Origin of the sequence: Lutibacter oceani, from assembly GCF_003384935.1 — a bacterium.
In the GTDB taxonomy this organism is placed as follows: Bacteria; Bacteroidota; Bacteroidia; order Flavobacteriales; family Flavobacteriaceae; genus Lutibacter; species Lutibacter oceani.
Genome location: NZ_QTTQ01000011.1, coordinates 173,014 through 230,684 on the forward strand (window position 1 = coordinate 173,014; position 57,671 = coordinate 230,684).

At 30.7% G+C, this 57,671-nt stretch carries 45 protein-coding genes (2 of these 45 only partly in view); 14 read left to right on the forward strand and 31 right to left on the reverse strand.

The genetic code is table 11. The features are described 5' to 3' along the window. From rpsC to rpsL, 11 genes are all read right to left on the reverse strand, one after another. Positions 1-680: the 5' portion of a 30S ribosomal protein S3 gene (gene rpsC, locus BX611_RS10145; protein ID WP_115880847.1), read on the reverse strand. It extends 43 nt beyond the left edge of the window; only the first 680 of its 723 coding nucleotides appear in the window; it begins with the start codon at positions 678-680; its stop codon lies off the left edge, out of view. Positions 681-692: 12 nt separating this feature from the next. After that, positions 693-1,097, reverse strand: a complete 405-nt coding sequence (rplV, locus tag BX611_RS10150) for a 50S ribosomal protein L22 (protein ID WP_115880849.1) — start codon at positions 1,095-1,097, stop codon at positions 693-695. Between the two features lie 10 nt (positions 1,098-1,107). Further along, positions 1,108-1,386, reverse strand: coding sequence for a 30S ribosomal protein S19 (gene rpsS, locus BX611_RS10155; RefSeq protein ID WP_115880851.1), 279 nt, complete (start codon positions 1,384-1,386; stop codon positions 1,108-1,110). A 7-nt stretch (positions 1,387-1,393) separates the two neighbouring features. Further along, positions 1,394-2,218 carry a 50S ribosomal protein L2 gene (gene rplB, locus BX611_RS10160; protein ID WP_115880853.1) on the reverse strand — a complete coding sequence of 275 codons (825 nt, stop codon included), beginning with the start codon at positions 2,216-2,218 and terminating at the stop codon, positions 1,394-1,396. Between the two features lie 11 nt (positions 2,219-2,229). After that, positions 2,230-2,520 carry a 50S ribosomal protein L23 gene (rplW, locus tag BX611_RS10165; protein ID WP_115880855.1) on the reverse strand — a complete coding sequence of 97 codons (291 nt, stop codon included), beginning with the start codon at positions 2,518-2,520 and terminating at the stop codon, positions 2,230-2,232. 9 nt (positions 2,521-2,529) lie between these two features. Further along, positions 2,530-3,159: a 50S ribosomal protein L4 gene (gene rplD, locus BX611_RS10170; protein ID WP_115880857.1), complete on the reverse strand. Its 630-nt coding sequence runs from the start codon at positions 3,157-3,159 to the stop codon at positions 2,530-2,532. After that, positions 3,159-3,776, reverse strand: coding sequence for a 50S ribosomal protein L3 (gene rplC, locus BX611_RS10175; RefSeq protein WP_115880859.1), 618 nt, complete (start codon positions 3,774-3,776; stop codon positions 3,159-3,161). Before rplC ends, rplD begins: the two co-directional genes overlap by 1 nt. A gap of 147 nt (positions 3,777-3,923) precedes the next feature. Continuing rightward, entirely contained in the window at positions 3,924-4,229 is a 306-nt protein-coding gene (gene rpsJ, locus BX611_RS10180; protein ID WP_070237956.1) for a 30S ribosomal protein S10, read from the reverse strand. Between the two features lie 17 nt (positions 4,230-4,246). Next, positions 4,247-6,364, reverse strand: coding sequence for an elongation factor G (gene fusA, locus BX611_RS10185; RefSeq protein WP_115880861.1), 2,118 nt, complete (start codon positions 6,362-6,364; stop codon positions 4,247-4,249). A 10-nt stretch (positions 6,365-6,374) separates the two neighbouring features. Further along, positions 6,375-6,851: a 30S ribosomal protein S7 gene (gene rpsG, locus BX611_RS10190; protein ID WP_089378519.1), complete on the reverse strand. Its 477-nt coding sequence runs from the start codon at positions 6,849-6,851 to the stop codon at positions 6,375-6,377. Positions 6,852-6,874: 23 nt separating this feature from the next. After that, on the reverse strand, positions 6,875-7,249 hold the full coding sequence (gene rpsL / locus BX611_RS10195; protein ID WP_068206887.1) for a 30S ribosomal protein S12: 375 nt from the start codon (positions 7,247-7,249) through the stop codon (positions 6,875-6,877). A 153-nt stretch (positions 7,250-7,402) separates the two neighbouring features. Here rpsL and BX611_RS10200 point away from each other — a divergent pair, with 153 nt between their 5' ends. The 8 genes from BX611_RS10200 to rlmB all read left to right on the forward strand — a co-directional run bounded on the left by BX611_RS10200 (position 7,403) and on the right by rlmB (position 21,447). Further along, a complete protein-coding gene (locus tag BX611_RS10200; RefSeq protein WP_162880015.1) occupies positions 7,403-9,088 on the forward strand; it encodes a BamA/TamA family outer membrane protein in 1,686 nt (561 codons plus the stop codon). A gap of 242 nt (positions 9,089-9,330) precedes the next feature. Beyond that, positions 9,331-12,537, forward strand: a complete 3,207-nt coding sequence (locus BX611_RS10205) for a SusC/RagA family TonB-linked outer membrane protein (RefSeq protein ID WP_115880865.1) — start codon at positions 9,331-9,333, stop codon at positions 12,535-12,537. A gap of 17 nt (positions 12,538-12,554) precedes the next feature. Beyond that, a complete protein-coding gene (locus BX611_RS10210) occupies positions 12,555-13,937 on the forward strand; it encodes a SusD/RagB family nutrient-binding outer membrane lipoprotein (RefSeq protein WP_115880867.1) in 1,383 nt (460 codons plus the stop codon). 19 nt (positions 13,938-13,956) lie between these two features. Then, a complete protein-coding gene (locus tag BX611_RS10215) occupies positions 13,957-14,883 on the forward strand; it encodes a DUF1735 domain-containing protein (protein WP_115880868.1) in 927 nt (308 codons plus the stop codon). 233 nt (positions 14,884-15,116) lie between these two features. Continuing rightward, positions 15,117-18,323: a SusC/RagA family TonB-linked outer membrane protein gene (locus BX611_RS10220; protein WP_115880870.1), complete on the forward strand. Its 3,207-nt coding sequence runs from the start codon at positions 15,117-15,119 to the stop codon at positions 18,321-18,323. A gap of 20 nt (positions 18,324-18,343) precedes the next feature. Continuing rightward, the gene (locus tag BX611_RS10225) at positions 18,344-19,816 is read left to right on the forward strand and encodes a RagB/SusD family nutrient uptake outer membrane protein (protein WP_115880872.1); all 1,473 of its coding nucleotides are present in this window, start codon (positions 18,344-18,346) and stop codon (positions 19,814-19,816) included. 71 nt (positions 19,817-19,887) lie between these two features. After that, positions 19,888-20,622 (forward strand): hypothetical protein, encoded by a 735-nt coding sequence (locus BX611_RS10230; protein ID WP_147296414.1) that lies wholly within the window; start codon positions 19,888-19,890, stop codon positions 20,620-20,622. A gap of 75 nt (positions 20,623-20,697) precedes the next feature. Beyond that, positions 20,698-21,447: a 23S rRNA (guanosine(2251)-2'-O)-methyltransferase RlmB gene (gene rlmB / locus BX611_RS10235; RefSeq protein ID WP_115880877.1), complete on the forward strand. Its 750-nt coding sequence runs from the start codon at positions 20,698-20,700 to the stop codon at positions 21,445-21,447. On the opposite strand, the gene BX611_RS10240 is transcribed toward rlmB, so the two are convergent. Beyond that, positions 21,437-22,114, reverse strand: a complete 678-nt coding sequence (locus tag BX611_RS10240) for a rhomboid family intramembrane serine protease (protein ID WP_115880879.1) — start codon at positions 22,112-22,114, stop codon at positions 21,437-21,439. The two genes, rlmB and BX611_RS10240, sit on opposite strands and share 11 nt — an antisense overlap. Before the next feature lie 97 nt (positions 22,115-22,211). Between BX611_RS10240 and BX611_RS10245 the strand changes: the two genes are divergently transcribed. Then, positions 22,212-23,486, forward strand: coding sequence for a replication-associated recombination protein A (locus BX611_RS10245; protein ID WP_115880881.1), 1,275 nt, complete (start codon positions 22,212-22,214; stop codon positions 23,484-23,486). A 69-nt stretch (positions 23,487-23,555) separates the two neighbouring features. Here the strand turns inward: BX611_RS10245 and BX611_RS10250 are convergent, their stop codons facing one another. Next, positions 23,556-24,500 (reverse strand): hypothetical protein, encoded by a 945-nt coding sequence (locus BX611_RS10250; RefSeq protein WP_115880883.1) that lies wholly within the window; start codon positions 24,498-24,500, stop codon positions 23,556-23,558. Positions 24,501-24,508: 8 nt separating this feature from the next. Next, positions 24,509-25,189, reverse strand: coding sequence for a YjjG family noncanonical pyrimidine nucleotidase (locus tag BX611_RS10255; protein ID WP_115880885.1), 681 nt, complete (start codon positions 25,187-25,189; stop codon positions 24,509-24,511). A gap of 66 nt (positions 25,190-25,255) precedes the next feature. Between BX611_RS10255 and BX611_RS10260 the strand changes: the two genes are divergently transcribed. Then, the gene (locus BX611_RS10260) at positions 25,256-26,383 is read left to right on the forward strand and encodes a glycosyltransferase (RefSeq protein ID WP_115880887.1); all 1,128 of its coding nucleotides are present in this window, start codon (positions 25,256-25,258) and stop codon (positions 26,381-26,383) included. Here the strand turns inward: BX611_RS10260 and BX611_RS10265 are convergent. The 16 genes from BX611_RS10265 to BX611_RS10340 form a co-directional block, all read right to left on the reverse strand. Then, entirely contained in the window at positions 26,359-27,231 is an 873-nt protein-coding gene (locus BX611_RS10265; protein WP_115880889.1) for a hypothetical protein, read from the reverse strand. The two genes, BX611_RS10260 and BX611_RS10265, sit on opposite strands and share 25 nt — an antisense overlap. A 3-nt stretch (positions 27,232-27,234) precedes the next feature. After that, a complete protein-coding gene (locus tag BX611_RS10270; protein WP_115880891.1) occupies positions 27,235-28,530 on the reverse strand; it encodes a polysaccharide deacetylase family protein in 1,296 nt (431 codons plus the stop codon). 17 nt (positions 28,531-28,547) lie between these two features. Next, positions 28,548-29,246, reverse strand: a complete 699-nt coding sequence (gene radC, locus BX611_RS10275; protein WP_115880893.1) for a RadC family protein — start codon at positions 29,244-29,246, stop codon at positions 28,548-28,550. 409 nt (positions 29,247-29,655) lie between these two features. Further along, positions 29,656-31,323 (reverse strand): SusD/RagB family nutrient-binding outer membrane lipoprotein, encoded by a 1,668-nt coding sequence (locus tag BX611_RS10280; protein WP_115880895.1) that lies wholly within the window; start codon positions 31,321-31,323, stop codon positions 29,656-29,658. Between the two features lie 11 nt (positions 31,324-31,334). After that, a complete protein-coding gene (locus BX611_RS10285; RefSeq protein WP_115880897.1) occupies positions 31,335-34,427 on the reverse strand; it encodes a SusC/RagA family TonB-linked outer membrane protein in 3,093 nt (1,030 codons plus the stop codon). Positions 34,428-34,754: 327 nt separating this feature from the next. Continuing rightward, positions 34,755-35,933, reverse strand: coding sequence for a PNGase F N-terminal domain-containing protein (locus BX611_RS10290; RefSeq protein WP_115880899.1), 1,179 nt, complete (start codon positions 35,931-35,933; stop codon positions 34,755-34,757). Between the two features lie 11 nt (positions 35,934-35,944). Beyond that, the gene (locus BX611_RS10295) at positions 35,945-38,170 is read right to left on the reverse strand and encodes a GH92 family glycosyl hydrolase (protein ID WP_240324963.1); all 2,226 of its coding nucleotides are present in this window, start codon (positions 38,168-38,170) and stop codon (positions 35,945-35,947) included. 102 nt (positions 38,171-38,272) lie between these two features. After that, on the reverse strand, positions 38,273-39,619 hold the full coding sequence (locus tag BX611_RS10300) for an alpha-L-fucosidase (RefSeq protein WP_115880901.1): 1,347 nt from the start codon (positions 39,617-39,619) through the stop codon (positions 38,273-38,275). 2 nt (positions 39,620-39,621) lie between these two features. After that, positions 39,622-41,946, reverse strand: a complete 2,325-nt coding sequence (locus BX611_RS10305; RefSeq protein ID WP_115880903.1) for a glycoside hydrolase family 20 protein — start codon at positions 41,944-41,946, stop codon at positions 39,622-39,624. Positions 41,947-41,978: 32 nt separating this feature from the next. Beyond that, on the reverse strand, positions 41,979-42,998 hold the full coding sequence (locus BX611_RS10310; protein WP_115880905.1) for a N(4)-(beta-N-acetylglucosaminyl)-L-asparaginase: 1,020 nt from the start codon (positions 42,996-42,998) through the stop codon (positions 41,979-41,981). A gap of 10 nt (positions 42,999-43,008) precedes the next feature. Then, positions 43,009-45,249, reverse strand: coding sequence for a GH92 family glycosyl hydrolase (locus BX611_RS10315; RefSeq protein ID WP_115880907.1), 2,241 nt, complete (start codon positions 45,247-45,249; stop codon positions 43,009-43,011). Positions 45,250-45,255: 6 nt separating this feature from the next. Then, a complete protein-coding gene (locus BX611_RS10320) occupies positions 45,256-46,374 on the reverse strand; it encodes a putative glycoside hydrolase (RefSeq protein WP_115880909.1) in 1,119 nt (372 codons plus the stop codon). A gap of 7 nt (positions 46,375-46,381) precedes the next feature. Beyond that, entirely contained in the window at positions 46,382-47,443 is a 1,062-nt protein-coding gene (locus BX611_RS10325) for a carbohydrate-binding family 9-like protein (RefSeq protein WP_115880911.1), read from the reverse strand. 10 nt (positions 47,444-47,453) lie between these two features. Next, positions 47,454-48,419 (reverse strand): glycoside hydrolase family 130 protein, encoded by a 966-nt coding sequence (locus BX611_RS10330; protein WP_115880913.1) that lies wholly within the window; start codon positions 48,417-48,419, stop codon positions 47,454-47,456. Between the two features lie 16 nt (positions 48,420-48,435). Beyond that, positions 48,436-50,313 carry a sodium:solute symporter family protein gene (locus BX611_RS10335; protein WP_115880915.1) on the reverse strand — a complete coding sequence of 626 codons (1,878 nt, stop codon included), beginning with the start codon at positions 50,311-50,313 and terminating at the stop codon, positions 48,436-48,438. A gap of 11 nt (positions 50,314-50,324) precedes the next feature. Beyond that, positions 50,325-52,586 (reverse strand): GH92 family glycosyl hydrolase, encoded by a 2,262-nt coding sequence (locus BX611_RS10340; RefSeq protein WP_115880917.1) that lies wholly within the window; start codon positions 52,584-52,586, stop codon positions 50,325-50,327. 136 nt (positions 52,587-52,722) lie between these two features. On the opposite strand from BX611_RS10340, the gene BX611_RS10345 reads away from it, so the two are divergent. The 4 genes from BX611_RS10345 (at position 52,723) to BX611_RS10360 (ending at position 57,472) form a co-directional block, all read left to right on the forward strand. Beyond that, positions 52,723-53,802 carry a sensor histidine kinase gene (locus tag BX611_RS10345; protein WP_115880919.1) on the forward strand — a complete coding sequence of 360 codons (1,080 nt, stop codon included), beginning with the start codon at positions 52,723-52,725 and terminating at the stop codon, positions 53,800-53,802. Continuing rightward, positions 53,799-54,509: a LytR/AlgR family response regulator transcription factor gene (locus tag BX611_RS10350; protein ID WP_115880921.1), complete on the forward strand. Its 711-nt coding sequence runs from the start codon at positions 53,799-53,801 to the stop codon at positions 54,507-54,509. Before BX611_RS10345 ends, BX611_RS10350 begins: the two co-directional genes overlap by 4 nt. Positions 54,510-54,626: 117 nt before the next feature. After that, complete coding sequence (trkA, locus tag BX611_RS10355) at positions 54,627-55,973, forward strand: Trk system potassium transporter TrkA (protein ID WP_115880923.1); 1,347 nt, start codon at positions 54,627-54,629, stop codon at positions 55,971-55,973. Continuing rightward, on the forward strand, positions 55,973-57,472 hold the full coding sequence (locus BX611_RS10360; protein ID WP_115880925.1) for a TrkH family potassium uptake protein: 1,500 nt from the start codon (positions 55,973-55,975) through the stop codon (positions 57,470-57,472). The genes trkA and BX611_RS10360 overlap by 1 nt, the downstream gene beginning before the upstream one ends. On the opposite strand, the gene BX611_RS10365 is transcribed toward BX611_RS10360, so the two are convergent. Next, positions 57,469-57,671 carry the final stretch of a UDP-N-acetylmuramate--L-alanine ligase gene (locus BX611_RS10365; RefSeq protein WP_115880927.1) on the reverse strand. It continues 1,150 nt past the right edge of the window, so 203 of the gene's 1,353 nt are visible here — the last part of the coding sequence; its start codon lies off the right edge, out of view; the stop codon is at positions 57,469-57,471. The genes BX611_RS10360 and BX611_RS10365 overlap by 4 nt on opposite strands.

Consider the following 57,671-nt stretch of genomic DNA (forward strand, 5'->3'; position numbering starts at 1 on the left):
TCACCTTTTCCTTGTTGTTTTTTTGACAAACCAACTAATGGAGACAATTCTCTTTTTCCATAAACCTCGCCTTTCATAATCCATACTTTTACACCTAAACGGCCATAAGTAGTATGGGCTTCAACAAGCGCATAATCAATATCGGCTCTAAAGGTAGAAAGAGGGATCCTTCCATCTTTATAGTGTTCAGAACGTGCCATTTCAGCACCATTTAAACGACCTGAAATTTGAACTTTAATTCCTTCAGCATTCATACGCATTGTAGCTGCAATCGCCATTTTTATAGCTCTACGATATGAGATTCTATTCTCAATTTGACGTGCTATACTAGCAGCAACTAAACGTGCATCTAACTCCGGACGTTTAATTTCAAAAATGTTTATCTGAACTTCTTTACCAGTAATTTTTTTAAGTTCTTCTTTTAACTTGTCTACCTCTTGTCCACCTTTCCCAATAATAATACCAGGTCTAGCAGTAGTGATAGTAACGGTTACAAGTTTAAGTGTACGCTCAATAATTACAGTTGAAACACTTGCTTTTGATAATCGGGCATGTACATACCTTCTTATTTTATCATCTTCAGCTAATTTATCACCGTAGTTTCTTCCTCCATACCAGTTAGAATCCCATCCTCTGATAATTCCTAAACGATTTCCTATTGGATTTGTTTTTTGTCCCATTTCTACTTATGATTAATTGCTAACATTTTTACTTCCTAAGACTAAAGTTACATGATTAGAACGTTTTCTAATACGATGCGCACGACCTTGTGGTGCTGGTCTTAATCTTTTTAACATTCCTGCGCTGTCTACAAAAATTTCTTTTACAAATAGACCTGCATCTTCAATATTTGAATCTTCATTTTTAGATTGCCAGTTTGCAATTGCACTTAACAATAATTTTTCAAGATTAATTGAAGCTTCTTTAGAATTAAATTTTAAGATTTGAAGTGCTTTTTCAACCTCAACTCCTCTAACTAAATCTGCAACCAAACGCATTTTTCTTGGTGATGTAGGACAACCAGTAAGCTTAGCAAAAGCTAATTGCTTCTTCTCCTCTTTTATCTGCTGTGCTCTTATTTTTTTTCGAACTCCCATGATTACCTACTTATTTTTTTCCTTTATTTTTTGCACCTGCATGTCCTCTATAAGAACGTGTTGGTGAAAATTCTCCTAACTTATGACCTACCATATTCTCAGTTACATAAACTGGAACAAACTGACGTCCGTTATGAACAGCAATTGTTTGCCCAACAAAATCTGGAGTAATCATACTTGCTCTAGACCAAGTTTTAATTACTGCTTTATTTCCTGATTCAATTTTATCTTGTACTTTCTTCTCAAGTTTATGAAAAACGTAAGGTCCTTTTTTTAATGAACGTGCCATATATCAATTATTTTTTTCTACGTTCTATAATATATTTATTACTCGCCTTAGTCTTAGATCTAGTTTTGAAACCTTTAGCAGGTATACCATTTTTAGATCTTGGATGTCCTCCAGAAGACTTACCTTCACCACCACCCATTGGGTGATCTACAGGATTCATTACAACTGGTCTAACTCTTGGTCTTCTTCCTAACCAACGCGTTCTACCCGCTTTTCCTGAAACCAATAATTGGTGATCAGAGTTAGAAACAACTCCAATTGTAGCCATACAAGTAACAAGAATCATTCTTGTTTCACCTGATGGTAATTTAACAGTTGCATACTTCCCTTCTCTTGCCATTAATTGAGCAAACGAACCAGCACTACGAGCCAATACAGCTCCTTGTCCTGGATGTAATTCAATACAAGAAATAGTAGTTCCTAAAGGTATTTCACTTAACAACATAGTATTTCCAACATCAGGAGTAGCTCCTTGACCAGAAATAATAGTTTGACCAACTTTTAAACCATTTTGAGCAATTACATAACGTTTTTCACCATCTTTATATGATACCAACGCAATAAATGCTGTACGATTTGGATCGTATTCTATAGTTTTTATTGTAGCAGGAACACCGTTTTTATCTCTTTTAAAATCGATAATACGGTATTTTTGTTTATGACCTCCACCTAAATGGCGCATAGTCATTTTCCCTCCATTGTTTCGACCTCCAGATCTTTTTTTCGGAGCTAATAAACTTTTCTCCGGCTTATCAGTAGTAATGGTGTCGAACCCATTTACCACTCTAAAACGCTGACCTGGTGTTATTGGTTTTAATTTTCTAACTGACATTTTTATCTTTCTTAGATATTGCTATAAAAATCAATACTTTCTCCTTCAGCTAACTGAACTATTGCTTTTTTATAAGCTCCTTTCATTGCTTGTACAATTCCACTTTTAGTGTATTTTGTATTACGCTGAACTGGGTAATTCATAGTTTTAACACTTTCAATTGCAACACCGTAAGCTTGTTCTACAGCATTTTTAATTTCAAGTTTGTTAGCTCTTTTATTAACAACAAATGCATAACGATTAAATAATTCGCTATCATTTGTGGCTTTTTCCGTGATAATAGGTTTAATTAAAATATTCATATCTGTTACCTATTTACTTAAATTAGATTCAATTCCTTCTAAAGACCCTTCTGAAAGAATTACTTTATTTGCATTTAACAATTCGTAAGTACTTAACCCTGTGTTAATTACAGTTTTAACTCTTTTTAAATTACGCGATGACAAATATACATTATTATTTGACTCTGCCAACACAAATAACGATTTTTTGTTTTCTATACCAAAAGCATCTAAAACAGATGTAAAGTTTTTCGTTCTTGGAGTTTCAAAATTAAAGTCTTCTACAACAATAATATTGTTCTCTTTTGCTTGTATACTAAGCGCAGATTTACGAGCCAATCTCTTTAAATTTTTATTTAATTTAAAGGAATGATCTTGTGGTCTTGGTCCAAAAATACGTCCACCACCTCTAAATACAGGAGATTTAATACTACCTGCACGAGCTGTACCTGTACCTTTCTGTTTTTTAATTTTTCTAGTACTACCAGAAATTTCAGCACGCTCTTTAGCCTTGCTAGTTCCTTGTCTTTTATTAGCCAAAAATTGCTTTACATCTAAATATACAGCGTGATCGTTTGGCTCAATTCCAAATACAGCATCAGAAAGTTCAACTTTTCTTCCTGTATCTTTTCCTTGTATGTCTAAAACTGATACTTTCATTATTTCTGAATGATTACATAAGCGTTTTTATGACCAGGAACTGCTCCTTTAACCACAAGTAAGTTCTTTTCTGGAACTACTTTTAAAACTCTTAAATTTTGAACTGTTACTTTATTTCCTCCCATTCTACCTGCCATACGCATTCCTTTGAAAACTCTTGCAGGATACGATGCAGCACCAATTGAACCTGGAGCTCTTAAACGGTTATGCTGACCGTGAGTAGCTTGACCTACACCGGCAAAACCGTGACGTTTTACAACCCCTTGAAACCCTTTACCTTTTGAAGTTGCTGAAACATCAACAAATTCTCCTTCAGTAAAAAGATCAACTGTTATTTGATCACCTAAATTGTGTTCCTCATCAAAACCTTGAAATTCGATAACTTTTTTCTTGGCAACGGTTCCAGCTTTCTTAAAGTGACCATCTAAAGCTTTATTAGAGCTTTTTGCCTTCTTGTCATCGAAACCTAGTTGAAGAGCTTTGTAACCATCAACTTCTTCGGTTCTGACTTGGGTAACTACGCATGGACCTGCTTCGATTACTGTACAAGGAATATTTTTCCCATTTTCATCGAATAAGCTGGTCATTCCGATTTTTCTTCCTATTAACCCAGACATATTATTAATTATTAATTATTATTCTATTTTTATTTAACTAAAACAGGGTTGAAAATAATTCAACCCTGAATTTATTTTCTTTCCGTTTTTCCTTCGTCAATCGCTCCGGACATGTTATTGAAAGTTTTCTTTCAATATTTAAAGTACTTATACTTTAATTTCTACTTCTACTCCACTTGGTAATTCCAACTTCATTAAAGCATCAATAGTCTTTGAAGAAGAACTATATATGTCTAATAATCTTTTGTAAGAACTTAATTGGAATTGCTCTCTGGATTTTTTGTTTACGTGCGGTGAACGCAATACAGTAAAAATCTTTTTATGAGTTGGCAATGGAATTGGTCCGTTTACAACAGCTCCGGTGTTTTTTACCGTTTTAACGATTTTTTCAGCAGATTTATCTACTAAATTGTAATCGTACGATTTTAATTTTATTCTAATTTTTTGACTCATCGTGTATAATTTAGAGATTAACCTTTTGCTTTTTCTATGATTTCTTCAGAAATATTAGAAGGACATTGTTCATAATGTGAAAATTCCATTGAAGATGATGCCCTACCTGAAGATAATGTTCTTAAAGTAGTTACATACCCAAACATTTCTGATAATGGAACATTTGCTTTTACAACTTTTGCGCCAGCTCTATCATCCATTGCATTCACTTGCCCTCTTCTCCTATTTAAATCACCAACAATGTCACCCATATTTTCTTCTGGAGTAACAACGTCAATTTTCATTATTGGCTCAAGAATAACAGCTTTTGCAGCTTTTGCAGCGGCTTTATACCCCATTTTTGCAGCTAACTCAAATGATAATTGATCTGAATCCACAGCATGGAAAGAACCATCATATAAAGTAACCTTTAAGCTATCCATTTCATATCCTGCTAAAGGTCCATTTTTCATAGCTTCTTTAAATCCTTTTTCTACAGAAGGAATGAATTCCTTAGGAACATTCCCACCTTTAATTTCATTTACAAAAACTAAACCGGTTTCGCCTTCTGCTGCAGGTTCTAAAATAAATTTAATATCAGCAAATTTACCACGTCCACCTGATTGTTTTTTATAAACTTCACGGTGATCAGCTTTCATTGTTACCGCTTCTTTATATTCTACCTGTGGTTGACCTTCGTTTACTTCAACTTTAAACTCTCGCTTTAAACGATCAACAATAATCTCTAAGTGTAACTCACCCATTCCTGAGATAATTGTTTGACCAGATGCTTCATCCGTTTTAACAGTAAATGTTGGATCTTCTTCAGCAAGCTTACTTAAAGCCATACCTAACTTATCAACATCAGCTTTCGTTTTAGGCTCAACAGCAATACCAATTACAGGATCTGGAAAATCCATAGATTCTAAAACTATTGGATGTTTCTCATCACACATTGTATCACCAGTTTTGATGTCTTTAAACCCAACACCAGCACCAATATCACCAGCCTCGATATAATCAATTGCATTTTGCTTACTTGCGTGCATTTGATAAATACGTGAAATACGTTCTTTTTTACCAGAACGGCTATTTAATATATAAGAACCAGCATCTAAACGACCAGAGTATGCTCTAAAAAAAGCTAAACGACCAACATAAGGGTCTGTAGCAATTTTAAACGCTAAGGCTGCAAAAGGTTCCTTTACATTTGGCTTACGAATTTCTTCTTTTTCAGTATTTGGGTTTATTCCTATAACTCCCTCCTTATCAGTTGGTGAAGGCAAATATCTACAAACTGCATCCAATAAAAATTGAACTCCTTTATTTTTAAAAGCAGAACCACATACCATTGGAATAATAGACATATCCATTACCGCAGCACGCAATGCAGCGTGAATCTCATCTTCAGTAATAGAATCTTCATCTTCCATGTATTTTTCTAAAAGAGCTTCATCATAAGCAGCAACTTCTTCAATCAGTTTACCTCTTAATTCGTGAGCCTCTTCCTGTAATTCTTCTGGAATATCAACAACATCAAATGTAGCTCCCATTGTATGATCGTGAAAAATAATTGCACGATTTTTAACCAAATCTACAATACCTTTAAATTCATCTTCATCTCCAATATTAATAACAATAGGTACTGCATTAGAACCTAACATTTCTTTAACTTGTTGACAAACATTTAAAAAGTTTGCTCCTTGGCGATCCATTTTATTAACGAAACCAATTCTAGGAACTTTGTAGTTATCTGCTAATCTCCAGTTAGTTTCCGATTGTGGTTCAACACCATCTACTGCACTAAATAAGAAAACCAACCCATCCAAAACACGTAAGGAACGATTTACTTCAACAGTAAAATCAACGTGACCCGGAGTATCAATTATATTAAAGTGATATCCTTTTGCATCACTTGTTGGTTGTCCATTTTCAGTTGGAAATTGCCATTCACAAGTAGTTGCAGCAGAAGTAATTGTAATACCTCTTTCCTGCTCTTGCTCCATCCAGTCCATAGTTGCTGCACCATCATGTACTTCACCTATTTTATGTGAAACTCCCGTATAATAAAGAATACGCTCTGTACATGTAGTTTTACCAGCATCAATATGCGCTGCAATTCCAATATTTCTTGTATATTTTAAATCTCTTGCCATCTTCTATTTATTAAAATCTAAGGTGAGAGAATGCTTTGTTAGCATCAGCCATTTTGTGAACATCAACTCTTTTCTTAACTGCAGCACCTTCTTCTTTTGCAGCAGCTAAAACTTCAGCAGCTAAACGCTGAGCCATTGATTTTTCATTACGTTTTCTTGAATAAGAAATCAACCATTTAATAGCCATAGACACTTTACGGTCTGGTCTAATTTGCATTGGAATTTGAAAAGTAGCTCCACCAACACGACGGCTACGAACTTCTACTTGAGGCATTACATTACTTAATGCATCTTTCCAAATCTCTAATGATGATTTTTCTTCATCTTGTTTCTTTTGTTCTACGATATCTAAAGCATCGTAAAAAACTTTAAAAGCTACAGATTTTTTACCATCCCACATTAAGTTATTCACAAAACGTGTTACTAACTGATCGTTAAACTTTGGATCTGGTAAAAGAACTCTTTTTTTCGCCTTTCTTTTTCTCATGTCTTTACATTAAAGTTTTTAAATTACTTTTTAGGTGCTTTTGTACCATATTTAGAGCGACGTTGTGTTCTTCCGTCAACACCTGCAGTATCTAATGCTCCACGCACTATATGATACCTAACTCCTGGTAAATCTTTAACCCTTCCACCTCTAACTAATACTATCGAGTGCTCTTGTAAATTATGTCCTTCTCCTGGAATGTAAGCATTTACTTCATTACCATTTGTTAACCTAACCCTTGCTACTTTACGCATAGCTGAATTCGGTTTTTTTGGTGTTGTAGTGTAAACACGTGTACATACCCCTCTACGTTGAGGACATGAATTTAAAGCAGCCGATTTACTCTTCTTAGTTATTTTGGTTCTTCCTTTTCGTACTAATTGCGAAATTGTTGGCATACTAAAATATTATTATTTATTATTTTTATTCTCTTAGCTTATTTCTAAGAGTGCGCAAATGTACAAATAATTTCTTGTTAATCAAATATGTGTATATTTTATTTTTACTATTTGTTTTTACAGATATTTATAATGTATATTCACACTATAATTTTGAATGATTTGAAACCTAGTTTAAAGTTTACGTTATTACTACTTTCTTTTGTTTTATCTTGTATAAATAGCTATTCTCAAAACTTTGAGTTAAAAATTTATTCTAAAGACAGTATTAACAAATCTGTTATAGATACTATTGCTTACAAAACCTTGCATTTAAATAAAAAAAGTGTTTATAATGAAATAGACTCTGTATCAAATATTCTTTCTTTAAAAGGGTTTATAAATAATAGTTTCATTTTAGAAGAAAAAGATTCTTTAATTTTTTGTTCATTTAATTTAAACAGAAGAATAGATATTATTAGATTGTATTTTAATGATATTAACTTAGAAGAAAGCTTTCTTAAAACAATTTCAAAAAACATTCAAAAAAATTATTTTGAAATCCCAACTTCAAAAATTCAACTAACATTAAAACTTATTTCGTCCTATATAGAAAGTAAAGGTTATTCTTTCGTAAAAGTGTCCTTAAACAAATTATCACTTTCAAATAATATTATTACAGCCAAGCTTAATATAGATTTATCAAATAGAAGAACTGTTGATAAAGTAATAATAAAAGGTTATACCGATTTCCCTAAAAAATACCTAACAAGATATTTAGGCTTAAAAGAAAATACCATTTTTAAAACTAACCTATTAAAAGAAACTCAGGAAAATTTAAACACCATACCATTTATTACTCAAATAAAAAATCCGGAAGTCTTATTTACAAAAGACTCTACAACATTGTATTTATATTTGAAAAAGAAATCAATAAGTCAATTTGATGGTGTTATTGGTTTTTCAAATTCAAAAAATGATAATACATTAAAAGTTAATGGGTATATAAATTTATTTTTAAATAATATTTTTAACACTGGAGAAAGCATCCGCTTAAATTGGATAAACAATGGTAACGAAAAAACAACCTTAAATTTAAATGTTATTACACCATATATATATAGGAGTAAAATTAGCACAAGTGGTAGCTTTAATATTTACAAGCAGGATTCTTCTTATATTAATACAACAACTGAACTAAAAATAAAGTTCAATATGGATAGAAATCAATCTATCGGTAGTATATTTAATATTGAAAATTCAAATATTTCATCAACTTTAAACATCAATAATTTTCAATCATTTAAAAAAACTCTTTTTGGTCTTTCATATAATTACAGGCCTTTAATTTTAGAAGACAAAAATCATTTTTCTTTAGAAGTAGAATACTTAACTGGAAAAAAAAATACTAACCATCTAAAAAACAATAATAATAAAGCATATTTTTTTGTTCAATATTTATTCCATTTAAACCCTAAGAATAAAATTTTATTTAAAAGTACAGCCGAATTAATTAATACATCTGAAATTTCAGAAAATGAATTGTACAGAATAGGTGGCATAAATTCAATAAGAGGTTTTGAAGATCAAAGCATACTTGCTTCAAAATATACGGTAACTAACATTGAATATCAATTTCATACAAACGAAACAAATTATTTATACACAATTACTGACTTTGCTTATACCAATAACAACTATATAAAATCTTCAAATAATTTAATCGGTATAGGTTTAGGATATAATTTTAAAAATCAAAATACTAATATCAACATTAGTTACGCTTTAGGCAAAACAAAGATGGAAGTATTTAAATTTAATAATGCTAAACTTCATATAAAAGTTTCATATTATTTTTAAGAAAAGTTAAAGCATAAATATTATAATTTATAAACAACAACTAATATTAAAGTTATATATTAAAATATTGAATATTTTTTTATCTTTATATTTACTATACACAACCTTTCCTTTTGTATATAAGTCCTATTTTAACACATTATTAGAGCTTTTTAACATATTTTAAGATTTTAACACGAAAAAGTTTGGAATATTAACAAATTATTAAGATTTTTGGAACAATTAATTCAAATAATTATATAATGAAAACAAAGTTTAATGGTTTATTAACGCTAATATTAGCGTTGTTAGTGCAAATTACATTTGCGCAAGAGAAAACTGTTACAGGTAAAGTTTCCGATGCAAGCGGTCCATTACCAGGTGTAACAGTTGTAGTTAAAGGTACAAATACAGGTACACAAACCGATTTTGACGGTAATTATTCAATTAATGCTGCTACAGGTGCTGTTTTACAATACAGTTACCTTGGAATGCAAGATATTGAAAAAACAGTTGGTGCTTCTAACGTCATTAATGTCGTTATGAAAGAAAGTGCAGAGGCACTTGAAGAGGTTGTTGTAACTGCAGTTGGTATCAGTAGAAATGAAAAAGAATTAGGATACAATGTCCAATCTGTTGCTGCTGAAGATATCAATACAAGACCAAATGCTGATATTGTAAATTCATTAGCAGGTGCAACTTCTGGTGTACAAATTGTAAGTTCAGCTGGTGATGCTGGAGCTTCTACATTTATTACCATTAGGGGTTCCGCTTCTATTACAGGTAACAACCAACCATTATTTATTGTAAATGGTATGCCAATTATTTCTGGAGGTGGAAGCAGTGGTGTTGGTGGTGTTAACACTTCAAGTAGATCTATTGATATTAACCCTGATGATATTGAATCTCTTTCAGTATTAAAAGGTGGTGCTGCAACAGCACTTTATGGTGTACGTGCTGCGAATGGTGCAATTATTATTACTACAAAAAGTGGTAAAAACTTATCTAGCAAAAAAATTGAATTCCATACATCTTATGGAATTGATGAAGTTTCTCAACTTCCAGGTATGCAAAATACATATGCACAAGGAAATAACGGAGGTTGGATAGGTGGTTTTCAACGTTCTTGGGGTCCAAAAATTTCCGATTTAGAATATGATGGTGATGAAACTTACAAATGGGATCCAAATGGAAAATTAGTTCCTAAAGGAACAGGAAACGGTAATCCTGCTGTAGCTTACAATCCTTATGACTTTTTCCAAACTGGAACAGTAACTAATAACCGATTAAGTATTAGTAATGGTAGTGATACTGGAAGTTTTTTCTTCTCTATTTCAAATCTTGATCAAGAAGGAATTATTCCAAACAATCAATATGGAAGAACAACTGTAAGATTAAATGCTACTACTAAAGTTTCTGATAATATTAGTTTTGGTGCAGATTTAGCTTATACAAATTCTAGAGCCGTACAAATTCAAAAAGGTTCAAACGTTTCTGGTATTATGCTAGGTCTTTTAAGAACTCCTCCAACATTTGATAATAGTGCTGGATATGAATTCCCTGACGGAACACAAAGAAATTACCGTAATGGTGGTGGATATGACAATCCATATTGGACAGCGAACAATATAGCATTTGATGAAGATGTAAACAGATTCACAGGTAGTGTTAATTTCAATGTAAAATTTAATGACTTCTTTAATATTAGTTATAATGGTGGACTTGACTGGTATAACAGACGTTATATAGACCAATTTAAAATTGGATCTAGAGGTGCACCTACTGGGTATTTAGGAGAATATATGTATTATACAGGAATATTTAACTCAGATCTTTTATTTAATTTCCAAAAAGATATTACTGAAGATTTTAATGCTAAATTATCACTTGGTAACAACTTCTATTCTACATTTGGAAAATCTTTATTTGGAGATGCTGATGGTTTAGAAATTCCTGATTTCTACCAATTAAGTAATACCAGTACAAATACTACCTCAAGTGGTGAAAGTCAATTTAGAACAATGGCAGTATTTGCAGATTTACAATTAGGCTATAAAAATATGTTATTCTTAGGTTTAACAGGAAGAAATGACTGGTCAACTACAATGCCAGAAAATAATGATTCTGCATTTTACCCATCTGCAAGCTTAGGTTTTGTATTTACAGAATTAGAAGCATTTGATGATATTGACTTTTTAAGTTTTGGTAAATTAAGAGCTTCTGCTGCGCGTACTGCAAACATTGCAGGACCTTACAATACATCAAGTTATTACTATGGTGCATCAACAGCAGACGGATGGACAAATGGAGTTAATTTCCCTTACAACGGTGAAACAGGTTTCCAAGTTGGAACAGGTTTAGGAAATCCAGATCTAAAACATGAAACTCAAGATTCTTGGGAGATTGGTACAGATTTAAGATTATTCCAAAATAAATTAGGTATCGACTTTACTTATTTTGAAAATAAAAACTCTGATTTATTAATGTCAGTTCCTATTGCTTCTTCAACTGGATTTTCTTCAGTATTTTTAAATGCTGCATCAATGGAATCTAAAGGTATTGAAATTAGTGTTAATGCTACACCAATTAAAACTGAAAACTTCAAATGGGATATTACAGCTAACTATACGCAATTTACAAATATTGTAACTGCATTAGCTGAAGGTGTTGAAAACGTATTTTTAGGTGGTTTTACAGTTCCTCAAGTACGTGCAGTTGTTGGACAAGAATACAGAAGTATTTTTGGTAATGATTGGTATAGAGATGCTAATGGTAGAATTTTAATTAATGATGATCCAACTGATTCTTACAGAGATGGTTATCCAATGCCAAATGATGCACAAGGTATGGTTCCAATTGGAGATTTTAATGCTGATTGGACTGCAAACATAACAAATACAGTTTCTTACAAAAACTTTACATTATCAGCATTGCTAGATATTAAAGCAGGTGGTATGATGTATAATGGTACTGCATTTGCAATGAATTACATGGGTACATCTAAAAGAACAGAAAATAGAGAAGTATATTATACTCCAGAAGGAACAATCGATTTTGATTTAACTCCTGCAGAAAATATTGTTGTAATGGACGGTGTTTATGGTCACGTTGATGCAAATGGTAATGGTGTTTCTAGTGGTGTTGAAAATGTTACTCCGGTAGTACAGGATGAAGATTGGTTTGAAGGTAATGGTAGTAATTTTGGAGGTGGACCTTCTGTTGCTGCTATGGAACCTGCGGATTGGGTAAGATTAAGAAATATTACTTTATCTTATGACATCCCTAAATTCTCAGAAGTAGTAAAAGAAGCTCAAATATATTTTACTGGTAAAAATTTATGGATAAGCACTCCATACAGTGGTGTTGACCCAGAAACAAATTTAGGTGGAGCAACTAATGGACAAGGAATGGATTATTTCAATAACCCAGGTACAAAATCTTACTTGTTAGGTCTTAAAGTAACATTTTAATTAATAAAAATTCAATCATGAGAAATATAAAAATATTTAATATAAAAAGTTTAGTATTAGTGTTCTCACTAATGCTAATGGGAACTTCTTGTTCTGAGTGGATTGACCACGACTTAAATACAGATCCAGATGCCCCTGCAGATGTTCCTATGAACTTGCTTTTACCAGCAATTCAACAATCTATGGGATATAATTTAGTTGGTAACAATACCGTTAGAACAAACAATATCTGGATGCAACAATTTGATGGTACAGACCGTCAATCATTTACAGAAGCTCGATATGCTCTTAAACCTTCTGATGTAAATAATCCTTGGGGATCTATTTATACTGAAATGTTAATGAATACTAAATTATTAATTAATAAATCAAAAGCTGAAGGTAAAGAATCTCCTCATTATGAGGGAGTTGGTCAAGTTATGGTTGCTACAACTTTAGGAATAGCTACAGACCTATGGGGTGATATGCCTTTTAGTAAGGCGTTTAAAGGAACTGAAAACGTTTTACACCCAGCATATGATTCTCAAGAAAAAATCTATGATACCATTTTCACTATTTTAGATGATGCAATTGTAAATTTAAGTAGCACTAGTAATGTACTTGATGTATCAGGAGATGTAATATATGGTGGAAATGTTAGCAAATGGAAAAAAGCTGCTGCATCTATTAAAGCAAGACATGCTTTGCAACTTTCTGAAAAAAATGGAAGTGCTGCATATACACAAGCTTTAGCAGCTGTAGCTAATGGATTTACTTCAAATGCAGATGATATGTTAGTTCCTTGGGAAACTGCTAATAAAAATCCTATTTTCCAATTTATGGAACAAAGAGGTGATATTAGAATGGGAGCAACTTTAGTAAACATGTTGGCCGCAAATGATGATCCAAGATTACCTTTCTATGCCGCAAAAGATGGTGATGGTAATTATACTGGAAGTGAGGCAGGAAGTGAAAATACTGCTGCATCGCAACCGGGTTCTTATAATGCTGGCGCTGATGCTCCATCTGTATTAATGAGTTATTCAGAACTTAAATTTATTGAAGCTGAAGCTAAATTAATGTTAGGACAATCAGGCGCTCAAGAAGCTTACGAAGCTGCTGTTGCAGCATCAGTATTAAGAGTTACTGGTAGTGCTAATACTGCTTGGTTAGATGCTAACATAAATGGTGTAACTGCTACTTTAGAAGATATTATTGTTCAAAAATATATTGCAGGCTATTCTACAAATCAGCCGTATGCAGATTATAGAAGAACTGGATATCCTAACTTAAGTTTGGCAAATGGTGCTGTTACTGGCTCAATTCCTTCTAGATTCCCTTATGCACAAAGTGAACTAGATTATAATACTGAAAATGTACCATCTGTTGTTATTACAGATAAAGTATGGTGGGATCAATAATCTTTAAAAATTATAAAAAATGAAAAAAATATTAAAATATATTACATTCATGGCAGCAGCTGTTTTAGCTACTGTTTCATGTAACTATGATGACACGAATTTTGACCTGCTGCATAAAGATGTTGATTTAAATGCAACATATTATGTTCAATTTGATAATAACACTTTAGACGCTCAAGTAGGCAGAGATGAAAATGGGAATCCTATAAATGTGCAATCAACTATCCTAGTTACACTAATGGGATTACCTCAATCTCAGGATATAACTGCAACTATTTCACATAATTCAGCCAGTACTATGACATCAGACATGTACAGTTTATCAACAACTAGTGTTACAATTCCAGCAGGGAAGACTAGTGCGTCATTTGATTTTAGCACTATTGGTCAAAATATGCCAGAATGTGAATCTGTTAATTTAATTCTAGATTTGAATGCAGGTGACAATGTAACATCTAGCGATAATGGAAGCAAAGTTAATTTCAATATAAGAAAGATTTCTCCTTCTCCATTAGCAAACGGTGTTTCTGATCTTGCAGGTACTTGGGCAATAGGCGAAAGTTATACCAATGGTACTTATTATGATGAAGCTAGTTTTGGTGCTACATGGGACGGAACTAAATTGGTCGCTTCAGGTTTAGGTCAAGCTATGATTGATCTTTTCTGGGGTGAACCAGTTGTAGCTGGTGGTGATTTTGACATGATTGTTTCAGAAGATGGAACAGTTACTATTCCAAGACAATATATTTACACTACAATATATGCTGGTGCTAATTATGATTATGAAATTGAAGGCTCAGGTACTTGGGTTTCTCTTTGTGGTGAACCTCCTGTAATGAAGATCCAATATGATATTTATTATCCTGGTGACGCAGTTGGGCTTGCTGAGACATATGCTGGGTATTTTGGCGCCTCATATTTTGGTGGTGTTTTTACCTTAAAATAAATAATAAATTATAAGATTTTTAAACCACCGCAATTGCGGTGGTTTTTTTTTCTAAAAAACACTATCTATTTATAATGCCATTTAATTTTGTTTTTTGTGTTTTTTTTACGCAACTAAATATAACATTTAGAATCTAAAGATTAATTAACCTTTTTATGTGTTAAATATTTCTATAAAAAAATATATTAGCATACTTTTGAGGTTTTTAAAAATTTAATCTAAACAATTATACAATGAAAACAAAGTTAAATGGAATTTTAACGCTGATATTTGCGTTATTAGTGCAGATATCTTTTGCACAAGAAAAAACGATTTCAGGTACTGTAACAGATGATGGAGGTCCATTGCCTGGGGTAAATGTTATTGTCAAAGGTACTTCTAATGGTACACAAACAGATTTTGATGGAAATTATACCATTAAAGCAAATGTTGGAGATGCTCTAGTCTTTAGCTATGTGGGTATGAATACTCAAGAAAAAACCATAGGTGCTTCTAACACTATCAATGTAATACTAACAGGTTCTAACCTATTGGAAGAAGTTGTTGTTGTTGGTTATGGTACAAGTACAAAACAAGCTTTTACTGGATCAGCTATAACAGTTAAATCTGAAAACATAGAAGCAAAATCAGTATCAAACATTTCACAAGCATTAGCTGGTGAAGTTGCTGGTGTAAATGTTGTTAATGGTTCTGGGCAACCTGGTAGTGCAGCAACAATCAGAATTAGAGGTTTTGGAACCATAAATGGTAACAGTGATCCTTTATATGTTGTTGATGGTGTGCCATATCTTAACAGTATCAGTAACATAAACCCTGCAGATATTGAATCTACAACCGTATTAAAAGATGCAACTGCAACTTCAATTTATGGTTCTAGAGGTGCAAATGGGGTAATTGTTATTACAACTAAAAAAGGTAGGAGTGGAGTTTCTAGTGTTAATGTTGAAGTAAAAACAGGTACAAACATGAGACTTTTACCTGCTTATGAAGTAATTACATCTCAAGAAGAATATATTGGCCTATCTTGGGAAGCATTAAAAAACACTGGAGATTTTTTAGGAGTAGCAAATCCTGATACTTACGCAAATGATAATTTATTCTCTGGAGCTGGTATTCACCCAGATTATAATATGTGGAATATAACAAATGTTAGCGATTTAATTGACCCAGCAACAGGTCAAGTTAGATCAGGAGTTACAAGAAAATATACTCCAGAAGACTGGTCTGATTATGGATTTCAAAATTCAAATAGAACAGAAGCTAATTTAAGTATGAGTGGTGGTAATGAAAATACAACCTATTTTTCTTCTTTTGGTTATTTAAATGATGTAGGATACTTAGTGAATTCTGATTTTAAACGTTATTCAACAAGGTTAAACGTAACTCATAATCCAACTGAATGGTTAGAAGCAAATGCTAATATTGATTATTCTTATGCAACCCAAACAACAAATGGACAATCTGCAGACTCAGGAAGTATATTTTGGTATACTGATAATATTCCTTCAATTTACCCATTATTCTTACGTGATGCATCAGGTGCTATTGTAGAAGACCCTTATTATGGAGGTAATCAATATGACTATGGACAAAATAGAGGTTTTGGAGGATTAACAAATGCAATAGCGGATGCTAATTTTGATTTAAGTGAAAACTTACGTCACTCTGTAAATGGTAATTTTTCTTTTAAAATTAATTTTACTGAAGAACTAACTTTTACTGCAAAGTATGGTGCAAACTATTACAGTTATATGGCTAATAGTATAAACAATCCATTCTATGGTTCTGCAGCTGGTCAAGGAGGTAGTTTATTTAAACAACAAAGACAAGCTCTAACTCAAAACTTTTTACAAATGTTTAATTTCAATAAAAGTTTTGGAGATCATAACATATCAGCGTTATTAGCTCACGAGTCAAATGAGTGGAAAAGAGATCGTACCTATATTAGTAAGAATACTGTTGTAAATTTAATGAACGGTTTAGATAACCCTTCTAATTATATTAATAATGGTAGTGATCCTTCAGGATATACAGAAGAAACTGGATTAGAAAGTTATTTTGCCCAAGCTAATTACAACTATTTAGACAAGTACTATTTTTCAGGTACAATTAGAAGAGATGGTAGTTCTAGGTTTGCAACAGACAAATGGGGTACTTTCTGGTCTGCAGGAGCATCTTGGATTATGAGTAAAGAAGATTTTTTAGCTAATACTGATTTTATAAACTACCTAAAACTAAAAGCTAGTTATGGTATTCAAGGAGATCAAGCTGGTGTAGATTTTTACTCTGGACAAAATGGATATGACATAGATAATTTAGATGGTAACATATCTTTAATTGTTAGAGCTAGAGAAAATGCAAATTTAACATGGGAAGCAAGTAAAATGTATCAAGTAGGTACAGAATTTAGATTATTTGATGAAATAATAGATGGTTCTCTTGATTATTATATTAAAGATACTGAAGACTTAATATTTAGTGTACGTGTACCAATTTCTACTGGTGATGCAATTGATACCACAAATGATGGTTCTATTGTAAATAGAGGTTTCGAATTTGATTTAACTGGACACATCATTAATAAAGAAAACTATAAATTAGACTTATCTGTTAATGGAGAGATGTTAGATAATGAGATTACAAAAATGCCTTTTGATGCTCCTGAAGGAAGAGATAAAATTATTGACATTTTAGGAAACTTTGGTAGAGCAGAAGGACATAGTAGATATGACTATTATATGCCAGTATGGTTAGGTGTAAATGCTGCAAATGGAGACCCAATTTGGGAAACAAATTATGTTGATGCTAATTCAAATGGTGCATTTGATTCTGGTGAAGAGATACAAGATTTATATGAATATGTAGTTAGAAACCCAGAAACAGAGATAAAGCAAGGTGTTACAAGTGTATATCAAGAAGCAACAAATAAATTCGTAGGTAAATCAGCAATTCCTAAAGTTAGAGGTGCGTTTAGATTATCTGCTAAAATATTTGACTTCGACATAAGCTCTCAATTTGCTTATAGTTTAGGAGGATATGGATATGATGGTAACTATGCAAGTGTATTAGATAATGGACAGTCAGGTAGTAACAACTATCATATTGACATTACTAGTAGATGGCAAAATCCTGGAGACATTACAAATGTTCCAAGATTATATAGTAATCAGAATGTAAATGTTAACCGTTTATCTACTCGTTTTTTAACAAAATCTGATTTTTTAGCTTTAAATAATGTAAGGGTTGGTTATACTATACCGTCAAAACTTTTAAATAATACAGGCATTTCAAATTTAAATATATGGGCAGCAGCAGATAATCTGTTTCTTTTAAGTGCTAGAAAAGGTTTTAATCCTGCAACATCTTTAGTTGGGTCTTCTGCAAGATACTTATATAATCCTTTGTCTACATTTACACTTGGTGTTAATATAAAAATTTAAATAATTTAAAAAATAAAACAATGAAAATTAATTTATTAAAAATAGTATTTACTCTTGCAGTATTTGCAACATTTATTAGTTGTGAAAAAGAGTTTTTAGATACAAGCCCAACATCATTTATTAATTTAGATGATACTGGAGCTTCAGGAGAATTAAACCCTGAAATATTAGACGCAACTTTAAACGGTGTTTATTCAATGATGATCAATACTGGAACTGGTGGAACCACTTCCCATGAAGATTTTGGTCAAAAAGGATATGATATATTTACAGATTTTTTATCTGGAGATTTGGCTTTAACAGCAAATAACTATAACAGGTATGGTGATTTTGCGAATTTATTAGCTACTGTTGATTATACTGACAATGATAACTATACTCCTTGGAGATATTATTATAGAGTAATAAGATCTTCAAACCTAGTTATCAAGTCTTTAGGAGGTAATGATGTAGTACCTGAATCTATCAGTGGAAAACATTCATTAGGTCAAGCAAAAGCGCTAAGAGCTTACGCGTACTTTTACTTAACACAACTTTATGCTCCAGAATATGAAGCTAGTGCAACAGTTTTACCTTTGTATAAAGATGCTGACGATCCAATTCAAGCTCAGGCAACTATGCAAGAAGTATATGATTTTATGATAGAAGACTTATCTTCAGCAATTACATTATTAGATGGTTTTACTAGAACAAGTAAAACAAATATTAACGAAGATGTTGCAAAAGCATTATTGGCTTATGTGTACGCTTCAAAAGACGAGAGCGCATCAAACTTATTAGCTAAAGGTTTAGCTGACCAAGTTATTGCTTCTGGTTATCCATTAATGTCAAGCAGTGAAGTAGTTGGTGGATTTAATAGTCTTTCAACTCCAGGTTGGATCTGGGGATTTGATCTTACATTAGCTAATGGATTAGATTTAATTTCTTGGTGGGGACAAATGGATGTATTTACTTACAGTTATCAATGGGCTGGAGATAAAAAAGGTATTGATGATGGTTTATATGCTAAAATAGATGCTAATGACATTAGAAAAACTCAATTTGATCCTGCTAATAACCTACAACCACGTAACAAATTTTATAATGCAGCAAGACAAATTGGTGGTCAAAGAAACATCGAAGATGACTATATTTATATGAGAGTTGCTGAAATGTACCTTTTATCTGCTGAAATGGCTGCAAAAGAAAACCAAGATGGAGATGCAAGAACACGCTTAAATCAATTACTATCTCAAAGGTTTTCTGACGCATCAGATTACGCTTATGTAAATGGACTTTCTGGTAGCGATTTGTTAAATGAAGTAATCCTTCAAACAAGAATTGAATTATGGGGTGAAGGAAAAAGTTATTTATCTATGAAGAGAAATAAACAAATGATGACTAGAGGTTCTAATCATGTATTTCATGCAGGTTTGTCTATTCCTTATTCAGACCCTAGATTAACTTATGAAATTCCTCGTGCAGAAATTCAAAATAATCCATATATTGATTAGACAGTTTAAAATAAAATGAGTAAGCTTATAAACTTTTATAAGCTTACTCTAATTAACAAAAAACATAAATTATGAAAAAATATATATATTTATTTTTAGCCTCAATAGCTATCATCTCTTTGTCATCTTGTGAAGAAGATTCCACAAAAGCTTTAGATACATCCTTCGCGTCTTTTGTATCTAATTCTATGGATATTGGTGTTGAAGCTGGATCAGAAACTTCAGCAGAAGTTAAAATTTATACAACTAACATTACTGGTTCTGACAGAATTATTCCAGTTATGGTTGTAGCTGAAAGTACTAATGCAGAAGCAGGTGCTTATACTGTTCCTTCAACAGTAACAATTCCTGGTGGTTCAAATGTTGGTTCACTTAATATTGATATAAAAGATGTTGGATTAAGTGAAGATAAAGTTTTAGTTTTAAGATTACAGTCTACTGATGATATTAGTACTGGAGAAGCTTTAACAATAGGTTTATCTCAGCTTTGCCCTAATAATGGTATTAAATTAAAAATTAGTCTTTCTTTTGATGATTGGCCAGAAGAAGCAGCTTGGAGAATTTTAGATTCTTCTGGTAGTACAGTTTTAGCAAGTGCTGATCCTTTTAATTATGGTGGTTATGCAGGTGCGTCTGAACCAGTATCGATTAAAGAGTGTTTATCTTCTGGAACATACACTATAGAAATTTATGATCAATATGGAGATGGTGGAACTAGCTATAACATAACAGCTAACGGTATTCTTGTATGGAGTTTAGAAGGAGATGCATATGAAGGAAGCACGAGTGGAACTTTTACAATTTAAATTATTGTATTTAAATTTAAAACCACCTCTATCGAGGTGGTTTTTTTATTCAAACAATATAGCTACATTTGCAGCATGGAAAACGAAATTTCAAAAATATTTGGACTAAGAGCTGTTATAGAAGCAATTAATTCAGGTAAAACAATTAGTAAGGTATACTTACAAAAAGGCTTAAGTGGTCCTTTATTTTCAGAATTAAATACACTTATAAAAAAACATAATATATCAACTAGTTATGTACCTGTTGAAAAATTAAATAGGTTTTCTAAAAATAATAATCATCAGGGTGTAGCTGCCCAAATATCACCAATAGACTTTATTGAACTGGATACTTTAATAGCTTCAACTTTAGAAAAAACTACTACTCCACTGTTTTTATTATTAGATCAAATATCTGATGTTAGAAATTTTGGTGCCATTATTAGAACTGCAGAATGTACAGGTGTTAATGGAATTATAATACAAAAACAAGGTAACGCCCCAATTAGCGCAGATACTATAAAAACTTCAGCTGGTGCTGCTTTTAAAATGCCTATTTGTAAAGTAGATCATATTAAAGATGCCATTTTTCAATTACAAGCAGAAGAAATTCAAATTGTTGCTGCAACAGAAAAAACTGAAAATTTAATTTATAATGTAAATTTATCACTGCCTACTGCAATTATTATGGGTTCTGAGGATAGAGGAATTAACCCTTCTATTTTAAAAATAGTTGACCAAAAAGCAAAACTTCCTTTGTTAGGGGAAATTGGATCTTTAAATGTTTCTGTTGCTTGTGGTGCTTTTTTATATGAAACAACACGACAAAGAATTGCTAAGAATTAGTTGAATCTAACTCATTCTCCTCTTCCGTTGGTGGATTATAATTGCCGTTTTCATCAAAAAGCTTTTCAAATTCTTCATTTTTAGTAAACTGAAACTTTTCAGGTTGAGGCCCCATTTTTCTGTATAAATAAGAAAAAATAAATCCAACTAAAAATCCTGATAAGTGACCTTCCCATGAAATCCTTTCTTCAGTAGGAAAAATATACCAAACCATTCCTCCATATAAAAAAACAACAATTAAAGATAACGCAGTTAACCTATAATATTTTCTAAAAATACCACTAAAAAAAATAAAACTAACTAACAAATACACAATACCACTTGCACCAATATGATACGATGGACGTGCAATTATCCAAGTTAAAAGTCCTGATAATAAGAGCCCATATATTAAAATTTTATTAGCTATTTCTCTATAGAAATAGTATAAGCTAACAAGCATAACAAATAAAGGAATGGAATTATTAAATAAGTGTTTTGTACTGCTATGAATAAATGGTGATAAAAAAATTCCTCTTAAACCAATAATACTTTTTGGATAAACCCCATATTTATTAAAATTATAACCAAATTTAATTTCAATAAAATAAATTAACCATAATAAAAAAATTATTAAAAGTGGTATTGTAAAGATTCTTCTTGAATACTTAAAATTTTGCTGATCCATCGTATCTTAAAATATCAAATATAAGTCCAAAAATTATTAATCTGAAATATTGACAGTAACAATAAAATAGCATTTATTAATTTATTATTTTTACCTAATGAATGAGCCATTAGCTGAAAGAATTCGTCCTAAAACTTTAGATGACTATATTAGTCAACAACATTTGGTTGGTGAAAATGGAGCTTTAACCCAGCACATTAAGCGTGGTATTATTCCATCTCTTATTTTTTGGGGTCCTCCAGGAATTGGAAAAACCACTCTTGCTAATATTATAGCTCAAGAATCAAAAAGACCATTTTACACCTTAAGTGCAATAAGTTCAGGTGTAAAAGATGTAAGAGATGTTATTTCCAAAGCCAAACAAAGTGGAGGCTTGTTTACTACTAAAAACCCAATTTTATTTATTGATGAAATTCATAGATTTAGTAAATCTCAACAAGATTCATTATTAGGTGCTGTAGAAAAAGGTTGGGTAACTTTAATTGGTGCAACAACTGAAAATCCAAGTTTTGAAGTTATTCCTGCCCTCCTATCTCGTTGTCAGGTTTACATTTTAAATTCATTTAGCAAAAGTGATTTGGAAGAATTATTGGAACGTGCATTGCATGAAGATTCTTTTATTTCAAAAAAGAAAATTGAAATACAAGAAACAGAAGCTTTGCTAAAAATTTCAGGAGGTGATGCCCGAAAATTATTAAATATTTTTGAATTGGTCGTTAATTCAGAAGATGAGCCAATTAAAATTACCAATGATTTAGTACTTTCTAAAATTCAAAAAAATTCAGTTTTATACGACAAAACCGGTGAACAACATTACGATATTATTTCAGCTTTTATAAAATCAATTAGAGGAAGTGATCCGAACGGTGCTGTGTACTGGCTTGCCCGAATGATTGAAGGTGGTGAAGATGCTAAATTTATTGCAAGACGTTTACTTATTTTAGCTTCTGAAGATATTGGTAATGCCAACCCAACAGCATTAATAATGGCCAATAACACCTTTCAGGCAGTAAACACTATTGGATTTCCAGAATCACGTATAATTTTAAGTCAGTGTGCAGTATATTTGGCAAGTTCACCTAAAAGTAATGCTAGTTATGAAGCAATTGGAAAAGCGCAGGCGTTAGTTAAAGAAACTGGAGATTTATCTGTTCCATTACATTTAAGAAATGCACCTACAAAACTTATGAAAGAATTAGATTATGGTAAAGAGTATAAATATGCTCATAACTATGAAAATAATTTTGCAGAACAAGAATTTTTACCCGATGAAATAAAAAACACTAAATTATTTGATCCAGGAAATAATCCGAGGGAGAATAGTTTAAGAGAATTTTTAAAAAATAGATGGAAAAGCAAGTATAATTATTAGTTGTTGATTTTTAGATTTTAGTAAAACCACATAAAATTAACAGTTTTGTACCCTTGCTACTTTACAACATTATTGCGTTATTCTTTTATACACTTTTATACCATTACCCATATCTATATTTAAATCTCCATCAGCGTTAATTTCTAATAATTGTGGTTGTTTAAACGCCAGCCATTTTATAATATAAATAGTTGGTTTTGAAGTTTTGTAAATAGTAGCAAATTCAAAATTTTCATCACCTCCTATAAAGGAATAATCATCTCCTTTTTTTACAATTTTACTTTTGCCCCAATTTTCTACATCATAATTTCCCTCAATAGTTTTTACAATTGATTGTGTTACTTTTTCATTAACATTTACAATTGGTTTTGAAATTATTTTCTTGTCTGTTTTTTTTGTTATTACAAGCTTATCAATTGGTTCTTTAGCTTCTTTTTCAACTAAAACTTCTTTTTTAGGCAACTCTTTTATGGCTTCTGCAACCTTATCCTTTTCAACTATATTTAGCTCCTTTTGCTCTACTGATTTTTTAATATTAGTTACAATTGGTGTTACACTTTTCTCTTCTAAAATTACTTCAGGTGAATATTTATAATCTAAAGCTTCAATATCTTTAAATGCCTTTCTAATGGCATCCTGAAAAGCTTTTTTATAATCTTTTATTTTTGATTTTGCTTCATTTGTTGAAAAAACTGTTTTGTTAAAGCAATCAACTAACTCAATGTTTAATTTTGTGCTAAGCATTCCTGAATTATTTTTCACAATTGCTGTTAATGCCGAGCATCGGTCTAAGGCCAAATCTTCAGGAAATAAATCGTCTATATACAGTGTTGTAAAACCTGCTCTTTCAAATAAAAATTTAGTTAACGAGTTTATTTGATAATTATCTGGAGATTTTTGAAACTCGTATTGTTTTGGTACTAAAATATATTTGTATGTATTGATACTATTTTGTGCAAAAACTTTTCCTAAAGTAATTACTAAAACACATATAATAATACTTATTTTTTTCATAATATTTTTTAAAGGAATTTTTTTATTTCGCTTAATAAATTTACAGATTTTATACTTTCTGAAACGGGCTCGTTATTAAAATTACAAAATATAACATCTAAACCAACATTTTTAGCTCCCATTATATCTGCCTCCCAATTATCTCCAATCATAACAGATTCGTTTGATAATGCGTTCGCCTTATTTAAGGCATAATTAAAAATATGAGGGTTTGGTTTTTTTACACCAGCTTCTTCCGAAGTTATAATTTTATCAAAATACTTAGTTAACCCAGAGTTTTCAATTTTTTTAAACTGAACTTCATTAAAACCATTGGTTATAATATGCATTTCATAATTTGGATGCAAATAATCTAAAATTTCAAAAGCACCTTCAAAAAGATAATTATTAGTTGGTAAATACTCAATATAATCAACTGACAAAAAATCAATCAGTTCGCTAGTTGCATTGTATTTTATTTTTGAAAATGTATCTTTTAATCTACCAACTCTTAATTCTTCTTTGGTAATTTTCTCATCACGGTACAATTTCCAATAATTTTGATTAATCCCTTTATAATAATTCAAAAATTTATTTACCTCAACTTTTACATTATGCTTTTTAAAAATGGTTGTAAAAGCTAAATCAGAATTTGTTTCAAAATCCCAAAGCGTATGATCTAAATCGAAAAAAATGTGTTTAATATTCATTCACTAAAAATATGAATATTATTAGTACTAAAAAACCTATTTTAGCATTTATATTTGGATAAGTAATTGGATAAAAAACTTCACATATTATTTTTAAGTGGATGGTATCCGTCTCGGGTATCTCCCAGCAATGGAGATTTTGTTCAAAGACATGCAGAAGCAGTTTCAACAAATTATAAAGTAACATTAATTCATGTTGTAACAGATAAAAATATCGTTCACGTTGAAAGTACTTTTAAAGTAATAAATAATGTTAAAACGAAAATTATTTATGTACCTAAAACCAAAAACCCTCTTTTTAAATTTTACTTATTTTTTAAAACTTATTTAAATGCTATTAACAGCATTGAAGATTTTCAATTAATTCACCTAAATATTGCATTTCCTAAAGGTATAATTGCGCTCTATTTAAAATGGTTTAAAAAGAAACCCTATATAATTTCTGAACATTGGAGTGGATACCAAGATCCCCAAAACAAATCCATTGTTTTTTTACAAAAAATGCTAACAAAAAAAATTGTTAAAAATGCTTCATTTGTTTGTCCTGTTTCCAAGCATTTACAAAAAGAAATGATAAGTTTTGGTTTAAAAGGGCACTATTATCCTATCCCAAATGTTGTTGATACTTCAAAATTTAATATTTCTGAGGCTATTTCTAAAAAATTCATTATTACACATGTTTCGGGAATGAATAATAAAATTAAAAATATTGATGGTATTCTTAACGTAATTTCTAAGTTAGAAGGTGAAATTCCAAATTTAGAATTTAATTTAATTGGTAATAACTCTAATAATTACTTATCAAAAATTAAACAATTAAATATTAAAAATGCCAATATTATTGGGCAAATTTCAAATATTGAAGTAGCTAATTATTTGAAAAACTCAAATCTATTTTTACTTTTTAGTAATTATGAAAATTTACCTTGTGTTATTTTAGAGGCATTTGCTTGTGGTGTGCCTGTTGTTTCAACAAATGTTGGAGGTATAAGTGAATATTTTCCAGAAAATTTCGGTTATTTAACAACTTCAAAAAATGAAATTGAATTAGAAAAAGCAATTTTAAAAATTTATAATCACAAACTTAATTTCAATAAGAAGCTAATGCACAATTATGCTGAAAACAACTTTGGTGTTAAAACAATTGCAAACTCATTTTCAAAAATATATTATAAGACGTTAAATGATTTTTGATACAAAAAATAATTTTCTTTCTCTATGCCAAAACTTTTATAAAAATCTGCAATTCCTTTAATTATTGAACCTTCAAAATCAATTATTAAATTAGAACCTGAAAATTGATAAATTATTTCATTTAAAAATGATGTTGGTAAACCTAAATCTTTTGAACTTTTAGAAGCTACTGGTAGTAAATTTGTAATTCGGTTATCATCTTTCAACCAAAGTAAACCAGCTATTAAATTTTTATCATGATATATTCCCCAAACTTGAATATTTTTATCATTAAAATCTAATAATGATTTTAATTTTAATAGTTGATTTGAATTTAATTTATAGTTTTTTTCAGCTTTTAAATAAAAATTAAAAAAATCATTCTTATTAATGTTTTTAACTATTTCAAATTTTGATTTTATTGCTTTCTTTAAATCTCTCTTTCTATTGTTATTAAATCCCTTATAAATCTCACCATATGACTTATTTAAAGGCAACACATAATTCACGCGTTCAGTTACATTTTTGTGTTTAAATTTATTTTCTGAATTAAACTGAATCGTAATTTTTTTAAACTTTTTTGGAATAGCTTTTATGAAATCCAAAACCAGTTTTTCAGAAATATGGGTTGAAGAAAAAATACCAAGTTGTTGAGTCCAAGCTGGAGGATATATATATTTAATGAAATATTTTCTTCGCCAAGGTAATGGCATTACAGCTTCATAATCGTTTAAAACCAATACATCCCAATTGTCTGCAACAATATTTAAATACCAACTAAAAGCATAAATACGTGAATTTGTAGATAATTCAATACAGGTATCATACTTTTTAATATCAATTTCATTATTCTTTAAGTATTGAATCATACATTAATCAATAACGATTATTTTATAAATTGAATTCCACCCTCGCCATTTATCGTTTTCACTTAACGTTTCATTATGAAATAAACTTATAAAAGTACCATTTACCTTTTTAACTTCATTTTTTAATGCTAAAATTTTAGCTAAACTTTCTTCGTTAGAAAGATGCATATAATCTTTTAATGTAACATCCATAAAAGCAAATGGAAATAATTTTAAAGGGGTTTGAATTTCAAAATCCAAATCGTAAAAATAAAAAGGTGTACAAGTACTAGCTCTAAACCCAACATACTTTGCGTAACCCATTGTATAATCTTCCTCAATATCTAAATCGATTAAATTTTGATAGGTTTCTGGAATTATTAATCTCAAATAATGTTGCCTTGAAAATACAATAGGAGTATTTATTATACTCTCTAAACGTAATTTTTCCTTTTTCAATTTTTCATCATTTTTAATTGAAAAATACGATGGATGCAACCCAATTTTAGCATAATCAGCAACTGATTTTATTAGCGATTTAAATTTACTGTTAGAGAAAGAAATGTTTTTATCGAAAGTAGTATAATCTCCAATTAAAAAGAAAAATAACGTATTAACTTTATGCTCTTTTTTTATTTTTAAAATTTCAGAAAATGTATCGTAATGATCTTCCTTAAAATTTAAATTCGTTAATAACCGGTACCATAAATTAACAAACCTAAAATGGATTATATCATTAATATAACCACCAATAGATCTCACAATACCTTTATGTTTAAAAGCAAAGGCAGTATCAATATCAATAGTAGAAATTAGGTTGTAATCTCTTTTAGAATAGTTATATAATGGGAACTTTTCTTTTAGCAATTCTAAAAACTTATAAGCCCAAATATCCACAACTGGTTTTTCTAAAAAACCGTTTTTAAATGCCAAACTCTCATCTGCAGGAAATCGCTCATGAATATCTTGAACATGTGGTAAATATTCTTCGTACCTACTAATTAAATAAAAACTCGCTGCAAAAATATCAAATGGAATACTTGAAACTTCACCAGCAGGAAAAAAACAAGGTACATCCTCCCAATTTGATATATTAATATCAATATCATTTATTCCCTGATCAAATAATAAATCGTGACTTCTTATAAAAAATTCTGAACCTAAAGGATTTTTTGAATAAGTGATTTTAGGCCCATTATGTGCTACAAACTCATCAACTTTGGTTGAAAAAGTAACAGGAATTTGTAATATTCGAACAAAAAAGTGCTTAAAAATATAATTAAGTCTAGGTGTAATTTTATGGGTATAAACTAATAACATTTTTACATTAAAATATTTTACATTAAATTTTCATCAGCAAAGCTAAAATACGCATTTTCAGTTATAATTAAATGATCTAATACTTTTATATCAAGCGTATCTCCAGCACTTTTTAATTTACTTGTAATTAACTTATCTGCATTGCTAGGTTGCAATTTACCTGAAGGGTGATTGTGGCATAGAATAATGCCTGTGGAAAACAACTCTATAGCCTTTTTAAACACCAACCTTACATCTACTAAAGTACCTGTTAAACCTCCTTTACTAGATTGTTCTTTTAATAAAACCTTATTTGAATTATTTAAATAAATAATCCAAAATTCTTCATGTTGAAGCTCTCCAATTATTGGTTGCATAATATTAAAAACTTCTTGGCTACTTGCTATTTTTGATAATTCCAATGCGCCTTCTAACCTTCTTCTTCTTCCGAGTTCTATGGCAGTTATTATTGAAATTGCTTTAGCTTCACCTATCCCTTTAAATTTTTGCAAGTCTAAAACAGATAGTTTTCCAAGCTTATTTATATTATTATCTATTGAATTTAAAATTCTTTTTGATAAATCTACCGCACTTTCACTTCTACTTCCTGAACCTATTAAAATTGCAATTAATTCAGCATCCGATAAAGCTGATTTTCCTTTTAGTAATAATTTTTCTCTAGGCCTATCATCTTCCGCCCAAGATTTTATTGAAAACGATTTATTTTCATAATTCATAACGCATTTTTTCCAAATATAAAGTATTTTTTGAAAAGGTGGTTTTTAGAGTTAGTGTGTAGATAAGCCAAATAATAATACTATAATTTTTAAAATAAAAAAAGAGAACTGAATTTATCAGTTCCCTTTAAAAACTCAACATCAAATTTAAACTTTATAAAAAATTGGCATTTTTTAAAAAAACATGAATTTATTCAAAAAAAATATACCTCTTTAATATAATAAAGAAACAAAAAATATAACTCTGTAACTATTTATTTCGACCAATTACATTTTCAAAACGATTAATGATTTTTTTTAATATTATAAAAAAGAAAAAACCACATACAATTTTAATAATCGTATGTGGTTTTAATTAATTAACCAATAACTATAACTTACAAAGTTTTTAGACTTTTAAAATTATATTTTATTTTGCAAACCACAATTTAGTTCCTTGTAAGTCTGGCCCTTGTGTTGATATTGCTTGACTAAAATTAGGATTAGATTGTGCACCGCTACCATATCTCATACGTTGAGGGTAAGCACCATTTAAAGTCCCTAATTCAAAAATAACAGGATTTGAAACTCCTTGAGCTAATTCTGTAGGATAACCAGTATCTCTTACAACTGCCCAAGCCTCAAAACCATCTGTATAACTAACCAACCAACGTTGTTTAGCAATTTTTTCTAATTTTTCATCCATAGTTCCAGAACTAATATTTGCTGCATCTTGTGAGCTTATATAGTTTTCTGTATCACCGTCAGATACTTCCCACAATTTCATTGCTTCTCTAATACCATCAGCAAATAAGGTTTGAGCATCTCCAGATCCTATACCTCTAACTGCTGCTTCTGCTTGTAAAAAATAAGCTTCAGCACTTGTTAAAATAATTTCAGGATAAATACTAACGCTTTCTCCTGTTTTTTGATTTATTTTTTGACCAGGAGTACTAAATAAATCATATTTAACTAAAGGGTAAATATCTCCATTTAATCTGGTAGGCTGACCAATATACTGACCCGGATCAACATTTAAAGTAGTAATATCTCCTGAAACACTAGAAGTATAAGACACATTTGCATTATCTAATGAAGCTATTAAGAAATCTAACCGTTCTTGATATTCTGCACCAGTTCCTTCAAAAGTAAGTTCACCTCCAACTGCTGGCTTTGCATAAATTGAAAGTCTAGGATCTTGATTGTTTTTTAATTCATTAATCAAAATTTCTCCCATTGTCCAGTCAGACCCTGCTCCAAAGCTATGCCAAACATCACCATAAGCAGCACTACCCCATTGTCCAATAATAATATCTTTTTCCATAGTTACACTTCCCGAACCAGCATCAAGTAAAGGAGCATTTAAAGCAGCGCTTATTGCATTTGAAGCAAAATCATCTCCTGTTGCACCTAAAGCACGCATTCCTATTCTAAGTTTAAGTGTATTTGCAAGTTTTTTCCACTTTTGTAAATCTCCTCCACAATACACATCGTTTTCAGCAACATCAGCAACACCGGCTCCTGTTCTTGTTTCTGAACCAATAATACTCATTGCTTCATCCAAATCAGCTATAATACCTTTATAAATATCTTTTTGAGTATCGTATTTTGGTGTTAAATTACCTTCAATACCAGCTTCACTATATGGAAGCATCCCAAAAGTATCTGTATACATTTGATAGTATAATGATTTAGTAATCAACCCCATAGCATACATGTATTGGTTTTCAAACTCACCGCCGGCTTTTGTCAAATCCATAAAAGATTTTACGTTTCCAAAATAACCAGCTAACCACCCCCAAGAAGCATCTGTATAACCTCCACTATAATTATATGCAAGTCCATCACTCCACCAAGAGTTATTATGTCCAAACGTAAAATGACCTGCAAATCTATCTGCATGAATTAAATGTGCTCTCCAATATGGGTAACGGTCTGGAGCATATAATTTGTATTGTGCTTCTGTTATAAAGAACTTAGCACTTAACTCAGTAGACTCAAACCCCTGAGTATTCGTGTTTATTTCATCAAAATCTCCCGTACAAGAAAATGCGAAGAACATTAAAACACTATATATTGTTATTTTTATATTTCTCATTTTAAAAATTATTAAAATTTAACATTTAAACTTACACCTAAACTTCTTGTAGTAGGTAAGTTGTAAAACAATACTCCTTGTGCAAAATTACTTGTTGAATAACTTGTTTCAGGATCAAAATTATCACTCTTCTTATAGAAAAAGAACAAGTTTCTACCAGTTAAACTTACAGAAGCGTTTTTAATAAATGTATCTTCAAGAATAGTTTTAGGAAAGTTATATGAAACACTTACCTCTCTTAAACGTACATTTGTTTGTTCATAAATATATTCAGAAGCTATACCACTTACTGCGCCCCAATAATCTTGTGCACTTATGTTAGTTGTATTTGCCGTTAATACTCCTTCATTATCCCAAACACCATCAACAGTTACACCACCTTCTCTAAATTCTAATGATCTTTTTGAAACACCACTTGCATCTAAAGAAGCATCAGTACCCGAATAAACTTCACCACCAATTCTAAAATCTACTAAAAAATTAAGAGCAAAATCTTTATAATTAAATGTGTTTGTTAAACCACCTACCATATCTGGTTGATAATTTCCTAATTTAACTCTTTCGGAACTTGCTTGAGGTCTTCCTGTTGCTGTTAACAGAATTTCTCCAGTATCTTCTGTTGTTTGCCAAGTTGTACCATAAATATCTCCAAACCCTTCACCTACTTGAGCTCTTACATCAATAACACCTCCGTTGGTAGAACTAAATTCAAAATAATCTTGTCCATCAATTAGGCTTACTAATTCATTTTTATTTTGTGATAAATTTAAGGCAACATTCCATTCTAAATTTTCATTTTTAATTGGAGTACCTCCAATCATTAATTCAAAACCTTTATTTGAAATTTCACCAACATTTTCTCTAAAATAAGAATAACCAGTTGCAGGATCTACAGGTACATCAAAAATTAAATCTTTTGAAGCAATTGAATAATATGTAAAGTCAGCAAATAATCTATTTTGAAAAGCTTTTATTTCAAAACCAATTTCAGTTGAAGTTACATCTTCTGGTTTTAAACTTTCACTAAATTTAATATTAGGACGAGAAACTGTAATATTTCCTAAATAACCATTTGAGGCTACGTTATACAAGTTTACAATTTGCTGAGGATCAGTATCATTACCAACATTCGCATAACTAAAACGAAGTTTTGCCAAATTAATTTTTGACCCTTCAAATTCAAACATATTATTTAATAATAAACTTAAACTTGCAGATTTATAAAAATAAGATCTGTTTTCACTTGATAATGCAGATGACCAGTCATTTCTTCCTGTTACATCTAAATAAGCCATTCCTTTATAAGCTAAAGAAGCCGAACCATATAACGAGTTCACTTTCTTTTCAATTAAATCTGATTGATCAATATTTAATTTTAAAGGATCTGTATTATCAATAAAATATTTTCCTGGAATTTTAAAGTCTGAACCCGCAATTAGCGACCCTTTAACTGTTGAATGCAATGCATTACCACCAAAATTAGCTGCTAAATTAAAATCTTCGTTAATGTCTTTATTATACATCAATAAAAAATCGTAGTTAGTTTCTGTTCTATCATTTGTAGTATAACTAATACGACCTGCTGGGAAAAAATGATGCCCCACTGCGTTATAACTTTCAGTATCATGAGAAACTGCATCTGTACCAACTCTTACAAATGCTTTAAAACTATCTGAAAAATCATATTGGGCTTTTGCAAAACCTGTAAAACGAGATCTGCTATCTTCATTTTTATCATTATTCAAAATCCAATAAGGATTCCCTCCACTATTTGTAGCGGCAATAACTCCATAACCTTCAGCAAGGTTTTGGTAAGTTTTTAGATCATTTATATCAATATTTCTGTTTAACCCATATACATAAGCCATAACTCCTTCTGTACCTTGTGACGGACGGTTTTTAGCATCTTGTAAAAAGTAAGTTACTTTCGCATCTATCGAAAATTTATCAGTTAATTTAGAGTATCCTCTTAAATTGAAATTATTTCTATCAACATTAGAATTTGGTAAAATACTTTCTATTGAAGAATTAGAATACGAAAAACGTAAAGAAGAATTTTCATTACTTTTACTAATAGCTAAGGTATTTACTAAGTTAGATCCTGTTTCAAAAAAGTTCTTTACATTATTTGGTTGTGCAACGTAAGAACGAGTTTCTCCATTGTAATATAATTGTTGTGAACCATCAAATTTTGGGCCCCAAGAACCGTTTCCTTTTACTTCATTTAAATCAACTCCAAAAACTCCATCTTTACCACTACCATATTCATTTTGATAATCTGGTAACAATAATGGGTTTTGAAACGAAATATTTGTAGATAACGAAACTCCTAAACCATTTTGAGTACTTCCTTTTTTAGTAGTAATTAAAATTACACCATTACTAGCTCTAGATCCATAAAGAGCTGCTGCATTTGGTCCTTTTAATACTGACATAGATTCAATATCATCCGAATTAATATCCGAAATACCTGTTCCTAAATCGGAACGGCTATATTCTGAAGTATTAGCACCATTTGCAGATCCTATTCCAGAGTTATCAATTGGCACACCATCTACCACATATAATGGTTGATTATTACCTGTAATTGAATTGTTACCTCTAATAACAACTCTTGTACCTCCAGCTGGTCCAGAAGCTGATTGCGTAATTACTACACCTGCTACTTTACCTGAAAGTGAATTTACAACATTTGTTTCTTTTGCTAGTGAAACCGATGAACCATCGACTTCAGATACAGAATAACCCAGCGATTTTTTCTCTCTAGTTATCCCTAATGCTGTTACTACTACTTCACTTAACGATTCTGCACTTTGGTTAAGAGAAACATTAATTACAGTTTTGCCATTCACCGCAACTTCCTTGGTTGCATAACCTAAATAAGAAAATTGCAATACAGCATCTGTATTTGTAATTTCAATGCTGTAGTTTCCATCAAAATCTGACGAGGCACCTATTGAAGTGCCTTTAACAACTATATTAACACCTGGAAGAGATGACCCATCCATTGCGTCTGTAATAGTTCCACTTACTGTTTGTGCCTGTACATTATAAAAACCTAATATACAAACCCAAAAAAACAGTTTTAGTATTTTTTGTATCATTAATTAAATAATTTGAGTTAATAATAAATAAATGTAAAAATTAAGGAAACTAATTGTTAATTATTTCGACCAATAGCATAAAAATAAGTATGTATGATATTATTTTTAAAATAACATAACTAAAAACTATATTATTTTTTAAAAAATACAGCTAAAACAATCTAATAAAACGTTTGAGCAAATAGTATTATTTTTTAAAATCTCGTTTATTATAAATTTAACTAAGTTTAAATAAACATTCTTAAAACATAATTTTATATTGTAAAATGTACTTTTTAAAAATTAAAAGGAATTCATTTTTTAACTCTTTTAAATAATTAACAAACATTATTCATAAGTTATATAAGCAGAGACCAACCAATGATTTAATTTGTCATGTGCCGCTTTTGTAGCTGGTATTTTAATTTTTAAAGTATGTACTCCTGCGTTTAAATTTTCCAAGTCAACAATAAAAGGCTTAACATATGAACCAGGACACCAATTAGACCTAGATAAATCTGAAGATGCAATGCGTTCTTCAATTTCTTTAACTTTGTATGCTTTTGCTTCAAAATCTATATATGAAGCAGAATCTTTTTTAAGCCATACTCCTGAAGTTGGATTAAATCTTCTAAAAGAAGCACAATCATCTCGCCAAGGAACTGTGTCTAAAACCAGTTTATTATTAACATAAACACTATTTTTAATTTTTATAAACTCATCTCCTCCTTCATGTCCGCCATGACCAGTAGTTGTATAGTATAATTTTACATTTTTAATATCTTTATCTAACTCAAAACTTTGTTTTAAAGCTGTTTCTGCAAAAAAATCAGGTAGCGATTGCCCATTTACATACGCAATAGTATTTACTAATGGTAGTACATTAAAAGTCTTTTTTGGTCGATTAGAATATATTAAATCTACATCTACCTCATAACCTTCTTTAGTCCAAGTATCTACCCAAACCCCTAAATAAAATGTATTATCAACTATACTTTTTAAATGCGAAATATCTTGTTCCCAAACCACTTGCTTTTCCCAGGTTGGAATGTACACAGGCTTTCTGTATTTTCCTTTTTCATTACTATAATATCCAACACCAAAAGGTGTCATAAAACGTAATAATTCAACAACTGGTTTATAAGTGTCTGTTGTTTTTACACCTTTAAATTTTTCATTAATTGTTGATGCAATTGGAAATACTTTCTCTCCTTTTGAAATATTAATTATTGATAATTCATCCAAATCTTTTACTACAAAACAAGAACCTGATTTATCCCATCTATCACCGTTTGAACGTAAGGTTAATTTAATTTTAACATCTGTTCCTTTTCGAAATTTTGGAACTGTCACTTTTTTATAAATAATTCTCCCATCTTGTAACTGGTTTACTTCTGGGTTTTCACCAACTTCACCACCAAAGTTTATCGGCTGATTTTTAAATATCGTGTAGTTTAATTCTTCTTGAGCATTTGATTTAAAAAATAGTAAAAGAAGTATCGTAATTAATAGGGAATTTAATTTCATTTTAATTATAATTATTTTAAAATAACTTTTAGGATTTGTCCATTCACCAAATCATTATGATTTATAAAATAGCTGTTTTGTTTATTTCCGTTTATTAAAATTTGGCTGATATAGCCGTTATTATTAACTGTTTTCTCTATAACCAACTCGTTATTTTTATAATATTTTGAATCTAGTTGAATAGTAATTTTATCAAACATTGGTTTTGTAATCGCGTATTTTGGCTCTCCTGGAGAAATTGGGTAAATTCCCATCATTGAATAAACCAACCAAGCTGACATAGTTCCTGTATCATCATTCCCAGGGATTCCGTCTGGTGTGTTTTTAAAATGTTTTTTTACCAATTCTGCTACCATTTTCTGACTTCTCCACTCTTCTCCTTTAACATAATTAAATAAAAATGGATATGCAATATCTGGTTCGTTTGCCATATCAAACTGATTATCGTCAAAAACCTTTTGCAGTTGATTTGTAAAACTTTTATTTCCTCCCATTAACTTTTTAAGTCCATTAATATCATGTGGAACCATAAACGCATATTGCCAAGCATTCCCTTCAATAAAACCAATATTTTCAGTAAAATTAGCACCCGCCAAAGGGTCAAATGGTTTATACCAATTACCATTTTTTAATCGTGGCCTCAATAATTTTAATTCTTTATCAAATAACTTCCTATAAGAAATTGATCGATTTAAAAAGCGTTTGTAATCTTCAGTTTTACCCAATTCTTTTGCTAATAAAGCAATTGAATAATCAGCAGCATTGTATTCTTGTGTTGTGGAAACTGAACCTCCGTTTTCCGTTGTTAAATACCCTTTTTCAATATAATCTTTTAAACCTGGACGTACTGGATTATCTGCTATTTGATCGGCACTTTTTAACATTGCTTTGTATGCTTTTTGCACATCAAAATCTTTAATTCCCTTTAAATATGTATCCGTAATAACAATACTTGCAGGATCGCCAACCATTGTAAAAGTTTCGGTAGAATTTAATTCCCATTTTGGCAACCATCCGTTTTCATCGTACATAGCTAACATACTTTGTACCATATCAAATTGTTGTTGTGGATACACCAACGACATTAATTGATGTACATTTCTGTAAGTATCCCACAAAGAAAAAACGGTATATCTAGTTCCAGCAGTTTTGCCTATTTTACTTGTTTTAATTTCGGGATATTCCCCATTAAAATCATTCAAAGTATTTGGATGAATTAATGTATGATATAAGGCTGTATAAAAAACGGTTTTATCATTTGTAGAACCTCCTTCAACTTTAATTTTAGAAAGTAGTTGATTCCACGCGTTATAGGCTTCCTTATAAACATCGTTAAATGTTTTATTTGCTGTTTCTTTTTCTAAATTTTCCCGAGCGTTTTCAATACTAACATAACTTACCCCAATTTTAACTTCAACAGTTTCAATTTTATCAAAATTATAACTAAAATAAGTTCCAATACTATCTCCAACAACCATTTTTGTTGAGGCATCCATTAACCTAGTTTTTCCGTTGTAACCCATCCATTGCGCTTCCACTCCTTTATAGGTTGCTGGTTTTTTCCACACACCAAAATTAGCTGCTGGTTTTGAAAATTTAGCCACAAAATAAACTGGATAGGCAGCTTCTGGGTTGTTATAACAAAATGAACCTACAGAACGCATTCCTTCAATTTCTGTTGAAGAAACAATTTTAACCATTGCGCCTTGTTCATTAGTTAAGCCCAAACCTAAATTCAATAAAATATTAGATTTCCCTTTTGGAAAAGTAAACTTACTAACTCCAACTCTTTTTGAAGTTGTAAATGCTGCTTTTATATTGTATTTATCAATTTCAGTACTGTAATATCCTGCTTTTGCAATTTCATTTGAATAGGTTGAACCATATTTTAAGTGATTGGTTTCTAACACTCCAGTTGTTGGCATTAACAACAAAACACCTAAATCCGGACAACCAACACCGCTTAAATTTACCTGACTAAAACCTGTTAAGAAAGTATTTTCATGAACGTATGGATTCGACAACCAACGGCTATCTTTCTCCAAAGGCAAATTTTGTGGCCCTGCAACATTAAAAGGACTTATACTTGCCATTCCTCTTGGCGCTATTGGACCTGGGAACGTTGCTCCGTAATTTGAAGTCCCTATAAATGGATTTACATAATCAACAGGTTCTTGAGCATAAGAAATTGAACTTAAGAAAAATAAAATAGCATAAAAAATAGAACTTATCCTCATATTTAAAAAATTATTCAAAAACATATTTATTTTATTTATTAATTCCTCATTGGCTATATGCTTTCCAAATTGGAATAATATACTTTGATAAACCAATTATAATTAATTTAATTCAACAGCATTTCCGTGTCCTCTGTATAATTTTAACGAACCTTCTAATTCAACTTCTAAAACTGTTACATAATTATCTAAATTTTTCTCCTCAGGAATTTCAATTCTTAAAATTCCAGGAATATTATTCCAAGCTGCACCACCGTTTCTTTCAAAACTTAAGGATTGATTGTTTCCTAAAACTTTAATAGATTTTACCTTGTTTTGAATCCCTTTTAATGAAATATAATTTTTTGGTGCATCAAATAAGCATAAATAAATTTTAGTTTCATCTTTGCTTAACAATGTTGGACCATAAAAATGTCCATAGGGTAAACCGGCTTTAGAATTAAATACTGCCATTTCATGTTTTTTAATCCATTTGCCTAAAGCCTCTAAACGATCAACTTGCTCATCGGGAATTGTTCCATCAGGTTTTGGGCCAATGTTTAGCAATAAATTTCCTCCAGAAGCAATAACTTCAACAAAAGTTCGCACAATTTGAGCAATTGGTTTGTAATTTGTATCCGAAGGATAATAGCCCCAATTGTCGTTCATTGTTATACAAAATTCCCAAGCTCCTTCTGGTCTAACTACTGGAATTCCTTGCTCTGGCGTACTGTAATCTCCATATGTTTTTAATCTAGAGTTTACAATTACCGAAGGATTCCAAGCTAACAACGAATCTTTTAATGATGCTGCTCTCCATTGCTCGCTTGATTTTTCCCAATCACCATCAAACCAAAATAAATCCGGGTTAAAATTAGTGCTCAATTCTTTTAATTGCCCTTTATAAAATTTAACAAATCGTTGCCAAGAGGATAAATATTTTTGATTTTTTTGAGGATACTCATTTTTGGTATTTGTACGAGGAAAAACGACTTCATAATCTGGATGCGACCAATCGCATAAAGAATAATACAAGCCAACTTTTAAATCTTCATTTCTTAAAGCATTTACAAAAGGCTTTACCAAATCTCTTTTAGCCGGTGTTTTTTCTTTTACATTTAACTTGCTGTATTTTGTATCCCATAAAGCTACACCATCATGATGTTTGGTTGTTAGTACTGCATAACGAGCACCAACCTTTTTGAACAATTTTGCCCATTCTTCTGGATTGTAATTTTTGGCTGTAAATTCTTTGCCTTGCGCCATATAATCTTCATAAGAAATTTGTTTATGGTACATAGACCAGGATTCTCCAATTCCTTTTACACCATAATATCCCCAATGAATAAAAACACCTAGTTTAGCATCTTTAAACCACTCTAAACGTTGCTCTTTTGTTAATTTTTCTTGACCAATAGTTTGATTTGAAATAAGAAATAATAAGATAATCAGTATTTTTAAAAACCTCATTTTTAATTAATTAAAATTTCATCAATAAATAACCAAGCACCTCCACCTCTTGGATTTTTTTCTAAACAAGTTGCTTTTACTTTCACAAAACGAGCACTTCGCTTGTCAAATTTCAACGTAAAATCTTTTAATGTAGCACCAGCGTTTTTTTGAAATGCTCTTTCTATTTTACCAACTTCTTCAAAAGTTTTTCCATCATTTGAAATAAAAACCGCTACTACTGTTGGAAAATAAATATCTGGTCCTTGATTTTCTAAAGCACCTACAGAAACCTCTTTGATTTCTTGTTCAGTATCTAAATCAATAATCACTTCCATATTTTCACCTAACCAAGCTTGCCATTGTCCATCGTGAAAATTTTTTGTTCCACGTAAGGTATTTACCATATTAAATTCACCAGCACCTTGGTATTTTTCGCTATAAGGAACTTTATATTCTACTTTGTGTGCAACAGCTTTATGAAATTTGATAGTATCAGTTATTATTTTGCCCATTGGTTTGTTATTGCTAAATAATGAAGCCTTTACAATAGTAGTTTCAGTTAACTCAATAGGTTGTGTATATTTTGTAGCTTTTTCATTCAATTCATCAGTACCAAAAACATACCTAATATCCGCATTTGGAAATTCATTTTGTAAAGTTAAACTCACCGTTTTATTTTCTAAATTTACGGAAGTATTTGCTGTAACCAAATAAGCACTTTTAGCATAATTAATATTTAAATTTTCGTAGCGCTTAAATAAAGACGGTAATCTTAATGAAAAATCTTTCCAATTTCGCAATTCTTTTGGCGACCAAAGGGTTTCAGAAAGTGCTGCTAGTCTTGGAAAAATCATATATTCCGAATGTTGTTCGGTTGTAATATATTCCGACCATAAATTTGCCTGTCCGCCTAATACATGTTTGGCCTCCTCATGGGTCATTTCTTCAACAACTGGATCAAACTGATATACTTTACTAACAGGCGTAAAACCACCAATAGCAAGCGGCTCTTCATTTTGCGGACCTTGGTAATGATCAAAATAACAATGTGTTCCTGGAGTCATAATTACATCATGACCTTGTTTAGCAGCTTCAACTCCACCTTTCACTCCACGCCAACTCATAACAGTTGCTTCAGGAGCTAAACCACCTTCCAAAATTTCATCCCAACCAATTAGTTTTTTTCCTTTTGAATTGATAAATTTCTCCATACGTTTAACAAAATAACTTTGTAATTCTTCAACGTCATCTAATCCTTCAGTTTTCATTCTTTTTTTACAATGTGGACAAACTTTCCAATTTGTTTTGGTAGCCTCATCACCACCAATATGAATGTATTTTGAAGGGAAAATATCTATTACTTCCAATAAAACATTTTCTAAAAATTCAAAAGTAGATTCTTTTCCAGCACAATAAATATCTGTTATTGGCCAAACACCGCCAGAAGGAACTGCAACTTGTTTGTTAAAACAGCCTAACTCTGGATAAGCAGCCAATGCACTAGTAACGTGTGCCGGCATTTCAATTTCAGGAATTATTTCAATACTTTTTGATGCTGCATAAGCAACCAATTCTTTTAATTCTTCTTGTGTATAAAAGCCACCGTATGTGCCTTTTTCTTTTGGATCTGATGTTTCCCTTGCATTCCAATGCTTATCTTCTTGATCAACTCTCCAAGCTCCAACTTCGGTTAGCTTTGGATACTTTTTAATTTCAATCCTCCAACCTTGATCATCCACCAAATGCAAATGCAACACATTCATTTTGTGCATTGCTAGCCTATCAATAGTTTTTTTGATATAATCCTTTTTGAAGAAATGTCGAGAAACGTCTAAATGTAAACCTCTGTATTGAAAGCGAGGTTGATCTTTTACCTCTAAATTTGGAATTACCCAATCTTGATTTGTAACTAAAGTTGAACTTTCAATAGCTTCCGGCAACAATTGCCTAACTGTTTCTAAACCATATAAAAAACCTGCATTTTCATTTGCCGTAATGGTTATTTTAGTATTGGTAACTGAAAGTTCATACGCTTCGCTTGCAAATGCTGAATTTGTTAAAAACTGAATAAAATTTTTGTCTGGTGTTTCCTTTACAATTTGAAGATTAAAACCTGCTGCTGTATCAAATTTTTCACTAAACTGTTTAGCTATTTTTTCTTGAAAAGAGTTGGTTGCAACAATCTGCGTATTTTTAGTAAACTCAAATACACCTTTCTGTAATTGTAATTCAACAGGTTTTGGAATTATATGAATATCACTCTCTGTAAAAACTTTAGTTTTTGTGCATGACATTATACTTACTATAAGTACTAATAGTAGTAGACCTTTATTTGCTATTTTCATTTTTAAGTGTTTTATTTTTTAAACTCTTTTTATTAATTATCCCAAGACATTTTAAATTGTGCATCTTCCATTCTATTTCCTGTTTTTTCATCATAAATTGCATAATTAAATCCTGATCGCAAACTATAACCAGCGTGTTCTCCATTTTTATTTACGGCAATAAATCCAACTTGTAAATACTCCATATCTTTATGATTTTTATGCTTATTGTAAATACGTTCTACAATTTCTTTGCAAGCTTCAAAAGGTGATTTTCCTTGACGCATTAACTCAACAACCATGGCGCTGCCAGCTGTTCTAATAACTGCTTCTCCTAAACCTGTTGCCGCTGCTGCACCAACCTCATTATCTAAAAACAATCCTGCACCAATAATTGGAGAATCGCCTACTCTACCATGCATTTTCCAAGCAGCTCCACTTGTAGTGCAACCTCCTGAAATATTGCCATCTTCATCAATTACCAACATTGAAATAGTATCGTGATTTTCAATATTTATTACAGGTTTGTATTTGGATTCTTCCAGCCATTTTTTCCAGTCTTTTTCAGCTTCAGGTGTTAATAAATTTTCTTCAACAAAACCTTCAGACAATGCAAATTGAAGTGCTCCTTCACCAGATAACATTACGTGAGGTGTGTTTTGTAATACTTTTTTCGCAACCGAAATTGGATGTTTTATTCCTTGTAAAAAAGATACCGAACCACAATTACTGTTAAAGTCCATAATACAAGCATCTAACGTTACTTTTCCTTCTCTGTCTGGAAAACCTCCATAACCAACACTTCTAACAGCTGGATCCGCTTCGGGAATTTTCATACCAGCTTCAATAGCATCCAATGTAGATTTTCCATTTTTTAATTGTTTCCAAGTTTCTTCATTTGCCGGTAAACCGTGATTCCATGTAGAAATAATTAGCGGCTTTTTTTGATTTTTAATCACCAACTTTTCAGAAGATTTTTCCTCTTTTTCAGTAAGTTCTTTACAACTTAAAATAGTGCTTATTCCTATGGTTCCTAAAGCGGCTTTTTTTATAAAATCTCTTCTTTGTGACATAAACTTGTTTTTAATTATACATTTTTGAACTTGAAGCCATGGTATTTTTTGAATTTTTATTTGGAAGATTTCCCATTGTAAAAATCAATTTTCCACCTTCCATAATTTCTGTATGTTCAATGTAATTTCGTTCTATTATTTTACCATTTAACTCAATAGTTTGAATGTATCTATTTTCTGAACTATTGTTTTTAGTTTCAACAGTAAACTTTTTTCCGTTTTCTAAATTTAGCGTTGCAGCATCAACAATTGGCGAACCAAAAGCGTAAATTCCCTGTGCTGGATTTACCGGATAAAAACCCAAAGCACTAAAAACATACCAAGACGACATTTGTCCGCAATCTTCATTACCACAATGTCCGTTTGGTTCATTTTTATATTGCGTTTCCAAAATTTCACGTACTAATTCTTGTGTTTTCCAAGGTTTTTCAACATAATTATACAAATATGCAACATGATGACTTGGTTCGTTTCCATGGGCGTATTGCCCAATCATTCCTGTACTGAAAATTGGCAATTTATCTTCTGGCAGTGGATTTAAGGAAAACATGGTGTCTAATTTCTTTTCAAACAATTCTTTTCCTCCAATAATATCGGTTAAACCCTCAATATTATGTTGCACGGACCAAAAGTATTGCCAAGCATTACTTTCGCAAAAATAAGGTGAGTATTCCTTAGGAATAAACTCCTTCACAAATTCACCATTTTTCAATTTTGGACGCATAAATGTTGAATGCGAATCATAAATATTTCGCCAATTTTCAGAACGTTTTAAAAACTCATTATAGGCTTCTGTTTTACCTAAAGCTTTTGCAAACTGAGCAATGCACCAATCGTCATACGCATATTCTAATGTTTTAGAAACTGACCAATTTTCATGATGTTCATCCACAGGAACATAACCCAGCTCCATATATTCATTTATTTGTCTTGAATTGTCTGTTGCACTTGCAAAGCAAGCTTCAAAAGCTAGCTCAACATCAAAATTTTTAATTCCTTTAAAATAGGCATCTACAATCACCGGAACCGCGTGGTAACCAATCATCATATTTGTTTCATTTCCCTGCATTGACCAAACTGGTAATAAACCGGTTTCTTTATAATGAGCCAATAAAGAATTAACCATATCCGATGTTCTTTTAGGGTGTAAAATCGTGTACAGTGGATGTGCTGCACGGTATGTATCCCACAAAGAAAAAGTATCGTATCTATCAAATCCTTCGGCTTTTATAATACTATCGTTAGCTCCTTTATAATTTGAATTGTAATCACTTAATAAGGTTGGCGCCAACATAGATTGATACAACATTGTATAAAAAATATGTTTTTTTGTTTCGTTTGAAGTTGAAATTTCAATTTTACTGAGTTCTTTTTCCCATTTAGCTTCTGCTCGTTGTTTTATTACTTCAAAATTAAAATCAGGCGCTTCAATTGCTAAAGATTTATGAGCTCCTACAATATTTGCCGAAGAAATACCCGTTTTTAAAATAATTTGCTCGCCTTCGGTAGTTGCATACTCTAAAATTATTTTGGTGTTTTTAGCTGTAACTGGCGAAGTTGTTAGCGTATCATTTTTAAATAATTGGTACGACTCAAATGGTTTAGATACTTTAATAACAAAATATACACGTTGGTCTTTTGCCCAACCTGTTGATTTTCGATACCCTTCAATCGTGCTATTATCAACAACATTAAAATAGGTTTCTGTTGGACTGTCCCAATTTAATGCATAACCTAAATCTATATGAATTTGTGATAAGCTATCTTTTGGAAATGTATAACGATGAATTCCAGTTCTTTCAGTAGTCGTTAATTCTGCTTTAATTCCATAATCTAACAAATCAACTGAATAGTAACCTGGTGAAGCTGTTTCCTTATCGTGAGAAAAACTCGAAAAAGGTTTGAAATTATTTTCTTTAATTCTTTTTGAAGATTTACTGTTTGTTGGCATTACCAAAATATCATACAAATCTCCTGCTCCAGTTCCTGTTAAATGCATGTGTGAAAACCCTGAAATGATAAAATCTTGGTAATAATAACCCGCAATTCTGTCCCAACCTGGAATGCCAATATCCGGACTTAATTGCACCATTCCAAAAGGAACAGTTGCTCCTGGATAGGTATTTCCAGGACCATCAGTTCCAATAAATGGGTTTACATAGTTTGTTAATTTTTTAGGTTTTATTTCTGTTTTTGAACAACCAAAAAGTAACCCTGAAAAAATGACAACTATAAGTCCAAACTGCTTCATAAATTACTATTTCAAACTTTCTTTTGTTTCTTTAATTGCTTTTAAATAATCTTCTGAAATTGCTGGACCATCAAAAAATGTAATTCCTTTTGCGCCATTTTCTTTTGCTAGTAAAATTGCTTGTTTAAAATCTTCAACAGATTTAAAATCTGGCATATAAATTCCGGTATTAATACCAATTCCTTTATCTTTTACATCTTCAACACCTTGTTTGGTTGCAAAACCAATCCAATCTACTTCTTCATTATAAAAACCGTGATAAATCATTGGATATACTTCGTTAATGGTCCATTTATCCCAACGTTGACGCACCATATGATCTGCCATTTCAGGATAAGGAAAAACGGCTGCAGTTAATTTTTTGTTGTATTTATGTACAATTTTATAAGCATCATTTACTACATTTCTAACAGCATTTAAACGAAATTGTTTCCATTCCATATCAATGTCTGTATTTTTTATATTTCTTGGATTTTTATGATGCATTTTTTCAAATTCGCTTACACAAACATCGCAATAACAAAAATCGAACTCCGGTAATTCTTCATCTTGTACTAAATCGTATTTTGGCAGTAAACCAATTGGTAGGAAAATATCTGAAAAACGAATATAATCTAAATGAACACTTTCAATGCCATCAACTTTAGCCAAACCTTCAACCAAACTTAAAACATGGTTACGAGACTCCTCTCTAGTTGGGCATAACCATTGGTAATAACCAACATACGGACGTGTATCAAAACATGATTTTCCTTCTCTACTAACTGCGTACCATTCTGGATGTTTTAGAGCAATAGTGTCTCCTGGGCGATTCATTGCCATAATCCATGCATGAACTTTTAATCCTTTTTCGGTTGCAATAGGCGCAATTCTTTTTAACAATTCAGGATCTGTTCCTGTATTGATTAACACCTCATCAATACCAGCTGACTTGTATTTTTCAAATTCTTGAGCGTATTCTTCATTCGATTTTTCATTATTTGCGGTGGTCCAAACACCAAATTCAAACACGTTTTCTGTTTTAATGGTTTCAGAAATTACTGTTGTGTCTTTTTTTTCTTCTTTGGTTTCACAAGAAAAAATAGTTAATACAACTGCAAAAAATAATAATTTGTGTAAGTTCATAATAGATTTAATTTGAAATAATTTTACCGTTTTCTTTAATAATTAATATTGTGTTAGTAAAAGGGCTTTTTACTGAAATATTATAACCTGTTGCGTGATTTTCTAATGTTGGTTGCAATGTTTTATGATTTACAATAATTGCTTTAGAAGTTAAACTATCTATAGTTGTTGCCCATTTTTTATACTTTTTAAAATAGCTTTTTTGAGATTTATACAAACTGTATAATTCGGCTTTAACAGCATCATCTTGCGGAATTGTAAAACTGTCTTTTGAACCTACTTCTTTTAATGAAAAATACACATAACCCCATTTTTCTGGTTCATGCATATTTATAACGCCTTGTGGGGACCAAACCCAATTGTATTCATGTAATAATTTGCCTTCAGCATCTTTTTTTCTTTGATACACCCCATTTTCTAATTGAAAATCCCAATTAACTCTCGAAAAATTAACTCTCCAATGTTTATTTTCAGGAACATTTTTTTCAAAATAAGAAGTTTTATAAGCTTCCCAGGGAATTGCCAATTCTAATGTCCAGCCTTTATCTTTATCATTTGGATTATTAATAGTTCCATCAACTTTAACAGCAGATTTTAATCCAGTTAACGTCCAATCGTTTAAAGCTTCGTTCTTTTCTCTGTATGCCTTTGTAATAAATAAATCCCAAACTGTATTTAGGGCATTTACTTCTAATTCATAATAGTTAAAAGTATCTCCATCTGGATCAATAAAAACTTCAAAATCGTTGTTATGAAAAATAATAGCATCGTGTTCAGTAATATCTGCCCAAACGTGTGGTTCTTCTAATTTAGCCAAAATATAAAAGTAAGTTTCATCCCACATCATTTTAACTTGTGTATTGTATGTTGGTTCTTTTATACCTTCAATATCAATAAAAGTATCAGACCATTTAACCTTATTCCAAGAGTTTTCCGTTGATTCTCCATCAATTTTAATTTCTTCAGAAGTTTTATAAGCAATATAACTTTTAGGAACATTATTTGTTGATTGCGCACAACTTACAATTGAAAACAAATACAATGCTATAACTAATCTATTGAACTTCATATCTAAAATTTTATAAACTATTCTCTTTTGTATATTGAATTACTTCACTTATTTTTCCATATGCCAAAGCAACAACAGTATCTGCTGCTCCATAGTAAATTGCTAATTTATCTTGTTCAATATCGTGCAATGCAGCACAAGGAAACACCACATTTGGCACATCACCTACCTGCTCGTAATTAACTTGTGGACCTAATAAATAGGGCTGTGTTCTGTATTTTACATTATCTGGCTGGTTTTCATCTAAAATGGCTGCTCCCATTGCATACCTAAATCCGTTGCATGTATTTATTACACCGTGGTACAACATTAACCAACCTTCGTTAGTTAAAATAGGAATGGGTCCTGCACCAATTTTTGTGCATTGCCAAGCACTGTCTTCAAAAGCTGTGGCTTTCATAACACAACGATGCTCTCCCCAAAATTTCATATCAGGACTGTAACTAATGTAAATATCTCCAAAAGGTGTATGCCCGTTATCACTTGGTCGACTTAACATGGCGTATTTTCCGTTGATTTTTTGAGGAAATAAAACACCGTTTCTATTAAATGGAAGAAAAGCATTTTCACATTGAAAAAATTCAACAAAATCAAACGTATAGGCAATACCAATTGTTGGTCCATGATAACCGTTACACCAAGTAATCCAATACCTATCTTCAATAAAAACAACACGCGGATCGTATTTATAATCAGAATCAATCATTTCAGTATTTCCAGCCTTCATTTCAATTGGCTCATGATTTATGTTCCAATCGATTCCATTTTTACTAAAACCAGCAAAAATATTCATTTGAACTGCCTTGTTGTCACATCTAAAAACACCTGCAAAACCATCTTTAAAAGGCACAACTGCACTATTAAAAATACTGTTTGAAGTTGGTATTTGATCTCGATTAATAATTGGATTTTCAGAATATCTCCAAATTACTTCGTTGCTATTTATTGGTTTATCTTGCCAAGGAATTGTATTCATTTTATATATTAAATTTTTAATTTGGTAATTTTTTAACCTTATCCAGCCATGTAAATTTAAGCACTATAGATGTTATTAAAAAAATTACTAACGCAATTAATGTTTTATGGTAGTCTCTTATCATCAAGTAAATTGGTAACACAATCATACTTGATTGCCAAATAATACCAATTATACAGTTTCCCATATCTAACCAAAAATCAGCATTCTTAACAGCAGTTTTATCATCCTTTTTTAATTCATTTAAAACAGGTTTCCAAAAACCCCAAGGACGTACCTCTTTATAAAACGATTTTAAAACTTTCATTTCTGTTGGTTTACTAAAATAAGTTCCTAAAAAAGAACCTAAAACCGAAACAAAAAATATGATGGGAAATAAATAAATGGCATGCACATGTGATAATTCATAAAATAAAGAATTTTCTAAAAAATTACCTTTGTTTTGATCAAGTACAAATTGTAATGAAGCCACCACTAACCCAGCTAACATTCCCCAAAAATATCCCCATCCATTAAATCGCCACCAAATCCATTTTAAAAAATTTGCTGCAACATAACCTCCAAAAAGCGCACTCGTAATCCATAATGTTAACGAGTTGATAGAATCTGCAAAAAAGCCCATAAAAACACCCAGACCTACTACTATAAATGACGCAATATGACTTGCTTTTATATAATGTTTATCAGTAGCTAATGGTTTAAAATATTTTTTATAAATATCATTTACCATATAAGCAGGACCCGCATTTACAAAAGCTGAAAAGGTACTCATAAAAGCAGCTAATAAACCAGCTAGTAACAATCCTTTTATACCAACAGGCACATGAAAATTAATTACTTTTGGTAATAAAATTTCCAAATCTCCACCATTTAATAACGGGTTTATACTCATTTCCGGAGCCAAAGTAACCAACGCAATTACAACAATACCTGCAATTAATAAATACCTCGGAATAAATAAAATTAAATTGGTAAAACCACTCATATAGGCAGCTTCTTTTACTGTTTTTGTAGAAAGAATTCGCTGTAAATCGTAGCTTGGAGTTGGACCTGCAATACTTGCAAAAAAACCTTTAAAAAGTGTCATTCCAATTAAAGCTCCAAACATTTTATAGCCTTCGGAATCTATTAAATTATTAAATGCCTGATACTTATCACTCCAATGCGTTTCTAATTCCCAACCAAAAAATACATTTCTCCATTCATTAGAAATTACAGCATTTATTTCAACATCAGAAAAGGTGAAAAAGGCATAACCTGCAACTAAAATACCTGCAAGCACCATAATTCCATATTGCAGAACTTCAGTGGCTACTACAGAAAACATACCTCCTTTTACAGTATAAATTGTGGTTAGTATAATTATAATTAACGCATAGGATTGTTCTGAAGTTAACAACGCTACATTTCCTATTTGAAGTGCTAAATCCCAAGGAAGAATTATGGTCATAAACTTTCCAACACCTTCAAAAAAATAAGCGATAAAACCAATGGCAGCAACTATGGCAAAAACAGCAACAATAATATGCGATGCTCTTCCTGCTTTATTATCTCCAAAACGTGTTAAAATCCATTCGGAACCTGTCATAATGTTAGATCTTCTAATCCAAACGGCTAAAAACATCATTACAAAAATTTGATTCCATATTGGCCAAAGCCACATAAACATAAAGCTTTTTACTCCATATAGAAACAAAATTCCAACCATCCAGGCGGTTCCTGAAACATCAAACATTCCTGATCCATTACTTAAACCTAAGAAGTACCATTTGATATTGTTTCCTCCTAAAAAATAGGATTTTAATCCTTTTGATGCTTTTTTTGAAACCCAAATCCCAACAAAAAGCGTGAGTAAAACATAAACAGCAATTATTAAAACATCAATTATATCCATTTTAAAAATGCTTAATTTTTAATTCCCCAATTTTTGTTTGGAGTTTTTCCCATTACAAATTGAAGTGTGCCTCCTTGCATAATTTCAATATGACTAATAAAAGTTCTATTGAAATTTTTTCCATTTAAAGTTGCAGATTGTATATACATATTTTCATCTGAAACATTTTCAGCTTTAATAGTGAATGCAATATCTTTAGAAATTTTTATAGTTGAAGATTTAAACAACGGACTTCCTATTTGATATTCACCAGAAGCAGGACTGTAAGGATACAAGCCCATTGCGCTAAACACATACCATGCCGACATTTGTCCGCAATCTTCGTTACCACTTAATCCGTTGGGTGTTGTATTGTATTGCGTTTTTAAAATTTCGCGAACCCAATATTGAGTTTTCCAAGGTTTGTTAGCAAAGTTGAACATATATGCAATATGATGACTTGGTTCGTTTCCATGAGCATATTGACCAATTAATCCTGAAATATCAGCTGACACATCATCTCCTGTAATTTCGGAAGACTCTGTAAACAGCTGTTCTAACATATCCGTAAAGCTTTCATTTCCATCATGTAGTTTAATTAAATTTTCTACATCGTGCAAAACAAACCAACTGTGTTGCCAGGCATTTCCTTCGGTATAATCAGCATGTACCCTGTGTGCAGAAAACTTAGGGTCAAATGGTTCTTTCCAAACTCCATTCTCATCTTTTCCACGCATAAAACCAGTTTTAGCATCAAATAGATGCTCATAGGCTTTTGAACGATTTATAAAATACATATAATCTTCTTCTTCACCTAGCTCTTTGGCAATTTGCGCTACACACCAATCGTTATAAGCATATTCTAAAGTTATAGTAACCGATTCATCTAATAAATTATGAGGAATATATCCATATTTTTTATAATGATTCAAGCCTCTTTCATCTTGCATCATTGTAGTTTTCATAGCTTCAAAAGCTTTTTTAATATCAAAACCTTTGATGCCTTTTATATAGGCTTCTGCAATTACTGGAATAGAATGATAACCCGTCATTGTATTGGTTTCATTTGCATATAAAGTCCAAACAGGCAATATTTTTTTAGTTTCGTAATATGCCAGCATAGAATTAATAATGCCTGCAACTTTATCTTTAGCTGTAAAAGTTAATAAAGGATGTTCAGCTCTAAAAGTATCCCATAAAGATAATGTAGAGTATGCTGTGAAATTTTGAGCTTTTACAATACTATCATTCTCTTTTCTAAATTCACCATTTATATCACTAAAAGTAACCGGTGCAACCTGTGTATGATATAAAGCCGTATAAAATGCAGTTTTTAAATCTTCATTAGCTGTTTCTACAGTAATATTAGACAAGTTTTTATTCCAAATTTCAGCAGCCTTACTTTTAACAGTTTCAAAACTAATTTCTTCTTTTGATAAATTTTCCAGCGCATTTGCTTCACTTACAGAAGAAACCGCGACTTTTACTACAAGTTCTTGCGTATTTTCAGATTTAAAATAAAGTTGTGCGAAAGATTTTTCACCTTCAACAGTTGTTACATTATTCTTGTAAATTCCATCGTTCAACAATTCATATTTTTCTATTGGTTTAGAAAATTGCGCCACAAAAAACACTTTTTGATTTTTTGCCCAACCAGAGCTATATCTAAAACCTGAAATTGTTGTCTCATTAATTACATTAATTTTTGAAGCCGTAGTTTTATCCCAATTAATTGCAAAGCCTAAATCTACTACTACAGATTGTGCATCGTTTTTAGCAAATGTATATTTATGATAAGCGGTTCTTAAACTGGAAGTTAATTCAGCCTTAATATTGAAGTCTTTTAGGTTTACACTATAATATCCAGGTGAAGCAATTTCATTATTATGAGTATATAACGATTTATAAGGCACATCATTTCTTGACTTTATTTCTTTTGCTAAATCAACTTTCTTATTAATTGGCATTAATCTAATATCGGCCAAATCTCCAATTCCAGTTCCGCTTAAATGTAAATGACTAAAACCTATGGTTATAGAATCTGAATAATGATAACCAGAACACCAATCCCAACTTGAAATTCCGTTATCCGGGCTAACTTGTAACATTCCAAAAGGCACTGTTGCACCTGGATAGGTATGGCCATGACCGTCAGTTCCAATAAACGGATTAACAAACTTTGTAAGATTTATTTTAGGGGTTACTTTAGTATCATTTTGAGTATTTTCACAAGAGGTAATACTTATAATAATTCCTATTATAAAAATAAGTTGCAAGTGCTTTATTGTATTCATTTTATAAATGCTTTCTGAAGTTTTAATTTATTCAATTTTCAATTTAGTTATAAATATTACTTAATTTCGTGTTTTTCAAAAAAAAATTAGACGGATTACATCTAAACACGGTTGAACACTAAAAAAGAATAAGATTATGTCTGTATTTTCATATAAAACCACAGCCAATTCATCACAAGTTCAAGAAATTTCTTTAAAGCATCACGTCATTTTTTGGTCTATCTATTTTATATTTAATACCCTGCGTTGGGGAAGTTATTTTGATGATTATGCATATTCAATAAAAACTAACCTTATTGGATTTCCAATTCATATGACTTTATGCTACTTAAACATTTATATATTTATGCCATTATTTGTTTTTAAAAGAAAATACTTGAGTTATATAGGACTACTTTTATCTGCACTTTTTGTAATGTTATTGGTAAAATTTAATCTTACTTATTATTTGGTAAGTGAAAATGTATGGCCTGAAGGAACTGAAGTAATTAGCAAACTAACATTCAATTATTCTGTAGATATGATGATTGGAGAATTGTATGTAATTACTTTTGTTACTGCCATAAAAATTACAATGGATTGGTTAAAAGAGCACAAACGAGTTACAGATTTAGAAAAAGCACAACTAGAAACTGAATTACTATTTTTAAGATCTCAAATTTCACCGCATTTCTTTTTTAATACACTTAATAATATTTACTCATTATCTTTAGAAAATTCAAAAAAAACACCTAAAATTATTCTAAGACTTTCCGAATTAATGCGGTATTTTTTATATGAAACAAAAAAAAGTAAGCAAAGTTTGGAAAAGGAAATTTTATGTATTCAAAACTATTTAGACCTTGAGCGTATTAGGTTTGATGAACAGTTAGAGATAAATATGAATATTTCTGGAAATATAAAAAACAAAAAAATTGCTCCAATGCTCTTATTGTCCTTCATTGAAAATGCTTTTAAACATGGTGCAAATAAAAATATTGGAAAAATAAAAATTGATATTGATTTTACAGTTGAAAAAGATTTTCTTTATTTTAAAATTTCCAATCCAATACCTGCAATGCCATATATTAAACAAAAAGAAAGTATTACTAAAGGAATAGGGTTAATAAACGTAAAAAAAAGGTTAGCTTTGGGCTATAATAAAGAAGAATACGAGCTGAAAATTAATGAAAACAATAAACTATTCGTAGTAAATCTAAAAATTAAATTACGATGAAAATAAAATGCATAATCATTGATGACGAGCCTTTAGCGCTAAATGTTATTAAAAATCATTTAATAGAAATTAGTGATATTGAACTTATTAAAACTTTTAACAACGCAATTGAAGCATTATCATTTTTAAAAAGCAATCCTGTAGATTTAATATTTTTAGATATAAATATGCCCTTGTTAAACGGCTTAAACTTTATTAAAAGTTTAGATACAAAACCTCTTATAATTATCACAACAGCACATACAGAATTTGCTGTAGATTCTTATGAATTGGACGTGCTAGATTACTTAGTAAAACCCATTCCTTTTCCACGATTTGTAAAGGCTACCAATAAAGTTTTTAGAATTTTACATTCAAAAACTATAGGACAACAACTAGTAGACCAACCTTATCTTTTTGTTAAAATTGATAAAAAGAAAATGAAAAAAATCTATTTAGATGATATTTTAGTGATAGAAAGTTTAAAAGATTATCTAAAAATAACAACCAAAACCAATAAATATATTATACACCAAACCTTAAGTAGTTTTACGGATCAGTTACCAGAAAAAAACTTTTTAAGAATCCATAGATCTTATACTATTGCTATTAACAAAATTGATACTATTGAAGGAAATAGTGTTGAAATTGCTGGTATCAGATATCCTTTTGGACGTACTTATACGGATGAAGTAAAAAACAGAATTTTAAACATTTCAACATTCTAATTAATTAAAAATTAAGCTTAATACAATTTTGGTGCTTTATCGTAAAATTGAATCCATTAAAAAAAAATCTTTTTTTTAAAATAAGTATAATATCTTTGTACTAAATATTTTAAGTACATGAAAATTATTATTGCTGGTGCTGGAGATGTTGGTTTCCATTTAGCCAAGCTTCTTTCTTTTGAATCTCAAGATATCTACTTAATTGATACTGATTCCGAAAAACTAGAATATGCAAGTAACCATATTGATGTTATTACAAAAAAAGGGGATGCTACTTCCATTAAACTTTTAAAAGAAATTAATATTGATAAAGCTGATATTTTTTTAGCTGTAACAGAATCTCAAAATACTAATTTTACCATTGCTGTTTTAGCTAAAAAATTGGGAGCTAAAAAAACCATTGCAAGAATTTCAAATCATGAGTTTACACAAAATTCTGAAATTGATTTTACTGAAATTGGCATAGATAGTATGATTTCCCCGGGTGAATTAGCCGCTGATGAAATTAAAATGCTGTTAAATCAATCTGCATTTAATGATACCATTCAATTTGAAAATGGAACCTTAAATATTTTAGGAAGTACTTTAGAATATAATTCACCTTTAATAAACTTAACAGTACAAGAAGCCCGAGAAAAATTTTCTGATGTAGATTTTATTACAATAGCTATAAAACCAGAAAAAAGTAACGAAACAATTATTCCAAGAGGAAATACAGTTTATCACGCAGACGACCAAATCTATTTTTCAGCTCCAAAAGAAAGCATTAAAAGTCTTTACAAATTAATGGGGAAAACTGAGTTTGGAGTAAAAGATGTAATGATTTTAGGGGGAAGTAAAATTGGAGTTAAAGCCGCGAGAAACCTTTGTGAAAATAATTTCAATATTAAATTAATTGAAATTGATAAAGAACGTGCTTTTGAAGTTGCAGAAAAAATTCCAAATGCACTTGTAATTAGAGGGGATGGAAGAGATGTTGAACTTTTAGAGGAAGAAAATATTGCAGAAATGGATGCATTTGTAGCGGTAACAGGACATTCTGAAACAAATATTATGTCGTGTTTGGTTGCAAAATCTAAAGGTGTTAAAAAAACAATTGCATTGGTAGAAAATATGGATTATATAAATATTTCTCAAACAATTGGAATTGATACTTTAATTAATAAAAAACTCTTGGCTGCAAGTGCTATTTTTAAACATGTAAGAAAAGGGGAAGTTTTAAAATTAGCAAACTTACATAATGTAGATGCCGAAGTATTAGAATTTATGGTTAAGGAAAACTCTTCTGTTACCAAAAAATTAGTAAAAGATATAAAAATTACTAAAAAAGCTGTCTTTGGAGGTGTAATTAGAAATGGTATTGCACATATGACTTTTGGTAATTTTCAAATTTTAGCAGGAGACAAAGCAGTTGTATTTTGTTTACCTGAAGCTATACATAAAGTTGAAAAATTATTTAATTAATGAAAAACCTCAACTTTAAAATTATCGTTAGTTTTTTAGGGCTTACCTCAATGCTTAATGGTTTTTTCATGCTTATTGCTGTACCATTTAGTATATACTATAATGAACCTGAAAAATTAGGAATTTTACAAGCCGGATTAACCACAATTCTTTTAGGTTTTCTATTGTGGTTTTTTAACAGAAAAGCTAAAAAAAACCTTGGTAAAAAAGAAGGGTATATTATTGTAACTTTAGGTTGGTTAATGCTTTCTTTTACCGGAACACTTCCTTATGTTTTTACAGGAGCAATACCTAATTTCACCAATGCTTTTTTTGAAACTATTTCTGGTTATTCTACAACAGGTTCCTCAATATTAACCGATATTGAATCAATGCCAAAAGGAATTTTATTTTGGCGAAGTGCTACGCATTGGATAGGTGGTATGGGAATTATTGTTTTAACAGTGGCAATTTTACCTTTATTAGGAATTGGAGGTATGCAATTATTTATGGCAGAAGCTCCTGGTCCATCCGCAGATAAAATGCATCCTAGAATTACTGAAACTGCAAAAAGATTATGGTTAATATATTTTTCATTAACCTTTGTGGAGTTTTTCTTGTTGAAATTTGCAGGTATGACTTGGTTTGATGCTATAAATCACGCAATGGCAACTATGAGTACAGGTGGTTTTTCAACCAAAAATGCAAGTATGGCACATTACAATGGAATGCCTATAATACAATATATTGTAACAGCTTTTATGTTTATAGCAGGTACAAATTTTGTACTAACTTATTTTGCTTTAAAAGGAAAGATTTATAAAGTGTTTAAAAGTGAAGAGTTTAAATATTACTTTTTTGGAGTAATTGGAACAACTTTAATTATAACCTTAATTATAATAAACTTTCAGGATCCAAATTTAGTAACAACTATTGATCATCCTAAACCTTGGGGGTCAAACGAAAGTGCTTTTAGACATGCGGCTTTTCAAGTAGTTTCAGTATTAACTACAACCGGATTTGTAACTGCTGATTTTACTATGTGGAGTTCTTTAGCAACCATGATTATGTTTTCATTATTTTTTATTGGTGGTTCAGCTGGTTCTACAAGTGGTGGTGTTAAAATTGTAAGGCATATTATAATTATTAAAAATAGTGTTTTAGAATTTAAAAAGTTATTACATCCAAATGCAATTATTCCCGTAAGATATGATGGACAAGGTATCCCAAAAAATATTGTATTTAATATTTTATCCTTCTTCGTATTGTATATGGGAATTTTTATTATAAGTTCAGTAATACTTTCACTATTTGGCTTAGATTTTCAATCTGCAATGGGTGCAGCAACTTCTTCGCTAGGAAATATTGGCCCTGCAATTGGCTCTGTAAGTCCAGTTGATAATTTTAATCATTTATCAATTCCTGCTAAGTGGATGTGTTCTTTTTTAATGTTAATTGGTAGATTAGAATTATTTACTGTTCTAATTTTATTAACTCCATTCTTTTGGAGGAAAAATTAAATTATTTCTTTAAATTTTTCAAAATCTAGTCCACCATAATTACCAGAACTCATTAACAATAAAGCCGTATTTTCAAAATTTTGGTTGAATAAGTATTCCTTAAATTCCGTTGGGTTTGTATAAACAATTAAATTATCTCTTTTAAATGCTTTTTTAATTTGCTGTTCTGTTACTTCTTCTAATTTTTTAATTTCAACCG

What these genes read in the sequence shown, in the direction of transcription:
- BX611_RS10240 (WP_115880879.1), bottom strand. Translation starts at nt 22,114, where the DNA reads ATGGATCAGCAAAATTTTAAGTATTCAAGAAGAATCTTTACAATACCA.
- radC (WP_115880893.1), bottom strand. Translation starts at nt 29,246, where the DNA reads ATGAATTATGAAAATAAATCGTTTTCAATAAAATCTTGGGCGGAAGAT.
- BX611_RS10205 (WP_115880865.1), top strand. Translation starts at nt 9,331, where the DNA reads ATGAAAACAAAGTTTAATGGTTTATTAACGCTAATATTAGCGTTGTTA.
- BX611_RS10350 (WP_115880921.1), top strand. Translation starts at nt 53,799, where the DNA reads ATGAAAATAAAATGCATAATCATTGATGACGAGCCTTTAGCGCTAAAT.
- BX611_RS10210 (WP_115880867.1), top strand. Translation starts at nt 12,555, where the DNA reads ATGAGAAATATAAAAATATTTAATATAAAAAGTTTAGTATTAGTGTTC.
- BX611_RS10305 (WP_115880903.1), bottom strand. Translation starts at nt 41,946, where the DNA reads ATGAAAATAGCAAATAAAGGTCTACTACTATTAGTACTTATAGTAAGT.
- rlmB (WP_115880877.1), top strand. Translation starts at nt 20,698, where the DNA reads ATGGAAAACGAAATTTCAAAAATATTTGGACTAAGAGCTGTTATAGAA.
- rplB (WP_115880853.1), bottom strand. Translation starts at nt 2,218, where the DNA reads ATGTCAGTTAGAAAATTAAAACCAATAACACCAGGTCAGCGTTTTAGA.
- BX611_RS10255 (WP_115880885.1), bottom strand. Translation starts at nt 25,189, where the DNA reads ATGAATATTAAACACATTTTTTTCGATTTAGATCATACGCTTTGGGAT.
- BX611_RS10280 (WP_115880895.1), bottom strand. Translation starts at nt 31,323, where the DNA reads ATGAGAAATATAAAAATAACAATATATAGTGTTTTAATGTTCTTCGCA.
- rpsS (WP_115880851.1), bottom strand. Translation starts at nt 1,386, where the DNA reads ATGGCACGTTCATTAAAAAAAGGACCTTACGTTTTTCATAAACTTGAG.
- BX611_RS10245 (WP_115880881.1), top strand. Translation starts at nt 22,212, where the DNA reads ATGAATGAGCCATTAGCTGAAAGAATTCGTCCTAAAACTTTAGATGAC.
- trkA (WP_115880923.1), top strand. Translation starts at nt 54,627, where the DNA reads ATGAAAATTATTATTGCTGGTGCTGGAGATGTTGGTTTCCATTTAGCC.
- BX611_RS10340 (WP_115880917.1), bottom strand. Translation starts at nt 52,586, where the DNA reads ATGAATACAATAAAGCACTTGCAACTTATTTTTATAATAGGAATTATT.
- BX611_RS10225 (WP_115880872.1), top strand. Translation starts at nt 18,344, where the DNA reads ATGAAAATTAATTTATTAAAAATAGTATTTACTCTTGCAGTATTTGCA.
- BX611_RS10295 (WP_240324963.1), bottom strand. Translation starts at nt 38,170, where the DNA reads ATGAGGATAAGTTCTATTTTTTATGCTATTTTATTTTTCTTAAGTTCA.
- rplC (WP_115880859.1), bottom strand. Translation starts at nt 3,776, where the DNA reads ATGTCTGGGTTAATAGGAAGAAAAATCGGAATGACCAGCTTATTCGAT.
- rpsJ (WP_070237956.1), bottom strand. Translation starts at nt 4,229, where the DNA reads ATGAGTCAAAAAATTAGAATAAAATTAAAATCGTACGATTACAATTTA.
- BX611_RS10215 (WP_115880868.1), top strand. Translation starts at nt 13,957, where the DNA reads ATGAAAAAAATATTAAAATATATTACATTCATGGCAGCAGCTGTTTTA.
- BX611_RS10325 (WP_115880911.1), bottom strand. Translation starts at nt 47,443, where the DNA reads ATGAAGTTCAATAGATTAGTTATAGCATTGTATTTGTTTTCAATTGTA.
- rplD (WP_115880857.1), bottom strand. Translation starts at nt 3,159, where the DNA reads ATGAAAGTATCAGTTTTAGACATACAAGGAAAAGATACAGGAAGAAAA.
- BX611_RS10265 (WP_115880889.1), bottom strand. Translation starts at nt 27,231, where the DNA reads ATGATTCAATACTTAAAGAATAATGAAATTGATATTAAAAAGTATGAT.
- BX611_RS10285 (WP_115880897.1), bottom strand. Translation starts at nt 34,427, where the DNA reads ATGATACAAAAAATACTAAAACTGTTTTTTTGGGTTTGTATATTAGGT.
- BX611_RS10230 (WP_147296414.1), top strand. Translation starts at nt 19,888, where the DNA reads ATGAAAAAATATATATATTTATTTTTAGCCTCAATAGCTATCATCTCT.
- BX611_RS10250 (WP_115880883.1), bottom strand. Translation starts at nt 24,500, where the DNA reads ATGAAAAAAATAAGTATTATTATATGTGTTTTAGTAATTACTTTAGGA.
- rpsL (WP_068206887.1), bottom strand. Translation starts at nt 7,249, where the DNA reads ATGCCAACAATTTCGCAATTAGTACGAAAAGGAAGAACCAAAATAACT.
- rpsG (WP_089378519.1), bottom strand. Translation starts at nt 6,851, where the DNA reads ATGAGAAAAAGAAAGGCGAAAAAAAGAGTTCTTTTACCAGATCCAAAG.
- BX611_RS10220 (WP_115880870.1), top strand. Translation starts at nt 15,117, where the DNA reads ATGAAAACAAAGTTAAATGGAATTTTAACGCTGATATTTGCGTTATTA.
- BX611_RS10345 (WP_115880919.1), top strand. Translation starts at nt 52,723, where the DNA reads ATGTCTGTATTTTCATATAAAACCACAGCCAATTCATCACAAGTTCAA.
- BX611_RS10330 (WP_115880913.1), bottom strand. Translation starts at nt 48,419, where the DNA reads ATGAATACAATTCCTTGGCAAGATAAACCAATAAATAGCAACGAAGTA.
- BX611_RS10315 (WP_115880907.1), bottom strand. Translation starts at nt 45,249, where the DNA reads ATGAAGCAGTTTGGACTTATAGTTGTCATTTTTTCAGGGTTACTTTTT.
- BX611_RS10270 (WP_115880891.1), bottom strand. Translation starts at nt 28,530, where the DNA reads ATGTTATTAGTTTATACCCATAAAATTACACCTAGACTTAATTATATT.
- rplV (WP_115880849.1), bottom strand. Translation starts at nt 1,097, where the DNA reads ATGGGAGTTCGAAAAAAAATAAGAGCACAGCAGATAAAAGAGGAGAAG.
- BX611_RS10310 (WP_115880905.1), bottom strand. Translation starts at nt 42,998, where the DNA reads ATGTCACAAAGAAGAGATTTTATAAAAAAAGCCGCTTTAGGAACCATA.
- BX611_RS10360 (WP_115880925.1), top strand. Translation starts at nt 55,973, where the DNA reads ATGAAAAACCTCAACTTTAAAATTATCGTTAGTTTTTTAGGGCTTACC.
- BX611_RS10320 (WP_115880909.1), bottom strand. Translation starts at nt 46,374, where the DNA reads ATGAACTTACACAAATTATTATTTTTTGCAGTTGTATTAACTATTTTT.
- BX611_RS10300 (WP_115880901.1), bottom strand. Translation starts at nt 39,619, where the DNA reads ATGAGGTTTTTAAAAATACTGATTATCTTATTATTTCTTATTTCAAAT.
- rplW (WP_115880855.1), bottom strand. Translation starts at nt 2,520, where the DNA reads ATGAATATTTTAATTAAACCTATTATCACGGAAAAAGCCACAAATGAT.
- BX611_RS10335 (WP_115880915.1), bottom strand. Translation starts at nt 50,313, where the DNA reads ATGGATATAATTGATGTTTTAATAATTGCTGTTTATGTTTTACTCACG.
- fusA (WP_115880861.1), bottom strand. Translation starts at nt 6,364, where the DNA reads ATGGCAAGAGATTTAAAATATACAAGAAATATTGGAATTGCAGCGCAT.
- BX611_RS10290 (WP_115880899.1), bottom strand. Translation starts at nt 35,933, where the DNA reads ATGAAATTAAATTCCCTATTAATTACGATACTTCTTTTACTATTTTTT.